The sequence below is a fragment of the Rahnella sp. GSA61A genome (assembly GCF_019969905.1).
Taxonomy (GTDB): Bacteria; Pseudomonadota; Gammaproteobacteria; order Enterobacterales; family Enterobacteriaceae; genus Rahnella; species Rahnella aceris.
The window spans coordinates 1-49,536 of record NZ_JAHXYO010000031.1 but is presented as its reverse complement, the minus strand read 5'-3'; the positions used below and the strand labels follow the sequence as shown (position 1 = coordinate 49,536).

The window sequence follows — 49,536 nt, the reverse complement described above, 5'->3', positions numbered from 1 at the left end:
TGCCTTATCAGCTGAGTTTTAGCGGTGCAGTGTCGGAGATATTACGGTTGTTAATCGGGCTGCCGTGGGCATCAGCGGGAGCCATCCCGGGTCATCTGAAGCATTTTTACAGCAACGCAGCGATGCTCAAACTGCCCTCGAGACGTGAGCGTGAATATGCGAGGGAAGTGAGAGAAAAAAGGTCGAAATATCCCTTAAAAAACAATGCCGGTCACCTTAAGTGACCGGCATTACCCGGGTGGCTCGTTTTTTTATGTCAGCACGTTGTGACTCAAGCTTGAATCAGGAACCGGTGTAAACAAAACGGGCCATGTCATGTGAGGGGGATCACGTATGCTTAAGTATTGTACTGATGTATATGTGGGCGTAACATAATAACTCAGGTGATTACTTTAACCTCTAACAATGGAACCCATGATGAAGTCCCTGATGTCGTTTTTTAATCAGCATGCCAAAGTGATGCCTGCCCTCCTGTCGATCACCATCATCCTCATTGAAGCCTCCATCGCCCTGTATATTTTGCGCAATATTTAATCACGATAATCTGCTGAGTTTTACGTCCGTCACCTCATTAATACTCGGCATTTAACTTGCCTGACTCTTAATTTCATCTATTTAAGAATTCCTTTAAGCATATTCATTTGCCTGACGTGTTGTGCGTGAAAAATAAACGACTTGACGCTGACACGTATCAGCTTTAGTTTTTATTTAACTTAACAGGAACCCTGTTCCATATACCGGAACTCACTCCTTTATGACCACATTAGAAAATGCGGCTGCGGTACTGAAATTATTTTCAAAACAGGGGATTAGTCAGGGGCATCCCGGTTTGTCATTCAGTGATGTGGTCGAAAATTTAAAATTACCGAAAAGTACGGTGTCCCGTCTGCTGATGACGATGGAAACGCAAGGGCTGCTGGAACGTGATCCGGACAGCCGTCTGTACCGCATCGGAAAATTATTACTGGCCGTCTCCAGCCATTATTTGTCGGCCCCGCTGGTGGATTTAGCGTCGCCGTATATGACGCAACTCAGTCAGCTGACGCAATGCACGGGTTATATCTCGATGCTGGAAGGGCGCGACATTATGGTGATGCGCATGTTTCCCGGCAGAACGTATCTGCAAGTGGTTACTCCGGCCGGAAGCCTTTTGCCCGCGCACGAAACGGCTATCGGGCGCGCGATCCTTTCGCGCTATACCGATGACCAGGTTCTGGCGCGGTTTAGCGGAAAATATCAGGCGAATTCTGCTAATTCGCCTGAGAGCAAGGAGGTTTTGTTAGCCAGGCTGGCCGATGTCCGCCTGACGGGGGTGTCATTTGCCAACAACGAAACGTTGCTGGGAATAAGTACCTTAGCCACCAGTATTTTTAATAAGCACCGTAATGAAACCGTTGGATTATGTTTATCTTTCCCTTCGCCGGCGCAGGGGAAAGAAATTCCGGAAGGAATAAAAGAAGGGCTGATTGCCGTAACCCGGCAAATTGCCGAAAAATTGGGTGATGAGTATTGGCATTTATCTAAAACGGCCATGTAGCAGCCGTCAGGATAATGACGAATAACGGACCCGGATTATTTGCTATGTGAAATACTTGCTCAACACCAGGGGCCTTATGTCAGATCAACCTGCAAAGAATAATAAGGAGAATCCGCTAAAGGATATTGGCACTCTCATCGTGATGATTCTGTTGTCTGTTTTAGGCGCAATCATCGGTGTCCAGCTGATTACTACTTTAGGCGTTACGCCGAATACCTCGATTATAGGCGCGCTGTTTGCCATGTTACTGGCACGCATTCCGATGCAGGCTTTTTACCGCTACCGTTCTGTTCATACGCAGAATCTGGCGCAAACCGTCATTTCATCTGCGACCTTTGGTGCGGCAAACAGTTTGCTGATGCCGATCGCTATTCCTTATGTCATGGGCCAGCCGCAACTGATCATGCCGATGTTTACCGGTGTGGCCGCAGCGATGTTGCTCGATGCCTACCTGCTTTATCGCCTGTTCGACACCAAAGTGTTCCCGGCCAGCAATGCCTGGCCACCCGGTGTTGCGGCGGCTGAAGCGATTAAAGCCGGTGATAACGGCGGGCGTCAGGCCTGGCTGCTGGTCGCGGGCGTGGTTGTTGGTGTGGCTGGAGCGATGCTGAAAATCCCGATGGCGGCTTTCGGCACGGCGTTTATCGGCAATATCTGGGCGCTCAGCATGTTTGGTATTGGCTTGCTGATCCGCGCTTATGCGCAGCCGGTCGCCGGGCTGGACCTCAACGCGCTGTATATTCCTCACGGCATGATGGTCGGCGCGGGGCTGGTGTCGCTGCTGCAGGTGATTCAGGTGGTGCGTGCTAAACATGCCGACGCCAAAACGACCTTTACCCAACCGGCGAAAGAGGTGCGTAAAGCACTCGGGCTGGGCGCATTCGGTTATATCGCCATCGCGGCACTGCTGGCGCTGGCGGGCGGCCTGTACAGTGAAATGTCAGTCAGCATGCTGATTGCGTTCGTGATTTACGCCGCCTTTGCCGCCTTCTTCCACGAGCTGATTGTCGGGATTGCCGCGATGCACTCCGGCTGGTTCCCTGCCTTTGCCGTGGCGCTGATTACCTTAATTATCGGTATTCTGATTGGTTTCCCTCCGCTGGCGTTATGCGTCCTGACGGGCTTTACCGCTGCTACCGGTCCGGCATTTGCTGATATGGGTTTTGATCTGAAAGCCGGATTTATTTTGCGCGGTTACGGCAAAGATTTGCAGGCTGAACTTTACGGCCGCCGCATCCAGTTATTCGCCGCATTGCTGGCATTTGTCATCGCCATTCCGGTGGTGTGGTACGCCCATTACGGTTACTTCGCCCAGGATTTAGTGCCGCCGGTGGCGCGGGTTTATGCCAAAACCATTCAGGCCGGTGCTCAGCCGGGCATTGCACACAGCCTGCTGATCTGGGCGATTCCGGGCGCATTGATTCAGCTGATTGGCGGACCGAAACGCCAGCTTGGCGTACTGCTGGCGACCGGTTTGCTGATCAACAGCGTGATGGCCGGATGGGCCGTGGTCTGTGGCATCGTGCTGCGCATTATCATTATCCGGATCTGGGGTGAAAAAGGGCGTACGCCAATGGAAGTGCTGGCGGCAGGTTTTATTGCCGGTGACGCGCTTTACAGTTTCTTCACGTCGATCTTCAGTGCCAAAAAGTAGTGAGTACCGCACCAACACCAGGGCTGATGTTCAGCCAGCATTAAACACCTGACTGTTCCACGATGAACAGCACCCGCGACCGTTTTGGCTACTGCGTGAAATACGCCGGTCGCGATGTTTTAAGAGGACTGAGTGATGAGTTTGCAACAGACATTAACGGTATTCGAACTGATTGACAGCGCCCACGTCAGCGGTCAGGACATTGTGGACTTGTTCGCCCGTTATCCGGGGATTACCGCCAGCACACACCGCGCTGACGGCCCGAAAGGTGGCACTGATTTTGTGCGTATCACTGTGCCGGGCAGTCAGGGTAAAAGCAGTGGTGGCACGGCACCCACGCTTGGGATTATCGGTCGTCTGGGCGGGATTGGCGCGCGTCCGACGCGTATCGGTCTGGTCTCTGATGGCGATGGTGCGATTGCCGCTGTCACCAGCGCACTTAAACTGGCTGATATGCAGCGCAAGGGCGATGTGCTCGACGGTGATGTGATTATCACCACCCACATTTGCCCGAACGCACCGACCCGTCCGCATGATCCGGTCGATTTTATGGATTCGCCGATTGATGACGTGACCATGAACGACAACGAAGTGGTGGACGGCGTGGACGCGATCCTGTCTATCGACACCACCAAAGGCAACCGCATCATCAATCACAAGGGTTATGCCATTTCACCGACGGTGAAAGAGGGTTACATCCTGCGTGTTTCTGAAGATTTGCTGCGCATCATGGAAATGACCAGCGGCAAACCGGCGGTCACTTTTCCGATTACCACGCAGGACATCACGCCTTACGGCAACGGTGTGCATCATCTGAACAGTATTCTGCAACCGTCAACGGCGACGACCGTGCCGGTGGTCGGTGTGGCTATTACGGCGGAATCTGTTGTGCCGGGCTGTGGCACCGGGGCAAGTCATGAAGTGGATATCGCACTGGCGGCAAAATTTGCTGTTGAAGTGGCGAAAGAGTTTGGCCGCGGCACTTGTCAGTTCTTTGATGCCGATGAATATCAACTCCTGTTGTCGCTGTACGGAAGCTTGCGTCACCTGCAAAACCGGAAGTAACACGATGATGACATCCCTTGCGACGTTAACAATCGGACAGGCACCACGCAGCGACATTATGCCGCTGCTGATGGAACATCTGCCGGCCGGGTCAGTCACCCATGTGGGCTTACTCGACGGGTTAAGCAGGGAGCAAATAGAGCAGCGTTATGCGGCTGCTGAGGGCGACGCTGTACTGGTCACCCGCCTGCTGGATGGTTCGCAGGTTACGATGGCTGCGCACCGCGTGGAAAGCGGATTACAGGAAAAAATCGACGTACTGGAAGCCCTGGGTTGCATGACCATTCTGCTGCTTTGCACCGGCGAATTTCATCATCTGCATGCTAACAATGCGCTGCTGCTGGAGCCTGACCGCATTATTCCACCGTTGATCGCCTCAATAGTCGGTCAGCATCGTGCGGGGATTGTGGTGCCGGTTGAATCACAGGTGGTTGAGCAGGCGAACAAATGGCGAAAATTAGCCAAAGCGCCCTGTTTTGCTGTTGCCAGCCCGTATCTTTCTGACGATCAGGCGCTGACGGACGCGGCGATGCATCTGGCTGAACAGGGTGCGGAAGTCGTGGTGCTTGATTGCATCGGCTTTAACCGCCATCACCTCGATGTGCTGAAAAAATATCTGAATATTCCGGTGCTGTTACCGAATGTACTGATGGCAAAACTGGCGGCGGAACTGGTGGTTTGAGGTATGACTGAGGGGCGAACAGCTACCCACAATGGCACTGTGCGGCCGTAAAATCAAATCAGCGCTACCGCTTTGCGGGCGGTGTCGTCTCGTGCGGATAAAGCGGTAATAATCAGTGACAGAAGGCGCTTTCTGCCCCTAATATGAAGGCTCTGAAATTTATCGCAAAGGGCCAATCTATGTTGAAAAATAATGAGTATTTTGACGGGAAAGTAAAGTCGATTGGTTTTGACAGCGAAAGCACGGGTTCAGCCAGTGTTGGCGTGATGGCCGTCGGTGAATATACTTTCGGCACTGCAAAGCCGGAAGAAATGACGGTGATCAGCGGTTCACTGAAAGTGTTGATCCCGGGATCACCGGACTGGCAGGTATTTAAGCCAGGCGAGACGTTCTACATTCCGGGTAAAAGTGAATTCAACTTACAGGTCGGCGAAACCACCTCATACCTCTGTAAGTATCTGACTAAATAACTTCTTCAGACACAGAAAAGGCGCTCATGAGCGCCTTTTTTACGTTTTGCATCCGGTCTTAGCGTTGCGCTTCGCCGCCTAATGCCTCGATCAGGTTCTGGATCAGCGCTGCCAGTTCACCGGTCATCAGCACGAAATCTGCATCGAAACGCCCAGCGAAGTCTTCGCGGTCGATATCTTCGTTTTGATCACGAATGACGTCGCTGAATTTCAGGCGCTTAATGCTGCCGTCGTCCGCCAGCACCACGGCGATACGTTCCTGCCAGTCAACCGCCAGCTTAGTCACCAGTTTGCCGTTCTCGATATGCGTGGCGATTTCATCGCTGACCAGCACCTGTTTCTTACAGCGGATCACGCCGCCTTCCTCCAGGATCGCTTTCAGCTCGGCTTCGTCCTGCAGCGTAAAACCGGCGGGGGTATCGCCGGAACGCACCCATTCGGTCAGCGTCAGTTCGATCGGGCTTTCCATGGTCAGCGGCACCACTGGCAGCGAACCGAGGCTTTTACGCAGCAGCGCCAGCATGTCTTCGGCTTTCTTGGCGCTGGCGGCGTCAACCATGATCAGGCCGTTAACGGTATCAATCCACATGAATGTCTGGCTGAACCGGCTGAAGGCGCGTGGCATCAGGCTGTGCAACACTTCATCTTTCAGGGAATCTTTTTCAGTCTTTTTCAGCTTGCGGTGTTGTTCACCTTCGAGCTGCTCAATCTTGGCCTGTAACTCCTGTTTAATCACCGGAGAAGGCAGGATTTTTTCTTCTTTACGGGCGCAGATCAGGATCTGACCACCGTTGACATGCGTCAGCGCGTCGCCGCCGTGGGAACCCATCGGGGAGACCCAGCCGGTTTTCGACATGTCCTGGCTGCCGCACGGGGTAAAGGTGAAAGCACTGAGCTGTTTTTCCATTTCGTCAGCAGATAACGAAACTTCACGGCTCAAACGGTAAACTAACAAATTTTTAAACCATAACATGGCGTTATCCCTGTCCCGGCGCACTCGTGGTACGCTGAATAAATGAATGCAGGGCGGCATGATAACCAATTGAGCGTCAGCCGTCGTTAAGAAATCGCCGCACCCTGTAACATTGCATAACAGCTTATTCTGGTGACAGTCGCGTCTGGCTTCTAAACTGAATAAACTCAAAAAAACTGACCCTGCAAAGTGTAAAAGGAGAGCAACACGTGCGAATTGGCATTGATTTAGGCGGCACAAAAATAGAAGTCATTGCGTTATCTGATGAAGGTAAAGAGCTGTTTCGCAAACGGGTCGATACGCCGAGAAATGACTACGAACGTACGCTCAAAGCGATTGAAGGGCTGGTGCTGGACGCCGAAAAAGCCACAGGTCAACGTGGCAGCGTGGGGCTGGGGATCCCCGGCACCTTGTCGCCATTTACCGGTAAGGTGAAAAATTCCAACTCGGTCTGGCTGAACGGACAACAGCTGGATGAGGATCTGGCGCTGCTGTTAAAACGCGAAGTACATATTGCCAACGATGCCAATTGCCTGGCGGTGTCAGAAGCCACTGACGGCGCGGGCGCGGGCCGTCACACCGTATTTGCCGTGATAATCGGTACCGGTTGCGGTTCCGGTGTGGCGCTTCACGGTGCGGCGCATGCGGGCGGCAACGGCAATGCGGGGGAATGGGGGCATAACCCGCTGCCGTGGCAGGATGAAGAAGAAATGCAGTTTGCCCGTGAAGTCCCGTGTTACTGCGGGAAATCAGGCTGCGTCGAGACCTTTGTTTCCGGCACCGGTTTTGCAGAAGACTATTTTCGTTTGTCCGGTCAGCGGCTCAAAGGCGCAGAGATTATTGCGCTGGTGGAGCAGGGCGATGAAACTGCAGAACAGGCGCTCGGGCGTTATGAGCGTCGTCTGGCCAAGGCGCTGGCGAACGTGGTGAATATCCTCGACCCGGACGTGATTGTTTTTGGGGGCGGCATGAGTAACGTGGATCGTTTGTATCAGACGGTGCCGCTGCTGATTAAACAATGGGTGTTTGGCGGGGAATGTGAAACGCCGATCCTCAAAGCCGTACACGGTGATTCGAGCGGCGTACGCGGCGCTGCCTGGCTTTGGCCGCAATCACGTTTCGCGTTGTAAGCCATTATCCGTTTATCAACTTCAAGGGCGCAGATTTTGCGCCCTTTCCGTTTGTAACCCGCTTCAGTCAGAACATCTTGCTCAGTACGTTTTCCAGCGCATTGACCAGGATCTGGCTGTGTTCTGCGGTAAAGACCAGCGGCGGGCGGATCTTCAAAATGTTGGCATGCGGGCCGGAGGCGCCAATCAGCACGCCTTCTTCGCGCAGTGCGTTGACCACCGCCAGCGCGGTAGCGGAATCCGGCCCGCCGTTTTCGTTGACGAAATCGACGCTGACGAACAGTCCTGCGCCACGCAGGCTGCCAATCGCCGGGAAGCGTTGAGAGAGTACGGTGATGCCGTCAAGAATGGCTTTACCCGCCAGCCCGACACTGGCAATCAGGTTTTCCTGCTCGATAACTTCCAGCACCGCCAGCCCGACCGCAGAAGACACGGTATTGCCGCCGAAGGTATTGAAATAACTCGATTCACTGCCGAAGCGTTCCAGGATGTGCGGCTGAATAGTGATGCCCGCCATCGGGTGTCCGTTACCCATCGGTTTGCCGAGCGTCACGATATCTGGCAACACGCCGTGGCGCTGGAAGCCCCACATATGTTCGCCGGAACGGCCATAGCCCGGCTGGACTTCGTCGGCGATATACAACGCCCCGGCTTCGTGAATAACGTCGATGGCTTCTTTCAGAAAACCGGCCGGATCGAAGAAACCGCCGTCGCTGGTGAAGAAGGTGTCGATCATCAGGGCAGCCGGTTTGATGCCATGGCGATCCATATCCGCCAGTGCGGCACGGATGTCGTTGGCAAAGCGCTTGCCAACTTCAGCCGGGTTAGCCGGGTGGTGAGCCGGTGCCGGAATCACCCGCGCATCACCGTTCACTTTAACGTATGGCCCCATCGAGGCCGATAGCCCGGCAATCGCTTTGGTCATGCCGTGATAGCTGAATTCGGTGACGATAACGCCGGTGCCGCCGGTAAAATCTTCGGCGATACGCAGCGCCAGATCGTTAGATTCGCTGCCCGTGCAGGTGAACATTACCTGGCTCAGCTCAGCGGGCATGGTGCCCACCAGTTTTTCGGCGAAGTTCAGGACATTTTCATGCAGATAACGGGTGTGCGTGTTCAGCGTGGATGCCTGACGCACCAGCGCTTCCAGCACATGAGGATGGCAATGGCCAACGGAAGGCACGTTGTTGTAGACGTCGAGATAACGGCGGCCATCAGCGTCATACACCCACACGCCTTCGCCGCGCACCAGATGCACTGGATTCTTGTAGAACAACTGGTAAGCCGGGCCCAGCAAACGACGGCGGCGTTCTATCATCGCCAGATTGTCGGCTGAAATATTGCCGCTGCTGGCGGCATCAAACGCATTGGTTTTCAACATGAGAGTCATCTCCTGACAGGCGGTTTCAACGTCACTGCCGGTGTGCAAAAAAATGCCATGACGGCGGAAGGTGATTTGATAATGCGCCGGGGAAAGCGGTAAAACTTGACCTCAGCGCGCTGACTGCTGTGCGTTGCAGTCAACTTTTCGCCGTCAGCGCGTCACGCGTGTTTTGCGGTCAACATTTGCTGTTCCTGAGTCAAGCGACGAAAACGCGCCCCTTCCATTCTGGCTATCCGCAATATCGATTTGATTTAACCGGTACGGAGTGGAACCTGATGACTGCAAAACAATCTGACATGCTCGATGACACCAGCCTGAATCTGCTGGCAACAGAAGCATTGCGCCGCTATTCCCCTGATCTGCAAGGGCATCTTTCGCTGATCTGCCGGTCGGAAAATGCCACTTTTTTACTGCGCTGCCCCGACGGCGAACGTTATGCACTGCGTGTTCACCGCGGGGGCTATCACCAGCGGGATGAAATAGAGAGTGAACTGGCGTGGCTGGATGCGCTGCGTGAAAGCGAGATTCAGGTGCCTGAGGCAGTAAAAGGGCGGGATGGTACCGCTGTGCAAACTGTCGCGGTGAGCGAAACTGAAAACCGCAATGTGGTGATTTTTCGCTGGATTGAGGGCGAAATGCCAACCACGGATGTGGATCCGCGGGCGTTTGCTCAGTTGGGGGAAGTGACTGCGCGCCTGCATCAGCACAGCCGTCAGTGGCCGCATCCGGCCGGGTTTCGCCGTATTATCTGGGACAGCGATACCATGGTCGGCCCGCACGGTCACTGGGGCCGCTGGCAGGATGCGCCGGGCATGACGGCGGCCGGGATCCCGCTGATTGAAGAGACGCTGGCGCACACCGGCAGCGTGCTGAAAAGTTACGGCAAGAGTGCACAGCGCTACGGGCTGATCCACGCCGATCTGCGCCTGACGAATTTACTGTTGCACAAAGGTGAAACCCGGGTGATCGATTTTGATGACTGCGGTATGGGCTGGTATCTGCATGATGCGGCGGCGGCGATCAGTTTTGTTGAACATCATCCGCGGGCGCAGGCGTGGGTCCGCCACTGGCTGGAAGGTTACGCACGTATTTGTCACGTGAGCGATGCCGATCTGGCGGTGATCCCGACACTGATTATTCAGCGGCGGATTCAGTTGCTGGCCTGGCGCGGATCGCATGCCACCACGGAAATGGCGCAAAGCCTTGGCAATGAATGGGAACAAGAGAGCCTGCGCCTGTGCCGTGAGTATCTGGCGAAGGCGCATCATCCCTTTGTGATCGGATGAAGCTGCACGAAAAGCGGGCGCCGTAGCAGGGCGCAGGCGCGGCTGGCAAAACTGCCGAAAATTTATCTCATTGTATTGCATTGGTTTATCACCCGGAGATGTGAAGCAAGGTGCTGGTACGGAACTTGCAATTCTCTTTTATCACCGACACTTTTTATTGCCGACATAAAGGGAGTAAAAGACGATGCAGACAGGCCTTTCTTCAACGGCTTCCGGAGCCGGTTTCAGCAATGCGCTGAACGCGCTGACGCGCAGCAATGACAGCCACCGGGGGGTGCTGGCCGCAGCCGCCAGCGGCCTGAGCGATTTTATTCAGGCCAAAGGGGCAGATGTCGATCGTGTGCTAGGCATCTGCCACATCAATCCTGAATTGCTGCAACAACCTACGCTGAGTCTCGGGCTGACTAATTACTGTCAGGTTCTGGAAGAAGCGGCGGCGCAGTCAGGTTGTGATAACTTCGGTTTGCATTACGGGAAACAGTTCAAACCGCAGTCATTAGGGCTGATTGGCTACATCGGTTTATGTTCTTCTTCGGCAGAAACCGCGCTGCAAAACGTAGTGAATGCCTTTCCCTTTCATCAGCACAATACGCTGACGCGGCTGGTGGATAAGGGGGATCATTACCGGTTCGATTATCAGGTGCGGCACGGCAGCATTCTGTGCAGACGGCAGGATGCGGAACTGACGCTGGGGATGATCCTCAATTTATTGCGTCACGGGCTGGGGAAAAACTGGGCGCCGCGTGAGGTGCATTTTGAGCATCCGCGTCCGCAGCAATGGCATGAACACTGCAAAGTATTTGATGCGCCGGTGTATTTCGATCAGCCGTACAATTCCCTGCTGATCGTCAAACGCGATTTACAGCGGGCGATGCCGGAACGGGATCAGACGCTGTTGCTGGTCATGCAGGATGCGATCCGCCGTCTGAATGCGGATGCGCCGTCGCAGCAGTCGCTCACCGACAGCGTGCGATCGCGGGTACGTCAGGCGTTATTACGCGGCGAGCCGGTGCTTGATGAAGTGGCCGAAAAAATGGGTATGTCGCCGAGTTCGCTGCAACGCCGCCTGCGCGAACAGAACCTGACGTTTACCCAACTGGTGGATAACGTCCGTTGCGAACTGGCGACGCATTATCTGCAACAGCAACAACTGCCGATTTCCGAAATGGCGTTGCTGCTAGGGTATTCCGAAGTCAGTGCCTTTTCGCGGGCTTTCCGCCGCTGGTTTGGCGTCAGCCCGCGTCAGTGGCGGCAGACTGCCGCCAGCTAAAGCGCCATCTCCCGTTTAAAGACTTCCAGCGTGTGCGCCTTCACGCGGATAAATTCCGGGTGGCTCATGATTTCCGACCCTCGCGGGCGCGGCAGGTCGAACGGCACGATTTCCGCAATCTGCGTCGGCCGCCGCGTCAGCAGTAAAATCTCATCCGCCAGAAATACCGCATCTTCCAGGTCATGCGAAACAATCAGCATAGTGACGCCGGTCGCCAGTTGCACTTCCTGTAATTTATCGCGGATAAACAGCGTCATCTCGAAATCCAGCGCCGAGAAAGGCTCATCGAGGAACATCACTTCCGGACGCGTCGCCAGCGCCCGCATGATGCACACAGTTTGCTGTTGTCCGCCGGAAAGCTCATACGGATAGCGTTTCAGGTCGAAACGGATATCAAACATCTGCGTCAGTTCTTCGACCCGCGCATTCACATCCGCTTTGCTCATGCCGTGGCGTATCAGCGGATAGGCGATGTTGGCGCGGGCGCTCATCCATGGAAACAGCGCGTCGCGGTAGTTCTGAAACACATAGCCGATGGTGGTTTGCGCCAGCGTTTTGCCGTCGAACAGAATGTCGCCTTTATCTACCGGGATCAGACCGGCGATCATGTTCATTAAGGTCGATTTACCGCAGCCGTTCGGCCCGAAGATCGACACGATCTTTCCACGCGGTAAGTCGAGATTCAGGTCGGTATACAGCGGCTGTCCGGCAAACGCCTTGCTCAGCCCGCGGATCGTCACATGGGTGTCCGGGCGCGTGGCATATTGCGGCAACTGCGGGCCTTTATAATCAGGGTTCAGCGAGAGAGGGTGCGTCATGCTTTGCTACTCCAGTGGACGGTTTTTTTCTCGATCAGCAAAAAAGCCAGATTGAGCAGATAACCCAGCGCGCCGGTGATCAGGATCGAGGCGTACATGTCTTTGATGTTAAACACCTGCTGGGCATCGATGATCCGGTGGCCGAGGCCGGTTTCTGATCCGATAAACATTTCGGCGACGATCACGATCACCAGCGCGATCGACACGCCGGTGCGCAGGCCGACAAAGGTTTGTGCCAGGCTTTCCATCAGCATGATGTCTTTGAAAATATGCCAGCGGGAAATTCCCATTACTTTGGCGGCCATCAGGCGCGTTTTTTTGGCATTCATCACGCCGTATGCGCTGTTGAACAGGATGACCAGCACGGCGGCAAAGGCAGCAATGGCGATTTTGTTGGCGTCAGTAATCCCAAAAATCAGCATAAACAGCGGGATCAGCGCTGACGACGGCGTGGAGCGGAAGAAGTCGATCAGAAATTCCAGGCTGCGGTAAACCTTTTCATTGCTGCCCAAAATTACGCCCAGCGGCACGCCAATTACGGCGGCAAAAGCAAAAGACACCAGCGTGCGGGAAAGGGTTGCGCCGATGTCGGTGCGCATGGACGCGTCGGAAAATGACTGGAACATGTAGCCGATTGTCTCGACCGGCGAGGGCAGAAGCACGGGATTCAGCCATTTTGCGCTGACGGCCAGTTGCCAGAATAAAAACAGCAGTACCGGGCCGACCAGCGGCAGTAACCTTGAAGACCAGCGTGAAGTCATCCTGTTTCTCCTTATCCCTGATAGATCAGCGAAGCGACATCCACCGGCTTGCTGAAGATTTTTCTTTCCGTAAAGACGTCATAAAACTTCTGGAACCATTGCAGGTTGTCGCCTTTCAAATCGGGATACATCACGAAGCCCGGCAGCGGCACTTCTTTGACCAGCGCCGGTTCAATGCTGGTGTAACCGGCGACGTTTTCGCGCGCTTTATCAGGGTGAGCCGCAATGAATTCCACCGCTTTCTGATAAGCGGCAATAAACTTTTTGGTTTCTTCCGGCTTGCTGGCGATAAAACTGGCGTTCAGTGCCGCTGCGCCGCCGAACCACGGGGCGTCGGCGTTGCCGAGCACGTATTTAGAAATAACGCCGGTTTCGAGTGTGCGCGAAAGGTTTTTCATGCGTCCGACAGTGCCGGTCGGTTCGAGCGTATATACGCCGTCAATTTGCCCGGCGGCCAGAGCAGGCGCGTGTTGTCCGACCGGCAGTTCAATGACTGACGGATTAGTGAAGCCATTTTTCTCCAGAATAATTTTTGCCATCGTGACGTTCTGGATCCCCGGACCGCAGGCGATTTTCTTGCCTTTCAGGTCACTGATAGCTTTTGCCGGGCTGTTGAGCGGCACCAGAAATTCATCTAACACCAGCGTATGGTTTGACGGGTTAGAACAGATAATTTTGAACAGACCCGGTGAGGTGATCGCCCCGAGTCCCAGCGCGCCGGTTGCCGTGCCGTTGGCGCAGCCGTGGATCCTGCCGGTGATCATCCCTTCGACAATTTGCTGGGCACTGGCGAATTTAACGCCTTTCACATTCAGCCCGGCTTGTTTAAAAAAGCCCTGTTCCAGTGCCACATACAGCGGCAAACCACCGACAATCGGCCAGTAACCAATACGAATTTCATCGTCGTCGGCTGCAAAAACTGACGTCGGCATCATACCGCCAAGGGTGGAAACGCCGCCGGTGATGGCAAGCCATTTCATCAGCTGGCGGCGTTTTTTATCGACCGGAAGGCATTCAGGTTTGATGTTTTTCATTGGCGGTTCCCTTAGCGGTTATGAAGGCGTTGCAACTTGTACTGCAACTTGTATACATAACGTTAAGCACAGGGCGTGCCAGTTCGTTCCGGCAGCGGGAATAAACGTAAATTCAGCAGGTTGAGGAAAAAGCGCGCACTGAACTGGTGCGATTTTTGTGCACGCTTTCACAAAAAGGATCCACCGCAGGGCATGCGGCTAGCAATTTATCTAGCAACCTGCCCGGCGGTGGCGAGGGATCAGACTTTAAATTCACTGCTCAGGCGGCTGACGCCCAGACCGTTCACTTTGGTGACTTTGATCTGCACCGGAATACGGTCTTTCATCGCCTCGACATGGCTGATCACGCCGATGGTTTTACCCGAGGCATTCAGGCTGTCGAGCGCATCCAGCGCGGTATCCAGCGTGTCGGCATCGAGCGTACCGAAACCTTCGTCGAGGAACAGCGAGTCGATACGGGTTTTATCGCTGACCAGATCGGACAGCGCCAGGGCCAGTGCCAGGCTGACCAGGAAGCTTTCGCCGCCGGATAGCGTGCGGGTATCGCGCACGGCATCGGCCTGCCAGGTATCGACCACCTGCAGTTCCAGCGCATCGCTGGTTTTGCGCTGCAACAGATAACGTCCGTGCAATTTTTCCAGCTGGCGGTTGGCCAGATACACCAGATGATCGAGCGTCAGACCCTGCGCGAATTTACGGAATTTCGCACCGTCGCTGGAGCCAATCATCTGGTTGAGATAACCCCAGTCATCACAGGTCCGCTGCGCCTGCGCAATCTGTGCAATCAGCGTCTGCTGACCATGGTGGCGTTGCTTGTCGCTTTCCAGCTGATTTTTCACTTCGCCCAGACGTTGTTGCAGGACTTTCAGTTGTTGTGCCAGCTCCGCCTGTTGCACCGTCAGGGCGTTAAGATCACTGTCGGTTTCACTGAGATGTGCAGGACGGGCAAGCTGATGTTTTTCGAGCTGCTGACGGGCATCCGCCAGTAATGCCTGCGCCTGTGCCAGTTGTTGTTGCAGATGTTCTTTGCGTTGCTGAAGCTGCTGGCGCAACGCGTCGTCGAGCAGCGCCAGTTTCACTGCGGCTTCATCCGAAAATCCGCTGGCGCTCAATGCCTGCTGCCACGCCTGTTCCACCTGCGTCAGTTGTGCGGCGGTCTGTAACTGTTGCTGCTGCGTACTGGCCAACTGACCGGCCAACTGGTCGCGCTGTTCCTGCGCCTTATGCAGCGCGGTCTGGACATCACTCAGCGCTTGTTCTGTCGCCTGTTGTTGCTGATGTAAGTGCTCGCGAACCTGAGTAACCTGACGCTCTCCGAACAGTTCGAGGCGTCGGGCATTCAGCTCAGAAAGGGATTTTTCACCTTCCGCCAGTTGCTTTTGCAACCGCACGAGGTCTTGCTGAGATTTTGCCTGCATCTCTTCCAGCCGGGTAACGCGCTCTGTCAGCAAGGCACTTTGCTGCTGCACTTTCTGCTGTGCATTCAGTGCGTCGTTCAGGGCATCTTTGGCCTGTTGCAGAGCCCGCGCCAGCTGTTCGTGCTGGCTCAGCCGCGCCTGCGAATGCTGCTCTTCCTCATCGCGGGCGGTCAGCCATTGCGTGATGTCGGCGGTATCATGCAGCGTAAACGTCAGATTCAGCGGCGCACTGAGTTGTTGCCAGTTCAGGGTATGCGAATTCAGTTGTTGCTGATCCTGCTCAAGCTGAGTTTGCAGCCGTGTTTGTTGCTCTTTCAGGCCTTTAATTTTCGCCGCCAGTTCGATACCGCTGGCTTTTGCTGCATCGAATTCCAGTTGCATTTTCTCAACGCGCTGCGCGGTTTCAGAAGGTTTAACCTGCTGATAATGTTCAATCGCCGGATGTGATGTTGAGCCGCACAGCGGACAGGCTTTGCCGCTTTGCAAATTCGCGCGTTCGGCTTCAAGACTGACGATCAGCATTTCCTGTTTATGCAGCGCCTTGACGTCGTTCAGATGTTCCAGTTGTTTCTGACATTGCAGACGGATCGCGCCCAGACGCAGTTCTTCTTCGGCCAGCAGCATCTGGTACTGCGCAAAATCTTTATGCTGTTGCTGCACGCGCTGGTTCAGTTGCGGGAAGATTTGCGAGAGTGAAAACAGCTGCTGCCGCACCGGCCGGAGCTGCATGAGTTCGGTTTGACGTTTCTGTAACACTACCTGCGGGTACTGTTTTTCCAGTTCAGCCTGACGTTGTTGTGCAACGTTAAGGGCTTCAGTCAGCGCGGCCTGACGGGTGTGATGCTGGCGGCTTTCCTCATCCAGTTTCTGACGTTCCGCCGTGATTTGCTGCAGCGTCGCGCTATGTTCACCAGCCTGTTTCTGCGACTCGCTGACCGCCTGTTGTGTTTCCACCAGCGATTTGCGCCATTGCGCGATTTCGCTATCCAGTGGCAGGATTTTTTCTTCGATCAGCGTTTGCATCTGGCGCTGTTCTTCCGCCTGTTTCTGCCGCGCAGTGTGCGCCTGTTCCACCGCCAGACTCAGCGGCGTCATCTGTGCAATCTGCTGCTCCTGCTGCTGCGTCAGTTGTATCAGTAATTGCTGAAGGCGCTGCGCGTCATCCTGACAGCGCTGGCGATCATTGAGTAACGGACGCAGTTTTTCTGCCGGTTCGCTGCGCGCCAGTTGCTGTAACTGCGGCGCGGCGGCCAGATTTTCCTGCTCTGCGGCGGTCAGTTGTTGCTGAGACTGCTGCTGTTTTTGCTGCACCTGTTGCCACTGTTGCAGCCAGTTCAGATCCTGCTGGCACTGCTGCGCCTGCTGACTGAGGCTGATTTCCTGCGCGTTCAGTTCAGCACGTTGTGCTTCGAGCGTCTGGCGCTGTTCTTCGCTGAGCAGTTCGATTCCGGCCATGCGCTGATGCAGACCGTCCAGCGCAATGCGCGCTTCTTTATGTTGCTCAAACACGCGTTGAGAAAGCAGACCGTAAATCTCGGTGCCGGTCAGTTCTTCCAGCAATTCGGCGCGGTCGTTGGCATCGGCATTCAGAAACGCGGCGAACTGCCCCTGTGAAAGCATCATGGATTTGGTGAAACGGCCGAAATCCAGCCCGGTCAGTGTGGCGATGGCATCGAGTTTATCGCGCACTTTATCCGCCAGAATTTTGCCGTCGGCCAGTAACGCCAGCTCGACTTTCGGTGCCTGCAGATTGCCGTCAGGGGAATTTTTGGCGCGGCGCTGGCTCCAGAAAGCGCGGTAACCCACACCTTTGACTTCAAACTCCACTTCGGCCAGCGATTCTGCGGTGTGGCGGGTCATCAGTTCATTCTGGCTTGGTGTAATGTTCAGCCGTGGCGTCTGATGATAAAGCGCCAGACAAATGGCATCGAGCAGGGTGGTTTTCCCCGCGCCGGTCGGGCCGGTGATGGCGAATAATCCGTTGCTGGCAAACGGCTCGGCGGTGAAATCAATTTTCCATTCGCCTTCCAGCGAGTTCAGGTTTTTTAAACGCAGGCTGAGAATTTTCATTGTGCGCTGTCCTCCGCGTTCTGACCGTTGGTAACCTGTTCAACCACCTGCGCAAACAACGTGCGCATCCGTGCCTGACGCGGCTCGTCAGGGTCCGGTTCCAGCGCCAGTCGTCGTTCAAACACGTCGCTGACGCTCAGTTCGCTGAGGGTTTCTTTTTCCTGCTGCTCAATACTGTTGATGCGCTGTTCTTTGCTGCGGCGTAACAGCACGACTTCTACCGGCAGATCTTCCGTCAGCGCCTGAATGCGTCGCTGGATGTCGCTGAGATAATCCTGGGTAGAGACTTCAATATCGAGCCATACCGGTTTGGCCGGATCACCGCCTTCGAACTGTGCCAGTTGGTGTTCAATCTCCACCAGCGAGCCTTTGATTATCTGCATCGGCTGGAAAACCGGGATTTCCAGTGTGTCGATGGCGTTGAGCGTCGCACCATCAAAATCAAGTAAGTACACACTTTTAGCTTTGCTCAGTTCGTCAAAACTCAGGGCAATCGGCGAGCCGCTGTAACGGATATGTTCGGTTTTGGCGACGCATTGTGCACGGTGAATATGACCCAGTGCCACATAATCGACCGGCGGAAAGGCCTGCGCCGGAAACGCATCGAGCGTACCTATATAGATGTCGCGCACGGAATCAGAGGTACTGACGCCGACAGTCGTCAGATGGCCGGTCGCAATAATAGGCAGCGGCATGCCCAGTTCGTCACGTCTGGCCTGCGCAGCCTGCCAGAGCGCGTCATAATGCGCGGCGATGGCTTCCTGCAATGCCAGTTGCTTGTCGCTGCCGGACTGTCCCGCCTGGCTGGCGAGCAGATCACGCGGGCGTAAAAACGGGATAGCGCACAGTATCGCGCCGGGTTTCCCGTCACGCTGACTGAGCACTAAAATCTGTTCAGAAAGGTTTTCACCGACGGTGGCAATCACCCGCGTATTCAGGCAGGAAAGGAGCTCGCGCGATTCATTGAGCGTGGCGACAGAATCGTGGTTACCAGCCAGCACCACCAGCTGGCAGCCGGTTTGCTGTAATTCCACCACGAAGCGGTTATACAATTCGCGGGCATAACTGGGTGGGGAACCCGTGTCGAAAATATCGCCCGCGACAATCACGGCATCGACCTGATGTTGCTGCACCTGACCGGTCAGCCAGTGCAAAAATGCCTGATGTTCGGCTGCACGGCTTTTAGTGAAAAAGTACTGGCCGAGGTGCCAGTCTGAGGTGTGGATCAGGCGCATGAGACTCCCGTATGAACCCTGGATGACGACAATGGGGTAAAGTATAAACGTCGGCAGGGGAAGCTGTCCCCGATAAATCAGACCAATTTCAGCAAGATGGCCGGAAATTATCTGTCATAGTTGACTGTAATGAACCATTCTTTTCATTCATAAATCTGTCACAAAACTGACGCATAATGGCGCCCGCAATCAAATAAAAGATCGCTAACCTATTGGCAGGACCTACGATGGCTAGACGTATATTGGTGGTTGAAGACGAAGCTCCAATCCGTGAAATGGTGTGTTTTGTACTGGAGCAAAATGGCTATCAGGCCGTAGAAGCTGAGGATTTTGATTCAGCGATTGGGCAGCTTGTTGAACCTTACCCTGAACTGATCCTGCTTGACTGGATGTTACCTGGCGGTTCCGGTATTCAGTTTATTAAGCATCTTAAACGTGAGGCACTGACCCGCGAAATTCCGGTGATGATGCTGACCGCACGCGGTGAAGAAGAAGATCGGGTGCGCGGCCTTGAAGTGGGTGCCGATGATTACATCACTAAACCGTTTTCTCCGAAAGAACTGGTTGCCCGCATTAAAGCCGTGATGCGTCGCATCTCGCCAATGGCGGTGGAAGAAGTGATCGACATGCAGGGGTTAAGCCTGGATCCGTCGTCTCACCGGGTGATGGCCAACGAGCAGGCGCTCGATATGGGGCCGACCGAATTTAAGTTATTACACTTCTTTATGACCCATTCCGAACGTGTATACAGCCGCGAACAGTTGCTCAATAACGTCTGGGGCACTAACGTTTATGTGGAAGATCGCACGGTTGACGTGCATATTCGTCGTTTACGTAAGGCGCTGGAAACCAGTGGACATGACAGAATGATCCAGACTGTTCGTGGTACCGGATACCGTTTTTCAACGCGTTATTGAGCCCTCACAGCGGAGAATCTGTGTGCTAGAACGTTTGTCATGGAAACGACTGGCGGGTGAATTGTTTCTCTTTTGCCTGCCAGCGTTAATTCTCGGTATCTTCGTCGGCCATTTCGGCTGGCTCCTCCTGGTGTCGCTGATGGCGGCACTGGGCTGGAATTATTACAACCAGCTTAAACTCTCTCACTGGCTGTGGCTCGACCGCAGCATTACGCCACCGAATGGGCGCTGGAGCTGGGAGCCGCTGTTTTACGGGCTGAACCAGATGCAGATACGCAACCGGCGTCGCCGTCGGGAATTAGGTCAGCTCATCAAACGTTTTCGCAGCGGTGCCGAATCGCTGCCGGATGCCGTGGTGCTGACCACTGAAGATGGCAATATTTTCTGGTGTAACGGACTGGCGCAGGATTTGCTCGGTTTCCGCTGGCCGGAAGATAACGGGCAACATATCTTCAACCTGCTGCGTTATCCGGAATTCCGGCTGTGGATCCAGACCCGCGATTTCAGCCGGGCGCTGAATTTACAACTCAATAATGAGCATTATGTCGAATTTCGCGTCATGCCTTATTCCGAAGGACAACTGCTGATGGTGGCACGCGACGTGACCCAGATGCGTCAGCTTGAAGGCGCACGGCGTAACTTCTTCGCTAACGTCAGTCATGAACTGAGAACCCCATTGACGGTATTGCAGGGGTATCTGGAAATGATGGAAGACGCCAAGCTGGAAGAGCCTTTCCGCACTAAAGCGCTGGATACCATGCAGGAACAGACGCGGCGGATGGACGGGCTGGTGAAGCAGCTGCTGACGCTGTCGAAAATCGAAGCCTCAGCGAATATTGATTTGCACGAGAAAGTCGATATTCCGGTGATGCTCGGCATGCTCGAACGTGAAGTGCAAACGTTAAGCAACGGCAGGCATGAAGTGGTGTTTCGCGTAAACGACAAGCTGAAGGTCTTTGGTAATGAAGATCAACTGCGCAGCGCGGTGTCGAACCTGGTGTATAACGCGGTTAACCACACGCCAGCGGGGACACGGATTGAAGTCAGCTGGCAACAAACGCCGCATGGCGCACAGTTCCAGATCAGCGACAACGGACCGGGCATTGCGCCGCAGCACTTGCCGCGCCTGACCGAACGTTTCTACCGCGTCGATAAAGCCCGTTCACGTCAGACCGGCGGCAGCGGACTGGGACTGGCAATCGTCAAACATGCGCTCAGCCATCACCACACGAAACTTGAAGTCATGAGTGAAGTCGGCGTCGGCACCCGGTTTATGTTTACGCTGGCGCCGAAGTTGATTGTTCCTCAGGAACAGGCCAGCCAAAGCGGCGTAAAGGGATAAAAATCAAGCCACAGCAACAAGCTGTGGCTTCTTTTAGCAGATGATCTGTAAACCTTTTTCTTCAATTAGCATCAGTAAGATCAGCGCCGCTCCGGTGGGTTTGGTTTCATCCCGCTCCCATTTTTGAATGCTGTTGGCGGACATATTGATGAGTCTTGCCAGTACGCCCTGACTGATTTTTTCTTTTTCACGCAAAGCGCGAATGCGTTCAGCAGAGCTTTCTGCGAAGGCTTTCAGTCTTTCCTCCTGAACGGCTTCATCAACAATTTTGTTAATTTCACGCATCGTGGTTTGGGTTACCACGCCAGATGAATCATGGAAGCGTTGAGCCATCCGCTGCATTTTTAGCAAACGTTCATCAACCATTAGAAATCACCTCTTTAATTAATCCATTTCGAAGTTCTGTTTCGAGTTGAAGCTCTGTGAAGTTGAGCAAATCTTTAGCAATTGCTTTATATAAAGACAGAAGTTTGTCGGGAATTTCATTGCCTTTCTTGCGGACACTATTTTTCAGCCACCCGTCGATATAAAAGATCTTATCTTCAAAACGAAAAGCGATGACTGCCCGGCCAAACCCTGACTTCGATCTCCCTGACGGTGCAATTCTCTTCTTGTAAACGTTGCCGGACAAATCCGCATCAAAAAGTCCGTTTGCCAGTTCATGTGCTGACTTGAGGATATCCTTTTCCGACAGTTTGCTGGCGGTCATGAAGTCGTGAAAATCCTCTGTAACAAAAATACGTAAACAGTTCATGTCATCGTCCCTGGTAAAATAAACTATAGTATTTATTACTACAGATCGCAATGGGGCGAATATTGTCCAGCATCATGAAAAATGATGAAGCGATCATGAACTTTATTCATGTCCCATGAAAATTCCTCTGTTGCCCGTTAACACCCTGCATGACAGTATCTTCTTAAAGACGTTTAGACATCCAGATGTCTAAATATAACGCAGCGTAATTATTTACTTTGTGAATCATTCGCATTTCGCCACCGGCGGGATGTTATTAAGGAGTTCTTCATGCAACGTACAACCCCTCCATTCCGTGCAGACGTCGTTGGCAGTTTCCTGCGTCCGGCGGCGATTAAAGAAGCCCGTAAGCAGTTTCAGGCCGGTGAGATTGATGCCGCGCAACTGCGAGCCGTGGAAGACACCGAAATTCGCCGCGTGGTGGACTTGCAGCGCGAAGCGGGTCTGCAAGTGGTCACTGACGGTGAATTCCGCCGTGCATGGTGGCACTTCGATTTCTTCGAAGGTCTGGAAGGTGTGGAAGGTTACGATGCGGTGCAGGGGATCCAGTTCAACGGCGTACAGACTAAAGCGCGCAGCATTAAAGTGGTCAGCAAGCTCGGTTTCGGCTCGCACCCAATGCTGGAAGATTTCCGTTTCCTGAAAAGCATCAGCGGAAGTGCTGTGCCGAAAATGACCATTCCAAGCCCGAGTGTGATGCATTTCCGCGGTGGCCGTAACGCCATCAGCAAAGAAGTGTATCCGGATCTGAAAGCGTATTTTGACGATCTGGCGCAGGTTTACCGGGATGCGATTAAAGCGTTTTACGATGCCGGTTGCCGTTATCTGCAACTCGATGACACCGTCTGGGCTTATCTGTGTTCTGAAGATCAGAAGAAGCAGATCCGCGAGCGTGGCGATTCTCCGGAAGAGTTAGCACGTACTTACGCTGACGTGCTGAATAAAGCGATTGCAGGTAAACCTGACGATCTGGTGATTGGTCTGCATGTTTGTCGCGGGAACTTCCGTTCCACCTGGATTTCTGAAGGCGGCTATGAACCTGTCGCGGAGATCCTGTTTGGTGGCGTGAACATCGATGCCTTCTTCCTGGAATATGACAACGAGCGCTCCGGTGGCTTCGAACCGCTGCGTTTCATTAAGAAAGGCCATCAGCAGGCGGTTCTGGGATTGATCACCACCAAGTCCGGTGAGCTTGAACTGGCAAAAACCGTGGAATCACGTCTGGCCGAGGCGGCGGAATATCTGGATATCAACCAGATTTGCCTCAGCCCGCAATGTGGTTTTGCGTCAACGGAAGAGGGCAACAGCCTGACCGAAGCGCAGCAGTGGGAAAAACTAAAACTGGTGGTCGATATTGCTGCCCGCGTCTGGTAACCCCTGAAAGAGGTCAAATGATGACCTTGTAAATATGCTGTAAACTGTGCGTGAAATAACCTGAAAGTGGTGATTTCACGCATTTTTAATCTTATCGGAGCATATCTTGTGCTTCATTAGTTCAAAAATCATACATATCATATGGTGTGTTTATCGCAGTATTTAGTGAATATACCTGCCTTGTAACATTAATTTGGTTAAACACTCTGCTTTTTGGATCCCGGCTTGCCTTTATACGCTATAAAAGATTACCTTAGCCCCCGCTGTCGCTCGATACTCCCTGCATAACAACGTAATCATCTGCATATCATCAGGCGTTTTTGCTCACTTCGCTCCTCACATGGGTGCTCTCTGGCTGTTATATGCCATTCATCTTTCTGACGACGTGGCACGACGGCAGCATCGGACACTTTATTCATTTGAACAGGCAACACGACACCCATCATGAGTACTCGTTTAACAAATAAAGATATTCTGGCGCTGGGTTTCATGACCTTCGCCTTATTCGTCGGGGCGGGGAATATTATTTTCCCGCCAATGGTTGGTTTGCAGGCAGGTCATGACGTCTGGTGGGCTGCTGCCGGCTTTATGATCACCGCAGTCGGACTTCCGGTGATGACGGTAATTGCACTCGCACGCGTTGGCGGCGGTGTGGATGCCCTGAGTACGCCAATTGGTCGTGGTGCCGGTATTCTTCTGGCCACTGTGTGTTATCTGGCTGTTGGCCCGCTGTTTGCCACGCCACGCACGGCAACCGTTTCTTTTGAGGTGGGTATCGCACCGATGACCGGTGACGGCCCGCTGCCTCTGCTGATTTATAGCGTGATCTATTTCTCCCTGGTCATCGGCATTTCCCTGTATCCGGGACGTTTGCTTGATACTGTCGGCCATTTCCTCGCGCCGCTGAAAATGGTGGCGCTGGCTGCACTGGGTATTGCTGCCGTACTTTGGCCAGCCGGTTCTCCGATGCCAGCGGTGGATGCTTACCAGACAGTGCCGTTCTCCAGCGGTTTCGTTAACGGCTATCTGACCATGGATACGCTGGGCGCGCTGGTGTTCGGTATTGTTATCGTCAATGCCGCGCGTTCCCGTGGTGTATCTGATGCCAAACTGCTGACCCGTTATACCGTGCTGGCAGGGCTGATTGCCGGTCTGGGTCTGATGCTGGTTTACCTGAGCCTGTTCAAGCTCGGCGAAAACAGCGCTTCACTGGTGCCTGATGCGACCAATGGTGCGATTATTCTGCATGCCTATGTGGCACATACCTTCGGCGGTGTGGGCAGCTTCTTCCTCGGTGCGCTGATTTTCATCGCCTGCATGGTGACGGCGGTTGGCCTGACCTGTGCCTGTGCGGAATTCTTTGCTCAGTATCTGCCACTGTCTTACAAAACACTGGTCTTCATTCTGGGTCTGTTCTCCATGCTGGTGTCCAACCTGGGCCTGAGCCATCTGATTGCGATTTCAGTACCGGTACTGACGGCGATTTATCCGCCATGTATCGCGCTGGTTGTGCTGAGTTTCACCCTGCGCTGGTGGAACAGCACCACGCGTATCGTGGCGCCGGTCATGCTGGTAAGCCTGGTGTTCGGTATTGTTGATGGTATCAAGGCGTCTGCTTTTGTTGACCTGATGCCAGCCTGGACCGCAAACCTGCCCCTGGCTGCACAAGGTCTTGCCTGGTTACCCCCGTCATTATTAATGCTGGTACTGGTCGGGATTTATGACAAAATCAGCGGCCCGCGCAGCGTAACCGCGCACCAATGATCATCGGGTGAATGTTCGAAGACATAAAAGCATGATCGTCTGACGAATGTTTCGCCAATCAGGCCACGGAAACCCTTTCCGTGGCTTTTTCATTGGCAGGCTAAAAGTCATTTTTTAGAATACGATTTTTGATATTTAAAAAAACAACACGGGTTAATGCACATGCAGCAAGAAGCTGAACAACCAATAGCGCAGAACGAAGCGCCGGGCACGAAGTTAAAACGTGGCCTGACAACGCGCCATATCCGCTTTATGGCACTGGGCTCAGCCATCGGAACTGGTCTGTTTTATGGCTCGGCAGATGCGATTAAAATGGCCGGACCGAGCGTATTGCTGGCGTATCTGGTCGGTGGGATTATCGCGTTTATCATCATGCGTGCTCTCGGTGAGATGTCGGTTAACAACCCGCAGAGCGGTTCATTTTCGCGTTATGCGCAAGACTATCTCGGGCCGATGGCGGGTTACATCACCGGCTGGACGTACTGTTTCGAAATCCTGATCGTCGCCATCGCTGATGTAACCGCGTTCGGCATTTATATGGGCGTCTGGTTCCCGGATGTGCCGCAATGGACCTGGGTGCTCAGCGTGGTGTTGATCATCGGCGCGATCAATCTGGTCAGCGTGAAAGTCTTCGGCGAGCTGGAGTTCTGGTTCTCTTTCTTTAAAGTGCTGACCATCATCATCATGATCGTGGCAGGCTTTGGGATTATCTTCTGGGGTATCGGCAATGGCGGGCAGGCGACCGGTATCCACAATCTGTGGAGTCATGGTGGCTTCTTCAGTCAGGGCATCATGGGGACGATTTTGTCCTTACAACTGGTGATGTTTGCTTACGGCGGCATCGAGATCATCGGGATCACGGCCGGTGAAGCGGAAGACCCAAAGAAATCTATTCCGAAAGCCATCAACTCAGTACCGCTGCGTATTCTGGTATTTTATGTGGGTACGCTGTTTGTGATCATGTCTATTTTCCCGTGGAATCAGGTGGGGACGCAGGGCAGTCCGTTCGTGCTGACTTTCCAGCACATGGGCATTACTGCTGCGGCGACGATCCTGAATTTTGTGGTGATTACCGCGTCGCTTTCTGCCATTAACAGTGATGTGTTCGGCGTGGGCCGTATGCTGCACGGAATGGCAGAGCAGGGGCAGGCACCGAAAATGTTCAGCAAGGTATCGCGTCTGGGCACGCCGTGGGTCACCGTTCTGGTGATGATGGCGGCACTGCTGGTGGCGGTTTATCTGAACTACGTCATGCCATCGGCTGTGTTTCTGGTGATTGCGTCTCTGGCGACCTTCGCAACGGTCTGGGTGTGGATTATGATCCTGTTCTCGCAGATTGGTTTCCGTCGCAAACTGAGCAAACAACAGGTGAAAGAGCTGGAGTTTCCGCTGCGTGGCGGCGTTTATACCTCGGTGTTCGGTATTATTTTCCTGGTGTTCATCATCGGCCTGATTGGTTACTTCCCGGATACCCGTATTTCGTTGTATGTGGGGATGGTTTGGGTGGTGGCGCTACTGGTCGGTTATGCCTTTAAACGCCGCAACGACCGTAAGAAAGAAGCACTGGCGCTGAGCAATAAAGCGTAAGCAAGCACTTACCTTTCGGTAAATTTTAACGCCCCCGATATCAGATGATATCGGGGGCTTTTTACTACAGGTAAGTGATCGGGGTGAATGAAGGCAGCCAATGCAGAGATAGCTTGAAGGATGCCAGTTAATAACCGATGGCGGCTCCTGCGGGACGTCGCACATCATTCGCGCCATACAGATAACCTTCGCGAACCTTGCCTGACACCGCCGAGTCATTACCTGAGTTCGCCGATGTCACACCGGCCGCACCCGGTAACCCCACCATAATCAGCTCCGTCGCACCCCATGGCGTCTGTTCCACCATTTTATAACCCATCTTCTGCAGGATATTCAGGCTGTCCTGAGAAACGCCGCGCTGCTCGTAATACACTTCATCCGGCAACCACTGATGATGAATACGTGGCGCATCCACGGCTTCCTGTGGTGCCATGCCGTAATCGATGACATTCAGCGCCGCCTGCAGGGTAATGGTGATGATGCGCGAACCGCCAGGCGATCCCAGAACCATGAAGATTTTACCGTCTTTGGTCACCAGACTCGGGCTCATAGAGGATAGTGGGCGCTTACCGGGGGCGATGGCATTTTTGGTTCCCTGCACCAGACCGTACAGGTTTTTCTCGCCGACTTTGGTGGTGAAGTCATCCATTTCATCATTCAGGAAGAAACCGGTGCCCGGTGCAATCACGACAGAACCAAAGCGGCCATTCACTGTGTAGGTGGTGGACACCGCGTTACCCATTTTATCGACGATGGAATAATGCGTGGTTTCCGGTTTCTCGTGCGGTTCCATACCCGGCTGAACGGCAGTGGACGGCGTGGCTTTGTCCGCTTCTATTTTCTTACGGATTTCTTCGGCATAGCTTTTACTGACCAGCCGGTCGATCGGGTTTTTCACGAATTCCGGATCGCCGAGATAGGTATTGCGGTCCATATACGCATGGCGCATGGCTTCGGTGAGGACGTGAATCGATGCCGCTGAATTGAAGCCCATGCTCTTCAGGTCATAGCCTTCAACGATGTTAAGGATTTCACACATCGTGACACCGCCGGAGCTTGGCGGTGGCGCTGAGACAAATTTATAACCGCGATAGCTGCAGGTGATCGGGGCGTCTTCGGTGACTTTATAATTCGCGAAATCCGCTGCGGTCAGGATGCCGCCACCTTTTTTAGAGGCCGCTTCGACCGCTGCCGGGATTTTGCCTTTGTAGAACGCATCTGGGCCATGTTTCGATATGGACTCCAGCGTGTTGGCTAAATCGGTTTGTACCAGTTTGTCGCCGGGTTGCAGCGGGCTGCCGTCTTTGCGCAGGAAAATGCGCGCGGCTTCGGGATCTTCTTTGAAGCGTTTGACGGTGGTATCAAGAATATCGGTATCAGCACGGGTCAGTACAAATCCCTGACGGGCGAGTTTAATCGCCGGCGCCATTACCTGCTGGCGCGTCAGTTTGCCGTATTCTTTCTGCACGGTATCCATGCCCAATACCGTACCTGGCACGCCTGCGGCGAGATAGCCATACAGACTGGCCCCTTTCTTCACGTTGCCGTCGGCATCCAGATACATATTGGCACTGGCGGCGGCCGGGGCGGTTTCGCGGAAGTTGATGAAGGTGTCTTTACCGTCGGCAAGATGCACCGTCATGAAGCCTCCGCCACCGATATTGCCACAGCATGGGTTGACGACGGCCTGCGCGTAGCCGACAGCCACGGCAGCATCGATGGCGTTGCCGCCCATTTTCAGAATATCGACGCCGACCTGAGACGCCAGATATTGCGAGGTGACGACCATGCCATTTTTGGCTTCCACCGCGGGATTCGATGCGGCGTACAACGGCAGGCTGGTCAGCATGGCCAGCGCGATGAGTGATTTCCGTAACATAGGGGCTCCTGTCTATTACCCTGTCTTTTGAGTCATAACCTTCAGGTTATTGTGTGATAACGCTTTTTTGTTTTTTCAGTCTGACACTCTTTATGCAAACGGCACGCCATAATGAGACGGTCAGACTATTTTTCAGCGTAGACGTAAATGACCGGGAGCGGGAAGGGAAGGCGGGAAAATGTGATCGTGCCGGATAGCAGGCAAAAAAAAACGGCCAGCGAGGCTGACCGTTATTGACCGTGAAATCCGCTGAAGGATTACAGGTTTGATGCGTTTTCAGACAAATATTTAGCCACGCCATCCGGGGATGCGCCCATGCCTTTTTTGCCTTTTTCCCACTGAGCCGGGCACACTTCGCCGTGCTCTTCGTGGAATTGCAGTGCGTCAACCATACGCAGCATTTCGTCGATGTTACGACCCAGTGGCAGATCGTTAACGACCTGGTGACGAACAACGCCTTCTTTGTCGATCAGGAAAGAGCCGCGCAGTGCAACGCCAGCGTCCGGATGTTCGATACCGTAGGCTTTCTGGATTTCGCGTTTGATGTCAGCAACCATCGCGTACTTAACAGGACCGATGCCGCCTTTCTCTACAGGGGTGTTACGCCATGCGTTGTGAACGAACTCGGAGTCGAAGGAGACGCCTACCACTTCTACGCCACGATTCTGGAATTCTTCGTAACGGTGATCGAAAGCGATCAGTTCAGAAGGACAGACGAAAGTGAAGTCCATTGGCCAGAAGAAGATAACAGTAGGTTTGCCTGCAGTGTGTTTTTTGAAGTTGAAGTTTTCAACTACTTCGCCGCTGCCCAGTACTGCTGCTGCGGTGAAGTCAGGGGCTGGACGAGTTACCAGAACCATATTATTACTCCTTATGAAACCCTTCCGGGCGTCGTAGGTGAGAAGGAAAGGGTGAACAAAACGACTGCCAGTATAGGGGCAACCTTCGGGTGAATAAACCCCATCGCACCAATCAATCAGATAGCATCCGGCTATCAGTCTTTGAAGTAAGTCTCAAACTTTTTAACAACTACTTCTTGTCTTGCAGAGAATTGCGGGGTAATCCACAAAATGAAGGGTATTTGTCAGATTTGCCGGTCTCTCGCCTGTTGCATCATCACCGGATAAAACTGCCAGAACAGTTGCTCGAGGGCGTCGTAATTGAGTTCGATATCATGGAAAGAGCCGGTCAGGGCGGCAAGTTTTGGCCGCCGGTTAGCCATACCGCGCAATACGTCGCCAATAAAAGGCAGCACCGCGTAACGTTCCATCCAGCGTTCAGGCCAGAGATAAGCGTTCAGATTTTGGAAACGTTCCGGCATTTCAGGTAACTGAGGTTCAATTTCCTGCTGACAGCCGTCAAGAAAATCTTCCAGTGATTGCTGCGGATGAATGCTGGCCCAGTGACGGGAAAGGAAGTGATCCCAGACGACATCGAGCGTTATCGGTGCGACGCGGCGAAAATCTTCACGGAAATAACTGCGGGCAATTTTCACTTCCGGCAGTGAATCGGTCATGACATCCACGCGGCGGTGCATGCGGATGCCGCTGACGATCTCATCAGAGAACTGACCGTCAGGATTGCCGCGAACGAAGTCTGCCAGCAGATTTCCGGTCAGTGAACTTTTGGCCAGTGAGGCCAGATGGAGGTGGGCTAAAAAATTCATTCGCGAAGTATAACGCAGGAAAGTTGATCTCCGACAGGGCAGCGGATGCCTTTATTCGCGCAGAAGCTTGCAGGGGATGCCCCGTCCCACTAGACTAAGCCGCCTGTTTTTGTCGTTAAGTGAAGTGAAAAACCATGCGTGTTGCCGATTTTTCTTTTGAACTCCCTGAATCCCTGATTGCCCGCTATCCCCAGACCCAGCGCAGCGGCTGTCGTTTGTTGTCTCTGGACGGGCCAAGCGGTGAGTTAACGCACGGCGTGTTCACTGATATTCTCGATAAAATTCATCCCGGCGATTTGCTGGTATTTAACAATACCCGCGTGATCCCGGCTCGTGTGTTTGGCCGCAAGGTCAGCGGCGGTAAAATTGAAGTGCTGGTTGAGCGCGTGCTGGATTCACACCGCGTTCTGGCCCATGTGCGTGCGTCCAAATCGCCAAAACCGGGCGCAGAACTGCTGCTCGGTGATAAAGAAGATATTAAAGCGACGATGGTGGCGCGCCACGATACGTTGTTTGAGCTGGAATTTAATGAAGATCGTGATGTCTTTACTCTGCTCAACGAAATCGGCCATATGCCGCTGCCGCCGTATATTGACCGTCCTGATGAAGATGCCGACCGTGAACTGTATCAGACCGTCTACAGCGAACGTCCGGGTGCGGTAGCTGCGCCCACCGCTGGCTTGCATTTCGATGAGCCGCTGATGGATGCGCTGAAAGCCAAAGGCGTGGAGTTCGCTTTTGTGACGCTGCATGTGGGGGCAGGCACCTTCCAGCCGGTTCGTGTGGACACCATTGAAGACCACATCATGCATGCTGAGTATGCCGAAGTGCCTCAGGACGTTGTGGATGCGGTGCTGGCCTGCAAAGCGCGTGGCAATAACGTGGTGGCCGTGGGAACAACTTCCGTGCGTTCGCTGGAAAGTGCGGCGAAGGCCAGTGAAGATGCACTGATTGCGCCGTTCTTCGGCGATACCAAGATTTTCATTTATCCGGGCTATCACTATCAGATAATTGATTCCCTGATCACGAATTTCCATCTGCCGGAATCGACGCTGATCATGCTGGTGTCGGCGTTTGCCGGGTATAAAAATACCATGAATGCTTACCATCAGGCGGTGGCTGAGCAGTACCGTTTCTTCAGTTATGGTGATGCGATGTTCATCAACCGTAACCCGCTGGCGCCGCAGGAAGTGGTCGGCCAGTAACCTTGAGTTAATAATTACCGGCCTGGTCGCACCCGGTGCATCCGGGCTTTCTCTTCCGGGCGTCATGCCACGGATTTAACCTCATCAGACTGTTTCTCTGATGCTGGAGGCAATGTGAAGTACGAATTAAGCACGACCGATGGCCGCGCACGTCGCGGGCGTCTGATCTTTGAACGTGGCGTGGTCGAAACCCCGGCATTTATGCCAGTGGGCACTTACGGCACCGTAAAAGGCATGACCCCGGAAGAAGTCAAAGACACCGGTGCACAGATTTTGCTGGGCAACACTTTCCACCTGTGGCTGCGTCCGGGGCAGGAAATCATGAAACTGCATGGCGATCTGCATGATTTTATGAACTGGCATGGCCCGATCCTCACCGATTCAGGTGGCTTCCAGGTGTTCAGCCTGGGCGCGATGCGTAAAATCAAAGAAGAGGGTGTGCATTTCCGTAACCCGATCAACGGTGACCCGGTGTTCCTTAGTCCGGAAAAATCCATGGAAATCCAAAACGATCTGGGTTCCGACATCGTAATGATCTTCGATGAATGTACGCCATATCCTGCTGACTGGGATTATGCAAAACGCTCGATGGAGATGTCTTTGCGTTGGGCAAAACGCAGTCGCGATCGCTTCAACGAGTTGAATAATAAGAATGCTTTGTTCGGGATTATTCAGGGCAGCGTTTACGAAGATTTACGAGATGTATCATTAAAAGGGCTGGTAGATATCGGCTTTGATGGTTACGCTGTGGGCGGCCTGGCAGTGGGCGAGCCGAAGGAAGACATGCACCGTATTCTGGAGCACGTTTGTCCGCAAATTCCGGAAGACAAACCTCGCTATCTGATGGGTGTCGGTAAACCGGAAGATCTGGTTGAAGGCGTGCGTCGCGGTATCGATATGTTTGACTGCGTGATGCCAACGCGTAACGCGCGTAACGGTCACCTGTTTGTCACTGACGGCATCGTAAAAATCCGTAATGCCAAGCATAAAGATGATACGTCGACGCTGGATGAACATTGTGATTGTTACACATGTCGCAATTATAGCCGTGCCTACTTGCATCATCTTGACCGTTGCAACGAAATTCTCGGTGCGCGGCTAAACACGATCCATAATCTGCGCTATTACCAGCGTCTGATGGCCGGTTTACGCCAGGCTATCGAAGAGGGTAAATTAGAAGCGTTTGTGACAGACTTCTACGAGCGTAAAGGCAAGCCTGTTCCGCCTTTAAACTTCTGATTTCTTTCTCGTGTCGGCATCTTCGAAAGAGGGTGCCGATTTTATAATTTCTTGGACCGGCATTATGGGGTATTGTGCGAGACGTTTCATCGCAGACTCCGGGTCGGATTCTCGGTTTGTTTTACATCAATTTGCTTCACAACAACAATGAGGGAATTTAAATGAGTCTTTTCATTTCCGATGCAGTCGCAGCGACCGGCGCACCGTCACAGGGAAGTCCTTACTCTCTGGTTATCATGCTGGTGGTTTTTGGTCTGATTTTCTATTTCATGATCCTGCGCCCGCAGCAGAAACGTTCTAAAGAACACAAAAAACTGATGGACTCTATCGGTAAAGGTGACGAAGTCATGACCACGGGTGGCCTGATTGGTCGCGTAACCAAAGTAGCCGAAACCGGTTATGTGGTTATCGCACTGAACGACACTAACGAAGTGATGATCAAACGTGACTTCGTGGCAGCAGTTCTGCCAAAAGGCACGATGAAGTCTATCTAATTTTCGATTTTCCCGAAGGGAACTGCCGTGTTAAACCGTTATCCTGCGTGGAAGTATCTGATGTTGATCGTTGTGGTCATCGTCGGGCTGCTTTATGCACTTCCCAACCTTTATGGTGAGGATCCGGCTGTTCAAATCACTGGTGCTCGGGGTTCCGACGCCAGTGAAGCAACGCTGGACCAAGTCCGTAACGTATTAGATCAAAGCAAAATCCAGATCAAATCAGTTGCTCTGGAGAATGGCGCTATTCTTGCCCGTTTTAATGACACGGATGTACAGCTTCGTGCACGTGAAGCGCTGACTGAAGCGTTGGGCGACAAGTTTGTTATTGCACTGAACCTCGCGCCGGCAACGCCGCGCTGGTTGAGCATGCTGGGCGCTGAGCCGATGAAGCTGGGCCTCGACTTGCGTGGGGGTGTTCACTTCCTGATGGAAGTGGATATGGATACCGCGCTGAGTAAGCTGCAAGAGCAGACGATGGACAATATGCGCAGCGACCTGCGCGACAAGAATATTCCTTATGCCACGGTGCGTAAGCTCGACAACTATGGCGTTGAAGTGCGTTTCCGCGATGCTGCTACCCGTGATTCTGCGGTCAGCTACCTGAGCCCACGTCACCGCGATTTAGTGATCACTAACAGTGGCGACAATGCTATCCGTGTAGTGATGACTGATGCTCGCCTGAGTGAAGCCCGCGAGTATGCCGTTCAGCAAAACATCACCATCCTGCGTAACCGTGTAAACCAATTGGGTGTCGCCGAGCCGCTGGTACAGCGCCAGGGTGCTGACCGTATCGTGGTTGAGTTACCGGGTATTCAGGATACTGCGCGCGCTAAAGAAATTTTGGGCGCGACCGCGACACTGGAATTCCGTCTGGTTAACACCAATGTAGATGCTTCTGCTGCTTCAACCGGTCGTGTGCCGGGCGACAGCGAAGTGAAAAACATGCGTGATGGCCGTCCGGTTGTTCTGTACAAACGCGTGATCCTGACCGGTGACCACATCACTGATTCCACATCCAGCATGGATGAGTACAATCAGCCGCAGGTTAACATCTCTCTCGACAGCGCTGGTGGTAACGCCATGTCTAACTTCACTAAGGATAACATCGGTAAACCGATGGCAACCTTGTTCGTGGAGTACAAAGACAGCGGTAAGAAAGATGCCAATGGCCGTGCGATTCTGGCGAAGCAGGAAGAAGTTATCAACGTGGCGACCATTCAGTCACGCCTGGGTAACAGCTTCCGTATCACCGGGGTGAACGATCCGAATGAAGCCCGCCAGTTGTCCCTTCTGTTGCGTGCCGGTGCGTTGATCGCGCCAATTCAGATAGTTGAAGAGCGTACTATCGGCCCGACCTTAGGGATGCAAAACATCACTCAGGGTCTGGAAGCGTGCTTGTGGGGTCTGGTGGCATCCATTCTGTTCATGGTGGTTTGGTACCGTAAGTTCGGCATTATCGCTACGACAGCGCTGGTTGCTAACCTGATCCTGATTGTCGGGATCATGTCTCTGCTGCCTGGTGCGACGCTGACCATGCCGGGTATTGCCGGTATCGTCCTGACGCTGGCGGTGGCCGTCGACGCCAACGTACTGATAAACGAACGTATCAAAGAAGAGCTGAAGAACGGACGTTCCGTTCAGCAGGCGATTCATGAAGGCTATAAAGGCGCGTTCTCAAGTATCGTTGATGCCAACATTACGACCCTGATCACGGCAATTATTCTTTATGCAGTGGGTACCGGTTCGATTAAAGGCTTTGCTATCACCACCGCTATCGGTGTGGCAACCTCGATGTTTACGTCGATCGTGGGGACCCGTGCCATCGTGAACCTGGTTTACGGCGGCAAACGCATTAAAAAGCTGTCTATCTGAGGAGTGCGTTGTGGCACAGCAACAACCATATACTGTTGAACAACTGAACTACGGCCGTAAAGTCATCGACTTTATGCGCTGGGACAACGTGGCCTTCTGTATTTCAGGCCTGTTGTTTATCGCATCCGTTGCGATTATGGGTGTTCGCGGGTTCAACTGGGGTCTGGATTTCACCGGCGGTACCGTCATTGAAATCAGCCTTAGCCAGCCCGCTAACCTGGACGTAATGCGTGCCGATCTGGAAAAAGCAGGATTCAAGGATCCTGTGGTTCAGAACTTCGGTAGCAGCCGTGATGTGATGGTTCGTCTTCCACCTGTATCGGGTAATGCCGGTCAGGAACTGGGAAATAAAGTCCTTAGCCTGGTGAACGCGGATATCGATAAAGACGCGACCGTGAAACGTGTCGAGTTTGTCGGCCCGAGCGTGGGGAGTGATCTGGCGCAGGCTGGTGGCATGGCCCTGCTGATGGCGTTGATCTGTATCCTGATTTACGTCGGTTTCCGTTTTGAATGGCGGCTGGCGCTGGGGGCGGTAATCGCACTGGCGCACGACGTGATCATCACCATGGGCGTATTGTCACTGTTCAGGATCGAAATTGATCTGACCATCATCGCGTCCCTGATGTCAGTTATCGGCTACTCGCTGAATGACTCCATCGTGGTATCGGACCGTATTCGTGAAAACTTCCGCAAAATTCGTCGCGGGAACTCTTACGAAATCATGAACGTGTCCCTGACCCAGACGTTAAGCCGTACCATTATGACTTCAGCGACCACGCTGATGGTGGTACTGATGCTCTATATCTTTGGCGGTGCGTTGCTGGAAGGCTTCTCACTGACCATGCTGATTGGTGTGTCGATTGGTACGGTTTCGTCCATCTACGTGGCGTCCGCGCTGGCTCTGAAACTGGGCATGAAGCGTGAACACATGCTGCAGCAGAAAGTGGAAAAAGAGGGCGCTGATCAGCCTTCCATTCTTCCGTAAGTTGCCGATGGTTGTCCCGTTCGGAAAAGAAAACAAAAACCCCGCAATGCGGGGTTTTTTTTCATCTGCAACTCGTTGTCTTTACCTGGTAACGACGGGCTGTGCCTGCGGTGTCGCCACAATATTATGCAGGTGAACAAATCCCAGAGTTTCGACAGTGACCTGATTAAATTTCACATCGACCGTTTTCACCGGGCCTGGCAAGAGATCTGGCTCGACGCTAATGGTCTGGGTTTGCATATCAACAGTCAGCGGTTTGCCCGTGACCGGGTCGAGCTGCCCCCAGCTCAGGGAAGCCGTAAACGGCGGCAATGGCTGGCCCGCAGTGTTTTTGATTTCCAGCACGGCCTGTACGCCGCTGGCATCCGGGGCGACGCGGATCAACTGCACACTTAATTCACCAATATTACTTTTCAGCAAGGCGGCACTTTTGGCTGCAGGTAACAAATAGACACCATTATTTGACTGGCGGTTGAGCGTGGTTTGCTGCTCCAGCGCGATGGCCAGATCCGTCAGGTGTTGCAGTTTTTGATTGAGCTGACCGACTTCTGTTTTCAGCTCCGGGATTTGTGAATTTTGCGTCGCGCAACCCGTCAGGCTGAACAATGCGGCGCAGACCAGCAAAAGGCGTGGGTGTTTTGTCATATCAGAGACTTCCTTTCATCTGCCCGTTGAAACATTCCGTCCGGGCACCAATATTGATAGTTAAGTTTAACCCGATGTCGATGAAAGTAGCGACAGCCTTTGTTGTCGGCAAACTTCGGGTTAAACTAATGTCCAATTGAGTTCGCGATCAGGAAGTGCTATGCATTGCCCATTTTGTGCCGCTGTTGATACTAAAGTCATCGATTCCCGTCTGGTAGGCGATGGATCGCAGGTTCGCCGTCGCCGTCAGTGTCTGGTGTGCCATGAACGTTTCACCACGTTTGAAGTGGCGGAACTGGTGATGCCTCGCGTCATTAAAAGCAATGAAGTTCGTGAACCGTTCAACGAAGACAAACTTCGCAGTGGCTTTCTGAAAGCACTGGAAAAACGCCCGGTCAGTTCCGATGACGTCGAAACGGCCATCAGCCACATTAAGTCGCAATTGCGCGCGACCGGTGAGCGTGAAATTCCGGCCAAAATGATCGGCAATCTGGTAATGGACGCCCTGAAAGGGCTGGATAAAGTCGCCTATATCCGCTTTGCATCGGTGTATCGCAGTTTCGAAGATATTCGTGAGTTTGGTGAAGAAATCGCCCGTCTTCAGGATTAAGGAAAGCTGATGTCGCCTGACCAACAAGTTGCCGAAAACCCTACCGATGAACACTACATGGCGCGGGCTTTCGAGCTGGCGCGTCGCGGGCGTTTCACCACGACACCTAATCCCAACGTCGGTTGTGTCATTGTATTAAATGGCGAAATCGTCGGTGAGGGCTATCATTTGCGTGCCGGTGAACCGCATGCTGAAGTCCACGCATTACGCATGGCAGGTGAGAAAGCGAAAGGGGCGACAGCCTACGTGACGCTGGAGCCGTGCAGTCATCATGGTCGCACGCCGCCGTGTGCCGATGCATTACTGGCAGCAGGTGTTGCCCGTGTTGTCGCCGCGATGCAGGATCCTAACCCGGAAGTCGCGGGGCGTGGTTTATACCGCCTCAAACAAAACGGCGTGGATGTCAGTCACGGGCTGATGCATCCGCAGGCTGAAGCCGTGAATCTGGGGTTCCTGAAACGAATGCGGACCGGTTTCCCTTATGTTCAGCTCAAAATGGGCGCGTCTTTAGATGGCAGAACTGCGATGGCCTCGGGCGAAAGCCAGTGGATCACCTCGGCTGCCGCCCGTGCTGATGTTCAGCGTTTTCGCGCGGAAAGCTCGGCGATTCTGAGCACCAGTGCCACTGTTCTCGCGGACAATCCCTCGCTGAATGTACGCTGGAGCGAACTGGGCAGTGAGGTGCAGGCGATTTATCCCGAGGAAAATCTGCGTCAACCGCTGCGGGTTATTCTCGACAGTCAGAATCGCGTGACGCCACAGCATCAGTTGGTGAATTTACCCGGTGAAGTCTGGCTGGCGCGGCTGGAAGCTGACACGCAAGTCTGGCCGGGATCCGTCGAGCAATGGCGTGTAGCCGGGCGCGACAACCGTATTGATCTGGTTCTGCTGATGATGCAACTGGCGAAACGGCAGATAAATTCCATCTGGGTGGAAGCCGGTGCACAACTGGCCGGTGCCTTATTACAAGCCGGTCTGGTTGATGAATTAATCGTTTATATGGCGCCTAAGTTATTGGGCGATAATGGCCGCGCACTGTGTGAACTGCCAGGATTGCAGCATTTGGCGGATGCCCCTGAATTTGTTTTCAATGATATCCGTCAGGTCGGCTCTGACTTACGTTTGCGCCTGAAACCGGTGTATTGAGAATTTTACTCCTCCCTGCGGAATGACTTTAAAAGCGCATGTCCAGACAGGGTAATTTTATGATAGAATCCGCCCCCCTGCGGCTGGGGTTGAGAAACTCCTGAACCCACTTTAAGGAAAACTATGAACGTTATCGAAGGTGTTGTAGCCACGCCTAACGCGCGCGTAGCGATCGCGATTGCTCGTTTTAACAATTTTATCAACGACAGCCTGCTCTCTGGCGCTGTTGATGCGTTGAAACGTATTGGTCAGGTCAGCGATGACAACATCACCGTAGTCTGGGTCCCGGGCGCATACGAATTGCCTCTGGCAACCCGCGCACTGGCTGAAAGCGGTAAGTATGATGCGGTTGTTGCACTTGGCACCGTGATCCGCGGGGGCACTGCCCACTTTGAATTTGTAGCGGGCGAATGCAGCTCTGGCCTGTCCAGCGTTGCCATGAACAGCGAAATCCCGGTGGCCTTTGGTGTGCTGACGACAGAAAGCATTGAACAAGCCATCGAACGCGCAGGGACAAAAGCCGGTAACAAGGGTGCAGAAGCTGCACTGACCGCGCTTGAAATGATTAATGTTATCAAGGCTATTAAGGCCTGAATCTAGTTAAGGGGAAATCCGTGAAACCTGCTGCTCGTCGCCGCGCCCGTGAATGTGCCGTTCAGGCGCTTTACTCCTGGCAGTTGTCGAAAAATGACATCGCCGATGTTGAATTAGAATTCCTGACCGAGCAGGATGTCAAAGACGTAGACATTGCCTATTTCCGCGAACTGCTGGCTGGTGTAGCAAACAGTGCTGAGAAACTCGATGCACTGATGGCGCCATACCTGTCCCGCCAGTTGGATGAACTGGGCCAGGTGGAAAGAGCTATTTTGCGTCTGGCTCTGTTTGAGCTGAGCAAACGCCAGGACGTTCCTTATAAAGTGGCGATCAACGAAGCTATCGAACTGGCCAAAACTTTTGGGGCTGAAGACAGTCATAAGTTCGTCAATGGTGTGCTGGATAAAGCAGGCCCACATATTCGTAAAAAGTGATCGTCAAAAAGGGTCAGCCTCGTTCACAAATGGCGACAGTCATTTTCGGTTGATTTCTGGCTCTGTTGATAATCTGGTGATGTCACTGCGTTTATCCTTTGTGTGACACCCTTCTTAAGGCCGGATTTCCGGCCTTAAGTCATTCTAACGATTTGGAAATGTACTATGGCATGCGGCGAATTTGATGTCATCACTCGCTACTTTAACCGGTTCAGAACTGCCCGGCAGGATGTGCATTTAGGCATTGGTGATGATTGTGCCTTACTGACGGTTGGCGAGAAGCAGCTATTAGCAGTCAGTACCGATACGCTGGTCGAAGGTATCCATTTTCTAAAAACTATTTCACCTTCCGACCTGGGCTATAAAGCGCTGGCGGTTAACCTGAGCGATCTGGCCGCGATGGGCGCCGATCCTGCCTGGGTTTCGCTGGCCCTGACGCTGCCGGAAGTGAACACCGACTGGTTGCAGGCATTCAGCGACAGTCTGTTTGAACAACTCAATTATTACGGTATGCAGTTGATTGGCGGCGACACCACGCGTGGCCCGCTGAGCATGACGTTAACCATTCAGGGGCTGGTGCCTGTGGGGCGTGCATTAACCCGTTCCGGTGCAGGCATTGGTGACTGGATCTTCGTCACCGGTACCCTCGGTGACAGTGCTGCGGGGCTCGCTATTCTGCTGGAACAGCTGAATGTGACTGATACCGATAACCGCGAATTTCTGCTCAAACGCCATCTGCGGCCTTCGCCACGCGTTCTGCAAGGGCAGGCGCTGCGCGATTTAGCAACATCTGCTATCGATCTTTCTGACGGGTTGATGTCGGATCTTAAACATATACTGACTGCCAGTGAATGTGGCGCGCGGCTCGATCTTGATGCGATCCCATTATCGGTTGCATTGAATAAAGTTGCCGATCCTGAGCAGGCGCTGAAATGGGCGCTGACCGGAGGCGAAGATTATGAACTTTGCTTCACTGTGCCGGAAATTAACCGCGGTGCGCTGGATGTGGCACTGAGCCATCTGGGTGTCAACTTTACCTGTGTTGGCCAGATTGCGCCGCTTTCAGAAGGTATTAAGTTTATGCGTTCTGGCGTACCGGTAGAACTTGAATGGCAAGGTTTTGACCACTTTGCCGGAGAGGAATTGTTGTGAATATTGGCCGTAAAAAACGCCCGGCGGGGTACAAGGGAAAAACCGGTGATCCGGTTCAGGACATGGCTGCGGCTAAAAAGCGTCTTGATTTGCGTAATCCGTGGCATTTACTGGCGACCGGTTTTGGCAGCGGTTTATTCCCTGTTGGTCCGGGCACTGCGGGCTCCATCGCTGCGATCCCGTTTTGGATTGTCATGACCTACCTGCCGTGGCAGGTGTATTCCATGATCGTCATGTTCAGTATTTGTATCGGGGTTTATCTTTGCCGACAGACCGCGCGCGACATGCGGGTTCATGACCACGGCAGTATTGTATGGGATGAATTTGTTGGCATGTGGATCACCCTGATGGCGATCCCGGTCAACGACTGGCGCTGGGTATTGATTGGCTTTATCGTTTTCCGCGTGCTGGATATCTGGAAGCCGTGGCCGATCCGCTGGTTTGACCGCAACGTGCAGGGCGGAATGGGTATCATGATCGATGATGTGGTCGCCGGTGTGCTTGGCGCGGCCATTATCTATCTGGTCGGGCATCACTGGCCGCTGGGCCTGTTTTGATCCGTTTCAGATAGTAATAAAAAAGCGTTGCCGGGTTTTCCCTGACAACGCTTTTTTTACACGTTTATATTACTGAAAGCCGGTCGCCTGATGCGGCACATAAGCCATTTCCAGCTCGGCGATCTCTTCAATCGAAAGTTTCACCTCCAGCGCGGCAATGGCATCTTCCAGATGAGCGGGGCGCGAAGCGCCGATAATTGGCGCGGTCACGACGTGTTTACTCAGGATCCACGCCAGTGCGATCTGTGCGCGTGGCACGCCGTGATCTTCCGCTATTTTCCCGACACGTTCAGCAATTTTACCATCAGCTTCATCGGTGGCGTCATACAGCGTTTTGGCAAAATTATCGGAAACTGAACGTACGGTGGTTTCTCCCCACGGACGCGTCAGTTTGCCGCGAGCCAGCGGACTCCACGGCAATACTGCAATGTTCTTTTCCAGACACAGCGGGTACATCTCGTTTTCTTCTTCACGCTGGATCAGATTGTACTGATCCTGCATCGACACAAAACTCGCCCAGCCGTTTTGCGCAGAGACATCCAGCGCGTGTTTGAATTGATGCGCATGCATCGATGACGCGCCGATAAATCGCGCCTTACCGGCTTTGACGACGTCATTCAGCGCTTCAAGGGTTTCTTCAATGGGTGTTTCGTAATCCCAGCGATGGATTTGCAGCAGGTCGACATACTCCATGCCGAGACGGCGCAGGCTGTCATCGATGGATTGCATAATCGAAGCCCGTGAAAGCCCCGGTTTTAAGCCGGTGACGGCGTTGTACACTTTGGTCGCCACGACAATCTCATCGCGTCTGGCGAAATCCTTCAGGGCGCGGCCAACGATTTCCTCGCTGCTACCGTCGGAATAGCTGTTGGCGGTGTCAAAGAAGTTAATGCCGGCATCCAGGGCCTGCTGGATGATCGGGCGACTGCTCTCTTCCGGTAACGTCCACGCATGAGTGCCGCGATCTGGTTCGCCAAAAGTCATACAACCGAGACACAGTTTCGATACTTTTAGTCCGGTTTTTCCTAATGTGGTGTATTGCATGACATCTCCTGGTAATCATGAAGTGATAACAGAAAATCATTGAAAATGATTAGCACGCTATAACTGTAGCTTAAACCAGGGGGAGCTCGTGTGACTGAAGGGGAAAATGGAGAGGAAAATCCCCTCTTTCAGGTAGAAAGAGGGGAGGGGAATCAGGCCAGCCAGTCGGTTATCTGACGGTCAATGCCTTCGGCATCCAGTCCTAAATCGTGACGAATTTCGTCCTGCGTGCCTTGTGGCACAAAACTGTCCGCCAGACCGATATTCAGCACCGGCACCAGAATACGTCTGGACATCAGCAGTTCATTCACGCCACTGCCCGCCCCCCCCATGATGGCGTTTTCTTCCAGTGTGACCAGCACTTCATGGCTTGACGCCAGTTCCTGAATCAGTGCTTCATCGAGTGGTTTCACAAAGCGCATATCCACGACGGTCGCGTTGCGTTTTTCCGCTGCGGCCAGCGCTTCAGGCAACAATGTACCGAAGTTAAGAATCGCAACTTTCTCGCCTTCACGACGCACGACGCCTTTACCGATTGGCAGTGAAGCCAGCGGTTCACTGGTGGCGCCGGTACCATTACCACGTGGATAACGCACGGCAACCGGCCCGCTGTTATGGTGATAACCGGTGTGCAGCATCTGACGACATTCGTTTTCGTCGCTCGGCGTCATGATGGTCATGTTTGGGATGCAGCGCAGGAAGGAGAGATCGAACGCGCCCTGATGTGTCTGACCATCCGCTCCGACGATACCACCGCGGTCGATAGCAAACAGTACCGGAAGATTCTGGATCGCCACATCGTGGATCACCTGATCATAGGCGCGTTGCAGAAACGTCGAGTAGATCGCCACAATCGGCTTGTATCCGCCAATCGCAAGGCCTGCCGCAAAGGTGACCGCATGCTGTTCGGCAATGGCCACGTCGAAATACTGCTGCGGGTATTCACGCGAGAAACGCACCATACCGGATCCTTCACGCATCGCTGGCGTGACAGCCATCAGCTTGCTGTCTTTGGCCGCGGTTTCGCACAACCAGTCGCCGAAAATCTTCGAATAGGTTGGCAGACCTTCTTTGCTTTTCGGCAACGTGCCGGAAGCCGGATCGAATTTAGGCACGGCATGGAAGCTGATCGGATCTTTTTCGGCTGGGGCGTAGCCTTTGCCTTTTTTCGTCATGATATGCAGTAGCTGCGGGCCTTTCAGGTCACGCATGTTTTTCAGCGTTTGCGCCAGCGCCACCACGTCGTGACCATCGACCGGCCCGATATAGTTAAAGCCCAGCTCTTCAAACAGCGTGCCCGGCACCATCATGCCTTTCAGATGTTCTTCGGTACGGCGCACCAGTTCTTTAATCGGTGGCAGGCCAGACAGGACTTTCTTGCCGCCTTCACGCAGACGCGAATACAGCTTGCCGGAGAGCAACTGCGCCAGATGATTATTCAGCGCGCCGACGTTTTCGGAAATCGACATCTCATTGTCGTTGAGGATAACCAGCATGTCAGGTTTGATGTCGCCTGCATGGTTCATCGCTTCAAACGCCATACCTGCGGTGATCGCGCCATCGCCAATTACACAAACGGTACGACGACCTTTACCTTCACGTTCAGCAGCCACCGCCATGCCGAGGCCTGCGCTGATGGAGGTCGATGAGTGACCAACGGATAAGGTGTCGTATTCGCTTTCACCACGCCAGGGGAATGGGTGCAGACCGCCTTTCTGACGAATGGTGGAAATACGATCACGACGACCGGTCAGAATTTTGTGCGGATAGGCCTGATGGCCGACATCCCAGACAACGTGGTCGAACGGCGTGTTATAGACATAATGCATCGCCACGGTCAGTTCAACCGTCCCCAGACCGGACGCAAAGTGTCCGCTGGACTGACTGACGCTGGCCAATAAATATTGGCGCAGCTCATCGCAGAGCTTAGGCAAGCTCTCTTTAGGAAGTGAACGGAGATCTTCAGGATTCTCCGCCAGCGCCAGTGTCGGGTATTTGGCTAATTCAAGGCTCATCAGTTGCTCATAGTAAGTTTAATTATCGCGTTCAATGATAAAGCTGGCTAACGCGAGAAGTGGCGCTGTGTTGTAAGAAAGTGCCGCCAACTGATCCAGTGCGGAAACGGCTTCCTGATACAGGTCCATGGCCTTAGCCTTTGCGCCGTCCAGCCCCAACAGGGCAGGATAGGTACTTTTTCCGAGTTGCTGGTCAGCGCCCTGGCGTTTGCCGAGCGTAGCGGTATCGCCAACCACGTCCAGGATATCGTCCTGAACCTGAAATGCTAAACCAATAGCCTGCGCGTAGTTATCCAGTATCGGTAAAACAGCACGTCCGGTTTCACCGGCAGCCAGCGCGCCCATGCGTACGGCGGCGCGGATCAGCGCACCGGTTTTATGGCGATGAATTTGTTCCAGTGCGTCGAGGCCAACCTGCTGACCTTCAGCGGCTAAATCCAGGGCCTGACCGCCACACATCCCGCTGGATCCGCTGGCGAGGGCCAGTTCGGAAATCATCGCCAGACGATCTTTTACCGCAACATCCGGCATTTCACTGTCAGCCAGAATCGAGAATGCCAGTGTTTGCAGAGCATCGCCCGCCAGAATCGCATTGGCTTCGCCAAATTTAATGTGGCAGGTCGGCTGACCACGGCGCAAATCGTCGTCGTCCATGGCCGGTAAATCATCGTGTATCAGCGAATACGCATGGATGCATTCCACGGCAGCCGCAGGCGCATCGAGATTTTTCAGATCCAGACTGAACAACTGGCCGCTGGCGTAAACCAGATACGGACGCAGACGTTTACCGCCCAGCAACGCACCGTAACGCATGGCTTCAACCAGCGGTAAGTCGGCCAGCGGCAGTGCGCTGATATAGGCTGTTAATACCTCATCGACTCGCTGTTGCATTGCGCGCAGTTCATGCGTAAATCCGTCAGCGCTGGAAAGGGAGATCGCTTCAGACATGACAGTTACTCGGCTTCCGGGGTGAACGGGGGCAGCGGAGCGTCGCTGTCGAGCAGGATTTGAACGCGCTGTTCTGCCTGTTGCAGCTTTTGCTGCCCCTGACGCGCCAGCTGGACGCCTTGCTCAAATTCGTTGAGTGCGTCTTCTAAAGGCAACTCGCCTGATTCGAGGCGGGAAACGATCTGTTCCAGTTCGGCCAGAGCCGTTTCAAAATTGGCAGGTGGTGCAGATTTTTTTGGCATAATTCTCTTTTAATATCGTTGATCAGAATGGATGATCGAAGTACTGAGGCGGCAGAGTCAGCGCTCAGCCTCAAGAGACATTCCTGTCCAGCATGACATCTGCTGCAGGGTTTTGTGCACAGAGTACCCATTTTAAGTGATATACTCTGCGCCGCAGATATTATTGCTAAGCCCAATGTGACACAAAATGAACATTTGGCTTAGCAATAATAGGATCCTAGATCCTTATTCAGCGACTTACTACCCCGTTTTTTCACCTGCTAACAAAAGACTGCCATGAAGTTTATCATTAAATTGTTCCCTGAAATCACCATCAAGAGCCAATCTGTGCGTTTGCGCTTCATTAAGATCCTCTCGAGCAGCATTCGCAATATCGTGCGACCGCATGATGAGACGCTGGCGGTGGTCCGCCACTGGGATCATATCGAAGTTCGCAGCAAAGACGAAAGCAAACACGACCTGATTCAGGAATTGCTCTGCCGCATTCCAGGTATCCGTTATGTTGAAGAAGTTGAAGACCGTCCTTACACCGATGTCCACAACATCTTCGAGCAAGCGCTGGAAGCTTACCGTGATGAAGTGGCAGGCAAAACTTTCTGTGTGCGTGTTAAACGTCGTGGTAAACATGATTTTACGTCTACCGAGGTAGAACGCTATGTCGGCGGTGGCCTGAATCAGCACATTGAATCAGCGAAGGTCAGCCTGAAAGATCCGCAGGTCACGGTGAAACTGGAAATTAACGACGATAAGCTGGTGCTGGTGAAAAGCCGCCTCGAGGGTCAGGGCGGTTACCCGATTGGCACGCAGGAAGATGTGCTGTCACTGATTTCTGGTGGTTTCGACTCCGGTGTATCCAGTTATATGCTGATGCGTCGCGGCTGTCGTGTGCATTATTGCTTCTTTAATCTCGGCGGCGCAGCGCATGAAATCGGTGTGAAACAGGTGGCGCATTATCTGTGGAACCGTTTCGGCAGCTCGCACCGGGTGCGTTTTATCGCGGTTGATTTCGAACCGGTCGTCGGTGAAATCCTCGAAAAAGTTGAAGACGGTCAGATGGGCGTTGTCCTGAAACGTATGATGGTGCGTGCGGCGTCTTCCATTGCTGAGCGCTATGGCGTGCAGGCACTGGTCACCGGTGAAGCGCTGGGGCAGGTTTCCAGCCAGACGCTGACCAATTTGCGTTTAATCGACAATGTTTCTGACACGCTTATTTTGCGTCCGCTGATTTCTCACGATAAAGAGCACATCATCAAGATTGCCCGTGAAATCGGTACGGAAGATTTTGCGAAAACCATGCCGGAATACTGCGGTGTGATTTCGAAAAGCCCGACGGTGAAAGCGGTGAAAGCAAAAATCGAAGCCGAAGAAGCGATGTTCGATTTTGACGTGCTGGATAAAGTGGTCAGCGAAGCGCGCAATGTCGATATTCGCGAAATTGCTACACAGGCGGCGGAAGTGGTACCGGAAGTGGAAACTGTGGCTGAGTTCGTGTCAACAGACGTCGTTCTGGATGTCCGGGCACCGGATGAAGTGGAAGCCCAGCCGCTGGCACTGGAAAACGTTGAAGTGAAGCCGCTGGCGTTCTACAAACTGGCCACTCAGTTTGGCGATCTGGATCAGAACAAAACCTATCTGTTGTATTGCGACCGTGGCGTGATGAGTCGTTTACAGGCGTTGTATCTGAAAGAACAGGGCTTTAACAACGTGAAAGTCTATCGTCCGTAAACGATATTCCGGATGTAAAAAAGGGGTTCAGCATCGCTGAGCCCCTTTTTACTGGCGGTAATCGGATCACGACTCCCGGGTACCTTCATCGGTGTAGTTATAAATCCCCGGAGCCAGAACCAGTTGCGCGGCAATTTCCGCTGCTTTGGCTTTGCCCAGCAACAGATCGATAATTTTCAGGGCAAATTCCATTGACGTGCCCGGCCCCTGACTGGTCAGAAGATTAACGCGCGGATCGAAAATCACCCGACGATCGGACCATTTATTCGGGTCAATCTTATCCTTTAGGCCCGGAAAGCCGGTCATATTCCCGACCGGGAATAAATCGTGATACTCCAGCACCAGCGCAGGTGCGGCGCAGATAGCCGCAACAATTTTACCGCTGACATGCATCTGGCGCACTTTCTCTACCAGCAGCGGGCTTTCGCTGAAACAGGTTGCGCCACCGAGGCCACCGGGCAGAACGATCACGTCATGCTCATCATCTGCAACATCTACCAGTGCGACATCGGCCAGAATACGCACGCCGCGCGAGCAGCGGATTTCCAGGTTGCCATCGCCTGCGACACTGGCTGTCGTGACGTTAATGCCCGCCCGCACCAGCAAGTCAATTGCGGTAACGGCTTCTATTTCTTCGCTACCAGGTGCCAGGCAGACCAGAACCGATGCGCTCATAATCGTTTTCCTTTCTCTTAATCTGTTCAAATAAGCGGTTATTAACCGGCAGGGTCAGGCCGAACTTACGCCCGCGGCGCAGGACATAGCCGGTAATGTAATCGATTTCGGTATGACGTTGATTGCGGATATCCTGCAGCATCGACGAATGGTTAGCGGAGGTGGATTCAATCACCTGATAGACGAAGCTGAGCAAAGATTCTCTGTGAATTTCGACGCCTTCAATCGCCATCACCTGCGCGACCTCCTGACTAATTTGCTCAATCTGATCGGCGTACGCCAGCAGGTCGCCGTTGGTGCAATCATACAAAGCTGTCAGCGGATTAATCACGCAGTTCACCGCCAGCTTATTCCACAGCGACGGCTTGATGTTGTCATGCCAGGCCACGTCCGGTAAGGCATTATGCAGCGTATCCGCCAGTGAACTCAGCGCCGCACCGCGCGGAGTCACCGGACCGATGTGCGTCGCTCCGGCAGCCACATGGACAATTGCGTTGCCTTCATGACGCGCCGCATGGGTCGTTGCGCCCTGCAAAATCGCCAGACGGTTAGGGGGTAATTCATCAACAGTGCCCATGCCATTATGCAGCAGTAATATCGCGCAATTATCATTAAGCATCGGCATCAGCGTGCTTATTGCGCCGGAAACCTGCCACGCTTTCAACGTGACCAGCAGTAATTCGCTTTGTGCCAGATGTTCCGGGTCGTTAGTAGGCATATTGCGATTAAAAGCAATGCCTTCCGGCGAAATAACGTTAACGGCACAAAATGGCTGCGCAATGCGGATCCAGCCCTGAACGTCGTGGCCTTGCTGATAGAGGGCCGAAAGCCAAAGTTGTCCCAGCGCACCGCAACCCAATACTGTTATTTTCATTGTGCCTCCCGGGAATTGTGGCGAAACAGGGCCATGAAATAGTTTGTTGAAAGAATATTCTGCTGTCCGGTTATCTTATTAGTATAGACATTTGTGCTGTAGATCACATTTTCACCTGCACTTTTTGACCCTCTGAGCATTTTATGTCCGGTACTTTGCTGTCGTTTGGCATCGGGGGTTGAAGGCGGTATTATGCACGCCATATAACGTGCAACACAAAAACTACAGGGAGAAGCGATTATGCCGTCTTTTGACATTGTTTCCGAAATCGACATGCAGGAAGTGCGCAATGCCGTGGAAAATGCCAGCCGTGAACTGCAAACCCGCTGGGATTTCCGCAACATTCCTGCCAGCTTCGATCTCAATGAAAAAAACGAGAGTATCAAAGTGGCCAGCGAATCAGATTTTCAGGTAAATCAGCTGGTCGATATTCTGCGTGAGAAGTTAGCCAAACGTGGCATTGAAGGCGGGGCGCTGGAAATTCCTGAGCAGATGGAGCACAGCGGTAAAACCTACAGCGTTGATGCCAAACTGCATTCCGGCATTGAATCCGCCCTGGCGAAGAAAATCGTCAAGCTGATCAAAGACAGTAAAATTAAAGTGCAGGCACAGGTTCAGGGCGACGAAGTCCGTGTTACCGGCAAAGCGCGTGATGATTTGCAGGCCGTAATGGCATTGATCCGCAACGGTGATCTGGGACAGCCGTTCCAGTTTAAGAATTTCCGCGACTGATAGCCTTCGTACTACGGTTATTTTAAAGGGACGCATTGCGTCTAATGCCGGTCACTTAAGGTGACCGGCATTGTTTTTTAAGGGATATTTCGACCTTTTTTCTCTCACTTCCCTGACATATTCACGCTCACGTCTCGAGGGCAGTTTGAGCATCGCTGCGTTGCTGTAAAAATGCTTCAGATGACCCGGGATGGCTCCCGCTGATGCCCACGGCAGCCCGATTAACAACCGTAATATCTCCGACACTGCACCGCTAAAACTCAGCTGATAAGGCA

45 protein-coding genes and 2 pseudogenes are annotated in these 49,536 nt (G+C 53.3%); 27 read left to right on the top strand and 20 right to left on the bottom strand.

The features are described 5' to 3' along the window. The 6 genes and pseudogenes from LC431_RS24770 to ppnP all read left to right on the top strand — a co-directional run. Positions 1 to 224: pseudogene (locus LC431_RS24770) on the top strand (IS4 family transposase); the annotation flags it as partial. Positions 225 to 754: 530 nt separating this feature from the next. After that, positions 755 to 1,537 (top strand): IclR family transcriptional regulator, encoded by a 783-nt coding sequence (locus LC431_RS24765; RefSeq protein ID WP_037036780.1) that lies wholly within the window; start codon positions 755 to 757, stop codon positions 1,535 to 1,537. A gap of 76 nt (positions 1,538 to 1,613) precedes the next feature. After that, positions 1,614 to 3,191, top strand: coding sequence for an OPT/YSL family transporter (locus tag LC431_RS24760; RefSeq protein ID WP_037036782.1), 1,578 nt, complete (start codon positions 1,614 to 1,616; stop codon positions 3,189 to 3,191). 135 nt (positions 3,192 to 3,326) lie between these two features. Next, positions 3,327 to 4,256 (top strand): DUF1177 domain-containing protein, encoded by a 930-nt coding sequence (locus LC431_RS24755; RefSeq protein ID WP_112151735.1) that lies wholly within the window; start codon positions 3,327 to 3,329, stop codon positions 4,254 to 4,256. Positions 4,257 to 4,260: 4 nt separating this feature from the next. Further along, the gene (locus tag LC431_RS24750) at positions 4,261 to 4,938 is read left to right on the top strand and encodes an AroM family protein (RefSeq protein ID WP_037036786.1); all 678 of its coding nucleotides are present in this window, start codon (positions 4,261 to 4,263) and stop codon (positions 4,936 to 4,938) included. A gap of 179 nt (positions 4,939 to 5,117) precedes the next feature. Next, positions 5,118 to 5,408, top strand: coding sequence for a pyrimidine/purine nucleoside phosphorylase (gene ppnP / locus LC431_RS24745; RefSeq protein ID WP_013576688.1), 291 nt, complete (start codon positions 5,118 to 5,120; stop codon positions 5,406 to 5,408). Positions 5,409 to 5,466: 58 nt separating this feature from the next. On the opposite strand, the gene rdgC is transcribed toward ppnP, so the two are convergent. Continuing rightward, positions 5,467 to 6,381 (bottom strand): recombination-associated protein RdgC, encoded by a 915-nt coding sequence (rdgC, locus tag LC431_RS24740; RefSeq protein ID WP_112151734.1) that lies wholly within the window; start codon positions 6,379 to 6,381, stop codon positions 5,467 to 5,469. Between the two features lie 209 nt (positions 6,382 to 6,590). Between rdgC and mak the strand changes: the two genes are divergently transcribed. Next, positions 6,591 to 7,511 carry a fructokinase gene (gene mak, locus LC431_RS24735; RefSeq protein ID WP_013576686.1) on the top strand — a complete coding sequence of 307 codons (921 nt, stop codon included), beginning with the start codon at positions 6,591 to 6,593 and terminating at the stop codon, positions 7,509 to 7,511. 67 nt (positions 7,512 to 7,578) lie between these two features. Here the strand turns inward: mak and LC431_RS24730 are convergent, their stop codons facing one another. After that, the gene (locus tag LC431_RS24730; protein ID WP_223510416.1) at positions 7,579 to 8,892 is read right to left on the bottom strand and encodes an aspartate aminotransferase family protein; all 1,314 of its coding nucleotides are present in this window, start codon (positions 8,890 to 8,892) and stop codon (positions 7,579 to 7,581) included. 278 nt (positions 8,893 to 9,170) lie between these two features. Here LC431_RS24730 and LC431_RS24725 point away from each other — a divergent pair, with 278 nt between their 5' ends. Then, positions 9,171 to 10,181: a phosphotransferase enzyme family protein gene (locus tag LC431_RS24725; RefSeq protein ID WP_112198706.1), complete on the top strand. Its 1,011-nt coding sequence runs from the start codon at positions 9,171 to 9,173 to the stop codon at positions 10,179 to 10,181. Positions 10,182 to 10,365: 184 nt separating this feature from the next. Further along, the gene (locus LC431_RS24720) at positions 10,366 to 11,451 is read left to right on the top strand and encodes an AraC family transcriptional regulator (protein WP_119261899.1); all 1,086 of its coding nucleotides are present in this window, start codon (positions 10,366 to 10,368) and stop codon (positions 11,449 to 11,451) included. On the opposite strand, the gene LC431_RS24715 is transcribed toward LC431_RS24720, so the two are convergent. The 5 genes from LC431_RS24715 to sbcD all read right to left on the bottom strand — a co-directional run bounded on the left by LC431_RS24715 (position 11,448) and on the right by sbcD (position 18,787). Further along, positions 11,448 to 12,269: an ABC transporter ATP-binding protein gene (locus LC431_RS24715; RefSeq protein ID WP_037036791.1), complete on the bottom strand. Its 822-nt coding sequence runs from the start codon at positions 12,267 to 12,269 to the stop codon at positions 11,448 to 11,450. The genes LC431_RS24720 and LC431_RS24715 overlap by 4 nt on opposite strands. Continuing rightward, on the bottom strand, positions 12,266 to 13,030 hold the full coding sequence (locus tag LC431_RS24710; protein WP_223510415.1) for an ABC transporter permease: 765 nt from the start codon (positions 13,028 to 13,030) through the stop codon (positions 12,266 to 12,268). Before LC431_RS24710 ends, LC431_RS24715 begins: the two co-directional genes overlap by 4 nt. Positions 13,031 to 13,041: 11 nt before the next feature. Next, positions 13,042 to 14,064 carry an ABC transporter substrate-binding protein gene (locus LC431_RS24705; protein WP_223510414.1) on the bottom strand — a complete coding sequence of 341 codons (1,023 nt, stop codon included), beginning with the start codon at positions 14,062 to 14,064 and terminating at the stop codon, positions 13,042 to 13,044. A 239-nt stretch (positions 14,065 to 14,303) separates the two neighbouring features. After that, the gene (sbcC, locus tag LC431_RS24700) at positions 14,304 to 17,552 is read right to left on the bottom strand and encodes an exonuclease subunit SbcC (protein WP_223510413.1); all 3,249 of its coding nucleotides are present in this window, start codon (positions 17,550 to 17,552) and stop codon (positions 14,304 to 14,306) included. Continuing rightward, on the bottom strand, positions 17,549 to 18,787 hold the full coding sequence (sbcD, locus tag LC431_RS24695) for an exonuclease subunit SbcD (RefSeq protein ID WP_223510412.1): 1,239 nt from the start codon (positions 18,785 to 18,787) through the stop codon (positions 17,549 to 17,551). The genes sbcC and sbcD overlap by 4 nt, the downstream gene beginning before the upstream one ends. Before the next feature lie 227 nt (positions 18,788 to 19,014). Between sbcD and phoB the strand changes: the two genes are divergently transcribed. Together phoB and phoR are read left to right on the top strand one after the other, a co-directional pair. Continuing rightward, positions 19,015 to 19,704: a phosphate response regulator transcription factor PhoB gene (phoB, locus tag LC431_RS24690; RefSeq protein ID WP_013576682.1), complete on the top strand. Its 690-nt coding sequence runs from the start codon at positions 19,015 to 19,017 to the stop codon at positions 19,702 to 19,704. A gap of 22 nt (positions 19,705 to 19,726) precedes the next feature. After that, positions 19,727 to 21,046: a phosphate regulon sensor histidine kinase PhoR gene (gene phoR, locus LC431_RS24685; RefSeq protein WP_013576681.1), complete on the top strand. Its 1,320-nt coding sequence runs from the start codon at positions 19,727 to 19,729 to the stop codon at positions 21,044 to 21,046. Between the two features lie 33 nt (positions 21,047 to 21,079). On the opposite strand, the gene LC431_RS24680 is transcribed toward phoR, so the two are convergent. Together LC431_RS24680 and LC431_RS24675 are read right to left on the bottom strand one after the other, a co-directional pair. After that, entirely contained in the window at positions 21,080 to 21,412 is a 333-nt protein-coding gene (locus tag LC431_RS24680) for a DNA-binding transcriptional regulator (protein WP_013576680.1), read from the bottom strand. Then, on the bottom strand, positions 21,405 to 21,800 hold the full coding sequence (locus LC431_RS24675; RefSeq protein ID WP_037036797.1) for a type II toxin-antitoxin system RelE/ParE family toxin: 396 nt from the start codon (positions 21,798 to 21,800) through the stop codon (positions 21,405 to 21,407). The genes LC431_RS24680 and LC431_RS24675 overlap by 8 nt, the downstream gene beginning before the upstream one ends. A 270-nt stretch (positions 21,801 to 22,070) precedes the next feature. Here LC431_RS24675 and LC431_RS24670 point away from each other — a divergent pair, with 270 nt between their 5' ends. From LC431_RS24670 to proY, 3 genes are all read left to right on the top strand, one after another. After that, entirely contained in the window at positions 22,071 to 23,174 is a 1,104-nt protein-coding gene (locus LC431_RS24670; RefSeq protein ID WP_013576678.1) for a cobalamin-independent methionine synthase II family protein, read from the top strand. A gap of 444 nt (positions 23,175 to 23,618) precedes the next feature. After that, the gene (brnQ, locus tag LC431_RS24665) at positions 23,619 to 24,938 is read left to right on the top strand and encodes a branched-chain amino acid transport system II carrier protein (protein ID WP_013576677.1); all 1,320 of its coding nucleotides are present in this window, start codon (positions 23,619 to 23,621) and stop codon (positions 24,936 to 24,938) included. Between the two features lie 156 nt (positions 24,939 to 25,094). Beyond that, positions 25,095 to 26,525, top strand: coding sequence for a proline-specific permease ProY (gene proY / locus LC431_RS24660; protein ID WP_013576676.1), 1,431 nt, complete (start codon positions 25,095 to 25,097; stop codon positions 26,523 to 26,525). Positions 26,526 to 26,652: 127 nt separating this feature from the next. On the opposite strand, the gene ggt is transcribed toward proY, so the two are convergent. The 3 genes from ggt to LC431_RS24645 form a co-directional block, all read right to left on the bottom strand. After that, positions 26,653 to 28,404, bottom strand: a complete 1,752-nt coding sequence (ggt, locus tag LC431_RS24655) for a gamma-glutamyltransferase (RefSeq protein WP_013576675.1) — start codon at positions 28,402 to 28,404, stop codon at positions 26,653 to 26,655. 257 nt (positions 28,405 to 28,661) lie between these two features. Further along, on the bottom strand, positions 28,662 to 29,264 hold the full coding sequence (locus LC431_RS24650) for a peroxiredoxin C (RefSeq protein ID WP_013576674.1): 603 nt from the start codon (positions 29,262 to 29,264) through the stop codon (positions 28,662 to 28,664). Positions 29,265 to 29,488: 224 nt separating this feature from the next. Further along, on the bottom strand, positions 29,489 to 30,070 hold the full coding sequence (locus LC431_RS24645) for an ACP phosphodiesterase (RefSeq protein ID WP_013576673.1): 582 nt from the start codon (positions 30,068 to 30,070) through the stop codon (positions 29,489 to 29,491). A 134-nt stretch (positions 30,071 to 30,204) separates the two neighbouring features. On the opposite strand from LC431_RS24645, the gene queA reads away from it, so the two are divergent. The 5 genes from queA to secF all read left to right on the top strand — a co-directional run bounded on the left by queA (position 30,205) and on the right by secF (position 35,868). Then, entirely contained in the window at positions 30,205 to 31,275 is a 1,071-nt protein-coding gene (gene queA / locus LC431_RS24640) for a tRNA preQ1(34) S-adenosylmethionine ribosyltransferase-isomerase QueA (RefSeq protein WP_223510411.1), read from the top strand. 114 nt (positions 31,276 to 31,389) lie between these two features. Then, positions 31,390 to 32,514 (top strand): tRNA guanosine(34) transglycosylase Tgt, encoded by a 1,125-nt coding sequence (gene tgt, locus LC431_RS24635; RefSeq protein WP_013576671.1) that lies wholly within the window; start codon positions 31,390 to 31,392, stop codon positions 32,512 to 32,514. 161 nt (positions 32,515 to 32,675) lie between these two features. After that, complete coding sequence (gene yajC / locus LC431_RS24630) at positions 32,676 to 33,008, top strand: preprotein translocase subunit YajC (RefSeq protein WP_013576670.1); 333 nt, start codon at positions 32,676 to 32,678, stop codon at positions 33,006 to 33,008. Positions 33,009 to 33,035: 27 nt separating this feature from the next. Then, positions 33,036 to 34,883 (top strand): protein translocase subunit SecD, encoded by a 1,848-nt coding sequence (gene secD / locus LC431_RS24625; RefSeq protein WP_015690312.1) that lies wholly within the window; start codon positions 33,036 to 33,038, stop codon positions 34,881 to 34,883. 73 nt (positions 34,884 to 34,956) lie between these two features. After that, positions 34,957 to 35,868 carry a protein translocase subunit SecF gene (gene secF / locus LC431_RS24620; protein ID WP_049804364.1) on the top strand — a complete coding sequence of 304 codons (912 nt, stop codon included), beginning with the start codon at positions 34,957 to 34,959 and terminating at the stop codon, positions 35,866 to 35,868. A gap of 81 nt (positions 35,869 to 35,949) precedes the next feature. On the opposite strand, the gene LC431_RS24615 is transcribed toward secF, so the two are convergent. Beyond that, entirely contained in the window at positions 35,950 to 36,513 is a 564-nt protein-coding gene (locus tag LC431_RS24615; RefSeq protein ID WP_013576667.1) for a DUF3251 domain-containing protein, read from the bottom strand. 160 nt (positions 36,514 to 36,673) lie between these two features. Between LC431_RS24615 and nrdR the strand changes: the two genes are divergently transcribed. The 6 genes from nrdR to pgpA all read left to right on the top strand — a co-directional run bounded on the left by nrdR (position 36,674) and on the right by pgpA (position 41,006). Further along, a complete protein-coding gene (nrdR, locus tag LC431_RS24610) occupies positions 36,674 to 37,123 on the top strand; it encodes a transcriptional regulator NrdR (RefSeq protein ID WP_013576666.1) in 450 nt (149 codons plus the stop codon). Positions 37,124 to 37,132: 9 nt separating this feature from the next. After that, positions 37,133 to 38,269 (top strand): bifunctional diaminohydroxyphosphoribosylaminopyrimidine deaminase/5-amino-6-(5-phosphoribosylamino)uracil reductase RibD, encoded by a 1,137-nt coding sequence (gene ribD / locus LC431_RS24605; RefSeq protein ID WP_037036803.1) that lies wholly within the window; start codon positions 37,133 to 37,135, stop codon positions 38,267 to 38,269. 123 nt (positions 38,270 to 38,392) lie between these two features. Beyond that, the gene (gene ribE / locus LC431_RS24600; protein WP_013576664.1) at positions 38,393 to 38,863 is read left to right on the top strand and encodes a 6,7-dimethyl-8-ribityllumazine synthase; all 471 of its coding nucleotides are present in this window, start codon (positions 38,393 to 38,395) and stop codon (positions 38,861 to 38,863) included. 20 nt (positions 38,864 to 38,883) lie between these two features. Next, positions 38,884 to 39,297, top strand: a complete 414-nt coding sequence (gene nusB, locus LC431_RS24595) for a transcription antitermination factor NusB (RefSeq protein ID WP_013576663.1) — start codon at positions 38,884 to 38,886, stop codon at positions 39,295 to 39,297. A gap of 165 nt (positions 39,298 to 39,462) precedes the next feature. Next, positions 39,463 to 40,449, top strand: coding sequence for a thiamine-phosphate kinase (thiL, locus tag LC431_RS24590; RefSeq protein ID WP_013576662.1), 987 nt, complete (start codon positions 39,463 to 39,465; stop codon positions 40,447 to 40,449). A 62-nt stretch (positions 40,450 to 40,511) separates the two neighbouring features. Then, the gene (gene pgpA, locus LC431_RS24585) at positions 40,512 to 41,006 is read left to right on the top strand and encodes a phosphatidylglycerophosphatase A (RefSeq protein WP_015690311.1); all 495 of its coding nucleotides are present in this window, start codon (positions 40,512 to 40,514) and stop codon (positions 41,004 to 41,006) included. A 69-nt stretch (positions 41,007 to 41,075) separates the two neighbouring features. Here the strand turns inward: pgpA and LC431_RS24580 are convergent, their stop codons facing one another. The 4 genes from LC431_RS24580 to xseB form a co-directional block, all read right to left on the bottom strand. Further along, entirely contained in the window at positions 41,076 to 42,050 is a 975-nt protein-coding gene (locus LC431_RS24580) for an aldo/keto reductase (RefSeq protein WP_013576660.1), read from the bottom strand. 152 nt (positions 42,051 to 42,202) lie between these two features. Further along, positions 42,203 to 44,065 carry a 1-deoxy-D-xylulose-5-phosphate synthase gene (gene dxs / locus LC431_RS24575; protein ID WP_013576659.1) on the bottom strand — a complete coding sequence of 621 codons (1,863 nt, stop codon included), beginning with the start codon at positions 44,063 to 44,065 and terminating at the stop codon, positions 42,203 to 42,205. An 18-nt stretch (positions 44,066 to 44,083) separates the two neighbouring features. Next, positions 44,084 to 45,013 (bottom strand): (2E,6E)-farnesyl diphosphate synthase, encoded by a 930-nt coding sequence (gene ispA, locus LC431_RS24570; protein ID WP_112151723.1) that lies wholly within the window; start codon positions 45,011 to 45,013, stop codon positions 44,084 to 44,086. Positions 45,014 to 45,018: 5 nt separating this feature from the next. After that, on the bottom strand, positions 45,019 to 45,255 hold the full coding sequence (xseB, locus tag LC431_RS24565) for an exodeoxyribonuclease VII small subunit (protein WP_223510410.1): 237 nt from the start codon (positions 45,253 to 45,255) through the stop codon (positions 45,019 to 45,021). Positions 45,256 to 45,531: 276 nt separating this feature from the next. Here xseB and thiI point away from each other — a divergent pair, with 276 nt between their 5' ends. After that, positions 45,532 to 46,980 (top strand): tRNA uracil 4-sulfurtransferase ThiI, encoded by a 1,449-nt coding sequence (gene thiI / locus LC431_RS24560; protein ID WP_013576656.1) that lies wholly within the window; start codon positions 45,532 to 45,534, stop codon positions 46,978 to 46,980. A 66-nt stretch (positions 46,981 to 47,046) separates the two neighbouring features. Here thiI and yajL read toward each other — a convergent pair whose 3' ends face one another. Continuing rightward, on the bottom strand, positions 47,047 to 47,655 hold the full coding sequence (gene yajL / locus LC431_RS24555) for a protein deglycase YajL (RefSeq protein WP_119261889.1): 609 nt from the start codon (positions 47,653 to 47,655) through the stop codon (positions 47,047 to 47,049). Beyond that, the gene (gene panE, locus LC431_RS24550; protein ID WP_121019769.1) at positions 47,618 to 48,529 is read right to left on the bottom strand and encodes a 2-dehydropantoate 2-reductase; all 912 of its coding nucleotides are present in this window, start codon (positions 48,527 to 48,529) and stop codon (positions 47,618 to 47,620) included. Before panE ends, yajL begins: the two co-directional genes overlap by 38 nt. Before the next feature lie 240 nt (positions 48,530 to 48,769). Between panE and LC431_RS24545 the strand changes: the two genes are divergently transcribed. Next, on the top strand, positions 48,770 to 49,261 hold the full coding sequence (locus tag LC431_RS24545) for a YajQ family cyclic di-GMP-binding protein (RefSeq protein WP_013576652.1): 492 nt from the start codon (positions 48,770 to 48,772) through the stop codon (positions 49,259 to 49,261). 51 nt (positions 49,262 to 49,312) lie between these two features. On the opposite strand, the pseudogene LC431_RS24540 reads toward LC431_RS24545, so the two are convergent. After that, positions 49,313 to 49,536: pseudogene (locus LC431_RS24540) on the bottom strand (IS4 family transposase); the annotation flags it as partial.

What these genes read in the sequence shown, in the direction of transcription:
- LC431_RS24765 (WP_037036780.1), top strand. Translation starts at nt 755, where the DNA reads ATGACCACATTAGAAAATGCGGCTGCGGTACTGAAATTATTTTCAAAA.
- LC431_RS24760 (WP_037036782.1), top strand. Translation starts at nt 1,614, where the DNA reads ATGTCAGATCAACCTGCAAAGAATAATAAGGAGAATCCGCTAAAGGAT.
- LC431_RS24755 (WP_112151735.1), top strand. Translation starts at nt 3,327, where the DNA reads ATGAGTTTGCAACAGACATTAACGGTATTCGAACTGATTGACAGCGCC.
- LC431_RS24750 (WP_037036786.1), top strand. Translation starts at nt 4,261, where the DNA reads ATGATGACATCCCTTGCGACGTTAACAATCGGACAGGCACCACGCAGC.
- ppnP (WP_013576688.1), top strand. Translation starts at nt 5,118, where the DNA reads ATGTTGAAAAATAATGAGTATTTTGACGGGAAAGTAAAGTCGATTGGT.
- rdgC (WP_112151734.1), bottom strand. Translation starts at nt 6,381, where the DNA reads ATGTTATGGTTTAAAAATTTGTTAGTTTACCGTTTGAGCCGTGAAGTT.
- LC431_RS24730 (WP_223510416.1), bottom strand. Translation starts at nt 8,892, where the DNA reads ATGTTGAAAACCAATGCGTTTGATGCCGCCAGCAGCGGCAATATTTCA.
- LC431_RS24725 (WP_112198706.1), top strand. Translation starts at nt 9,171, where the DNA reads ATGACTGCAAAACAATCTGACATGCTCGATGACACCAGCCTGAATCTG.
- LC431_RS24720 (WP_119261899.1), top strand. Translation starts at nt 10,366, where the DNA reads ATGCAGACAGGCCTTTCTTCAACGGCTTCCGGAGCCGGTTTCAGCAAT.
- LC431_RS24715 (WP_037036791.1), bottom strand. Translation starts at nt 12,269, where the DNA reads ATGACGCACCCTCTCTCGCTGAACCCTGATTATAAAGGCCCGCAGTTG.
- LC431_RS24710 (WP_223510415.1), bottom strand. Translation starts at nt 13,030, where the DNA reads ATGACTTCACGCTGGTCTTCAAGGTTACTGCCGCTGGTCGGCCCGGTA.
- LC431_RS24705 (WP_223510414.1), bottom strand. Translation starts at nt 14,064, where the DNA reads ATGAAAAACATCAAACCTGAATGCCTTCCGGTCGATAAAAAACGCCGC.
- sbcC (WP_223510413.1), bottom strand. Translation starts at nt 17,552, where the DNA reads ATGAAAATTCTCAGCCTGCGTTTAAAAAACCTGAACTCGCTGGAAGGC.
- sbcD (WP_223510412.1), bottom strand. Translation starts at nt 18,787, where the DNA reads ATGCGCCTGATCCACACCTCAGACTGGCACCTCGGCCAGTACTTTTTC.
- phoB (WP_013576682.1), top strand. Translation starts at nt 19,015, where the DNA reads ATGGCTAGACGTATATTGGTGGTTGAAGACGAAGCTCCAATCCGTGAA.
- LC431_RS24680 (WP_013576680.1), bottom strand. Translation starts at nt 21,412, where the DNA reads ATGGTTGATGAACGTTTGCTAAAAATGCAGCGGATGGCTCAACGCTTC.
- LC431_RS24675 (WP_037036797.1), bottom strand. Translation starts at nt 21,800, where the DNA reads ATGAACTGTTTACGTATTTTTGTTACAGAGGATTTTCACGACTTCATG.
- LC431_RS24670 (WP_013576678.1), top strand. Translation starts at nt 22,071, where the DNA reads ATGCAACGTACAACCCCTCCATTCCGTGCAGACGTCGTTGGCAGTTTC.
- brnQ (WP_013576677.1), top strand. Translation starts at nt 23,619, where the DNA reads ATGAGTACTCGTTTAACAAATAAAGATATTCTGGCGCTGGGTTTCATG.
- proY (WP_013576676.1), top strand. Translation starts at nt 25,095, where the DNA reads ATGCACATGCAGCAAGAAGCTGAACAACCAATAGCGCAGAACGAAGCG.
- ggt (WP_013576675.1), bottom strand. Translation starts at nt 28,404, where the DNA reads ATGTTACGGAAATCACTCATCGCGCTGGCCATGCTGACCAGCCTGCCG.
- LC431_RS24650 (WP_013576674.1), bottom strand. Translation starts at nt 29,264, where the DNA reads ATGGTTCTGGTAACTCGTCCAGCCCCTGACTTCACCGCAGCAGCAGTA.
- LC431_RS24645 (WP_013576673.1), bottom strand. Translation starts at nt 30,070, where the DNA reads ATGAATTTTTTAGCCCACCTCCATCTGGCCTCACTGGCCAAAAGTTCA.
- queA (WP_223510411.1), top strand. Translation starts at nt 30,205, where the DNA reads ATGCGTGTTGCCGATTTTTCTTTTGAACTCCCTGAATCCCTGATTGCC.
- yajC (WP_013576670.1), top strand. Translation starts at nt 32,676, where the DNA reads ATGAGTCTTTTCATTTCCGATGCAGTCGCAGCGACCGGCGCACCGTCA.
- secF (WP_049804364.1), top strand. Translation starts at nt 34,957, where the DNA reads ATGCGCTGGGACAACGTGGCCTTCTGTATTTCAGGCCTGTTGTTTATC.
- LC431_RS24615 (WP_013576667.1), bottom strand. Translation starts at nt 36,513, where the DNA reads ATGACAAAACACCCACGCCTTTTGCTGGTCTGCGCCGCATTGTTCAGC.
- nrdR (WP_013576666.1), top strand. Translation starts at nt 36,674, where the DNA reads ATGCATTGCCCATTTTGTGCCGCTGTTGATACTAAAGTCATCGATTCC.
- ribD (WP_037036803.1), top strand. Translation starts at nt 37,133, where the DNA reads ATGTCGCCTGACCAACAAGTTGCCGAAAACCCTACCGATGAACACTAC.
- ribE (WP_013576664.1), top strand. Translation starts at nt 38,393, where the DNA reads ATGAACGTTATCGAAGGTGTTGTAGCCACGCCTAACGCGCGCGTAGCG.
- thiL (WP_013576662.1), top strand. Translation starts at nt 39,463, where the DNA reads ATGGCATGCGGCGAATTTGATGTCATCACTCGCTACTTTAACCGGTTC.
- pgpA (WP_015690311.1), top strand. Translation starts at nt 40,512, where the DNA reads ATGGCTGCGGCTAAAAAGCGTCTTGATTTGCGTAATCCGTGGCATTTA.
- LC431_RS24580 (WP_013576660.1), bottom strand. Translation starts at nt 42,050, where the DNA reads ATGCAATACACCACATTAGGAAAAACCGGACTAAAAGTATCGAAACTG.
- dxs (WP_013576659.1), bottom strand. Translation starts at nt 44,065, where the DNA reads ATGAGCCTTGAATTAGCCAAATACCCGACACTGGCGCTGGCGGAGAAT.
- ispA (WP_112151723.1), bottom strand. Translation starts at nt 45,013, where the DNA reads ATGTCTGAAGCGATCTCCCTTTCCAGCGCTGACGGATTTACGCATGAA.
- xseB (WP_223510410.1), bottom strand. Translation starts at nt 45,255, where the DNA reads ATGCCAAAAAAATCTGCACCACCTGCCAATTTTGAAACGGCTCTGGCC.
- thiI (WP_013576656.1), top strand. Translation starts at nt 45,532, where the DNA reads ATGAAGTTTATCATTAAATTGTTCCCTGAAATCACCATCAAGAGCCAA.
- yajL (WP_119261889.1), bottom strand. Translation starts at nt 47,655, where the DNA reads ATGAGCGCATCGGTTCTGGTCTGCCTGGCACCTGGTAGCGAAGAAATA.
- panE (WP_121019769.1), bottom strand. Translation starts at nt 48,529, where the DNA reads ATGAAAATAACAGTATTGGGTTGCGGTGCGCTGGGACAACTTTGGCTT.
- LC431_RS24545 (WP_013576652.1), top strand. Translation starts at nt 48,770, where the DNA reads ATGCCGTCTTTTGACATTGTTTCCGAAATCGACATGCAGGAAGTGCGC.